We start from the raw sequence: 57,671 nt of genomic DNA on the forward strand, positions 1-57,671 counted from the left end.
GTCGTGCCGTTGTAGGCCGAATTCCGTTTGAGACCCGTGGCGGTCACTTGCTCCACCAAGATAGTCGCGCCGGCGAAGGTCGTTGTCAGGTTGTCGGTCACCTGCACGCTGTGGACGGGGACATCGCCGCTGTTCTCGACCCGGATCCGGTAGGTGAGGGTGTAGGTGCCGTTGCCGTTGTTCGTCGAGGATCCGACGACGGTCTTGGCGACGCCGAGCTCCGGAGACTCGCTGAAGGTGACGTTGGTCGGCGCGCTGTCGTCGCCAGGATCGCCGTTGCCGTTCGCATCCGGCGTCGCCCCCGCGGTCGAAGCATCGTTGAGGGGTGTTCCGCCAGTGCTCGTGGCGCTCCCCGTGGCGCTGTTGCCATAGGGGCCGAGATCGGACCCCGGTGTCACCCGCACTCGGAGATCCACGGATCCGCTCACGCCGGTCGCCAGGAGATCCGTGCCGGCGAGGAGATTCCTGTGCGTCGTGCCGTTGTAGTTCGAGCTGGCCGTGAGGCCCGATCCCGTCACCTCCTCCACGACGACGGCGGCGCCACCAAAGGTCATCGTCAGGTTGTCGGTCACCTGCACGCCGTGGATGGTGACGTCGCCGCTGTTCTCGACCCGGACGCGATAGGTGAGCGTGTAGGTGCCGTCGCCGTTGTTCGTCGGCCCCGCGACCACGGCTTTCGCCACGCCGATCTCGGGGGACTCGCTGAAGGTGACCTCTGTCGGTGTGGCGTCGTCGCTGGGATCGCCATTGCCATCGGGATCGGGGTCGGAGCCGGCGGTCGAGACGTCGGACACGGGACTCCCACCAGCGCCCAGCGCGCTCCCCGTGGCACTGTTGTCGTAGGGACCGAGGGCCTCGCCCGTCGTCACCGTCACGGTCAGGTCAACGACGCCGCTGCCTCCGACCGCCAGGCTGTCGCTCCCTGCCAGCAGGTTCGTATCCCCAGAGCCATCGAAGGCAGGGTTCGTGGCGAAGTCGGAGCTGCTCACGGACGACACGCTGAAGCTCGTGGCGGCAGCGAAGGTCGCCGCCAAATCGTCAGTCACCTGCAGGTTGGACAGCGTCTCGTCCCCGCGGTTCTCCAACCGGATCCGGTAGGTCACGGTGTGGGTGCCATCGCCGTGGTTCACCGGCCCGGCGGATACCGACTTCGCCAGGCCGAGCTGCGGGAGGTCGGCAATGCCAGGGGGAGGCGTGCTCGCCCAACGGGCGGGTGCCATGGCCGCGATCGCAGCCACGAGGAGACCGCCCACCAGGGTTCTCGACGGAATATGGGAGGTTCGGTTGGGGAAACGGCGAGACCAGAGCACCATCGACCCCGTAGCAGAGTATGCGCGGCGAATGCGGCCGTCCCGCTACAGCAAGCCAGGTGCCACGCAATGGGGGAGAATGGGGGACCATCGTCCGTGATCGGTCCCGCGAGACGAGGGTCTGTGTGGTCTCTGCCCCAAACAGCACGAGATTGTCGTGACCGTGCGGGTGACATCACGAGATGGATTGGATCACTCGACGGCGATGATCGCGGGTGGTGCTGCGCATCGCACCAGTACTTCGGCGCAGGGGTCGATGGGCGAAAAGGCACAGCCGCGGCCCCGTGACCCAGTCCCCGACCTCGTGCCCGCGGTGCTTGGCACCCGTCTGCTAGAGTTGCCCCAGAGCCCCCTTGTCTCTGCTACCTCCTTCCGAAAGGACGACGATGAAGCACTGGCTATCGACCTTTGGGTTCGTCTCCGGGGCCATCCTGCTGGCGGGTCTGCTGGCGGCCGGCACCGCCGGGGCAGCGGTGGTCCTCAGCTTCACGGGGACCGTGACCGACGTGCAGGCCATCTTCACCAGCCCTCCTGCCGGGATCAGCGTCGGCAATCCGGTCAGCGGGACCGTCGTCTACACCACCGGCGGCGCCACCCCGGTGGAAGTCGGTCCCTCCGAGCGCGCCTACTTGTTCCCACCCGCATCGGGGCACGAAATCACCATCACGATCGGGACGCAGGTGTGGAAGTCCGACCTGCAAGGGGTCAGCCTTTGCAACGAGGAGTGCGGCGGCGACTACCTCGATTACACCGGCTTCTCCAACACCACGGTGAACTTCCCCGACAACCTCGGGTCGGGCATCCTGGCGCTCGAGTTCATCGATTCCGACCCGCCCTACGGCGTCCTCGACGGCCACGATTTGCCCAACGGGCCGGAAGACATCCATTTCGCCGAGGCGGGGACGAAGATGGGGACCGTGTCGTCCAGCAGCGGGTCCAGCTTCTGGGTCATCTCCTTCGACACGCAGTCCGAGACGGTGCCCGTCCGCGACGTCACTTGGAGCGAGGTAAAGGCGCTCTTTTCCCGGCCATGAGCCCTCCTCCGGCGCGCCAGATACACCCTGGAGACCGGTGGGCTGGATGCCCGGCTGGGTACCTGCTAGCATCCACGGCATGACACGGACCCAGCGATCGAGGTCGCTGCTTCTCGTGTCGGTCGCGAGCTGTGTCCTGGCGAGCATGACTTGGACGCCGGCGGTGCACGGCGCCGCTCCGGAGGCGCAGAAGGTACTGCCGTTCATCCAGGACGATTACCCGGCCGCCCTGGCGAAGGCGCGGGAGCTCGAGCTCCCGCTTTTCATCGAAGCCTGGGCGCCCTGGTGACACACCTGCCGCTCGATGCGCGCCTTCGTCTTCACCGACAAGGCGCTCGCCGGGCAGGCCGGGCGGTTCGTCTGGCTCGAGATCGACACGGAGAAGCGGGAAAACGCGCCCTTCCGGCAGCAGTACGTCGTGCCGGTGCTGCCATCGTTCTTCATCGTCGACCCGACGAGTGAGAAGGTGCTGCTGCGCTGGGTGGGCGGCGCCACGGTGACGCAGCTGCAGAAGATGCTCGACGAAGGTCGAGCCGCCATGAATGGGCAGGTCGCGGCCAAGTCGGGCGCGTCCGCCTCGCACACGGGCAGCAAGCAAGCGAAAGCACCGAGCGAGAACACCGCGCCGGCGACCCCGGGGGGTGCCGACGCCCTCCTGGCGCGGGCCGATGGCTTGTTTGGCGAGGGCAAGAACGCCGAGGCCGCCACGGCGTTCCGCGATGCCCTGGCGCAAGCCCCGGCGGACTGGCCGCCGCGAGGACGTGCGACCGAGTCCCTCCTGTTCGCCCTGCTGGATACGGATGCGAACGAGGCGTGCGCCACCCTCGCCCGCGATACTTTCCCAGCGCTACGCAACACGCCTTCCGCGGCCAACGTCGCGGCGCTGGGCCTCGAGGCAGCGCTGGGTCTGCCGGAGGAGAATCAGGCGCGCGCCGGGCTCGTCGCGGCGCTCGAAACAGACGCGCTCGCCGTCGTCGGCGACGAGAAGCTCGACGTCGCGGCCGACGACCGCTCCGGCGTCTACCTGATCCTCGTCGACGCACGCAAAGAAGCGAAGGACGAAGCAGGAGTCAAAGCCATGGCCCAACGCTGGGCCACCTTCCTCGAAAAGGCGGCGAATGCGGCCGCGTCACCCGCGGGTCGCACCGTCTTCGATCCTCACCGGCTCACGGCGTACATCACGCTCGGCGAACCGGCCCGAGCCCTCCCGATGTTGGAAGCCTCCGAACGCGACTTCCCGGACGACTACAACCCACCCGCGCGACTCGCCGTCGCTTACAAGGAGCTCAAGCGCTGGGACGAGGCGATCGCCGCCTCGCAGCGCGCCCTCGAGCGCGCGTACGGCCCGCGCAAGCTCCGCATCTATCAGAACCTGGCGGACATCCAGGGGGGCCGTGGCGATTCCAGTGCGGCGCGCGCCACCCTGGAGGAAGCGCTGCAGCTCGCCGAGTCCCTGCCACCGGGACAGCGCAACGAAAACACCATCGCCGGCCTGAAGAAGAAGATCGACGCCTTACCCGTGCAGTGACGGGCCCCCGTGATCCTTGCGGTCACTGTCCTCGTACGCCGCGGCATGACCCACGCGCGCTCCCCTGGTGAAAAGACCCTCTTGACGCTGCCGGGGAAGCCGGCGCAGAATCACGTCCCCCCAAGGCAACACGGTGCCGTAGGTTTGCCCGCTCGCGGGCTTCGACGCGCCGTTTCTCATCAAGGAGGCGACTCTCATGTTCCGACAGCTTCCGAGTGTTGTTACACTGGTCGCCCTCGCCCTCACCAGTCTGCCCGCTTGGGGTTCGGACGGCGACATCGCCATCGTCGCCGGGCTCCTCGACAAGCACGGCCGCAAGTTCCAAGGGGCCGAATGCGATTATTGGCTCATCAAGTGGAACGATGCGTCCGAAACCGGGGTGCCGCCCTTCGGCACCTGCACGCCGCCGACGCTGAAGGTCTACGCCGTCCTCGAAGGTGCCAGTGCCCAGGGCATCACCGGTGTGGAGTTCGCCGTCCGCATCGGCCCGGATGGATTCCCCGACCTCGGGTACATCATGTTCGAGATTCCCGCTCCCGGGGCGACGGTGACTCTTGGCAGTGCTTTCACTCCTCCCGATCCGGAGCGGCGCGGCATGAATATCACCTGGGATACTTGCCAGACCGGAGATCAGGGTCGCAGGTTGCTCGAAACAATCGTGGTGATCCCGACCGTGCCTTGCGGCCCGTCCCAGAGGCCGCCGGAGTTCCAGATGACCGTGAGCCAGCACTCCCATCCCTCGAACATCTATTTCCGTTGCCCCCTGTTCACCCTCTGCGACGGACCCGTGTACACCAAGGTCTGCCTCGGAGACGACATCGTGCTTTGCCAAACGCAGACCCCACCCTTCCCGAACGACTCGCAGTGTTCCACCAGCGGTCGTTTCGTCATCAACGGATCGGGAAGCTTGGGGAGTTGTGGCGTGCCGAAGGGGTTCGCTCCGGCACCTCTGGAGCAAGGCACGTGGAGCGAACTGAAGTCGCTCTATCGTTGAATCCCTGATTGGGCTGTCTCTCCAGGGCCTCCCGCGGCGGTCGCGAGAGGCCCTGGTGTTCTCGGCCCGTTGACGAACGCCTTCGACATCGACCGCGCTCGTGCGCCTTCGCGGACGAGATCCACGCCACTGGACCTGTCCGTACCCGGGTGGTACGGTATTGTCGTTCGCGAAAAGCGCCAGCACGAGATTCGAGGTATTCCTCCACCCACTTTGGGGACAAGTCACAGGAGTGGGAGTTGTGTTCGCCGTCGCGGGAAAGGCGGGCGCGATCCGAAAGAATTGGAGCGAGAGATGAAGCGCGAGGATTCCGGCCCAGAGATCTTTCAGCCCGAGAAAGAGCTGAACGCGGCAGCGATTCCGCCGGGCGTCGACCGTCGCACTTTCCTGATGCGGAGCGCCATCATCACCTCGACGGCGGTCATCATGGGTCTTCCGGTTGTGGCGGAAGCACAAGCCAAGGGCGCCACCGCCGCACCTCCCAAGGTCCCCGACTTGTCACCCGAGCTCAACGTGGTGAAGAAGTCGAAGGGTCCGATCATGACCACGCTGGAGGAGTTCTACAAGGTGGGCCCCGGGCCCTCCAGCTCGCACACCATCGGCCCGATGCGCATCACCTACGATTTCTACAAACGCTGCACCAAGCTGCCGGCGGACCAACTGGCGAAGGTCACCGGGATCAAGGTCCACCTCTTCGGCAGCCTGAGCGCCACCGGGAAGGGGCATGGCACGGAGCGCGCCGCCCTCGCCGGCGTGCTCGGCAAAGAGCCCGCGACCGTCGCGCCGGAGTTCCTCGACGGCCTGGCCGCGGACCCCGGGAAGAGCTATCCCGTGACGCTCGGCGGCAAGACACTCAACCTGTCGCTCAAGGACATCGTCTACGACTCGGCCAAGGGTGACTTCCCGCACCCCAACACCATGACCTGCAAGCTGATGGGCGGCGACAAGGCGATCTACGAGCTCGAGTACTACTCGGTGGGTGGCGGCTTCATCGAGTGGAAGGGCTACGAGCCGCCGAAGAAGGGCCAACCCAAGTATCCCTACGCCACGATGAAGGAGCTGCAGGCGCACGCGACAGCGAGCAAGCTCTCCTTCGCGCAGGTCGTCCTCACCAACGAGGTGGCTGTCTCCGGCAAGAGCGAGGCAGAGATCAACGCCTTCCTCGACAAGATTTCCGGGGCCATGGTCAACATCGTCAAGTCCGGGCTGAACGCGCCGTCGAGCACGCTGCCCGGGCCCATCAAGCTCAAAACCAAGGCCGGCGAGGTCTACAAGCGCGCCATGGACGACACCTTCGAGAAACAGCGCGGCGTGGGAGTCGTGTCGGCGTACGCGCTCGCCGGATCGGAGGAGAACGCCCGCGGCCACTTGGTGGTCACCGCGCCGACGGGTGGATCGGCCGGAGTGATCCCCGCCTTGGTCTACGCCCTCGGCGAGGGCGGGCGCAACTTGCCGCAGGAGAAGATCCGCAGCGGCCTCCTCGCCGCGGCGGCGATCGGGTACCTCTGCAAGCACAACGCCACCCTCTCGGGAGCCGAAGGTGGGTGTCAGGCGGAGATCGGCGTCGCTTCCGCGATGGGAGCGGCCCTCATTGCCCAGGCCCACGATTTCGACCATCAGGTGATCGCGAACTCCGCCGAATCGGCGCTGCAGCACCACCTGGGCATGACCTGCGATCCCGTGGCGGGCTACGTGCAGGTGCCCTGCATCGAGCGCTGTGCCTTCGGCGCCGTCAAGGCGTGGACCGGCTTCATGATCGCGAGCAACGAGATTCCGGCCAACCGTCGTCTCGACTTCGACACGACCGTGACCGCCATGGCGCTCACCGCCAAGGAGATGAACTCGAAGTACAAGGAGACCTCCGAGGGCGGCCTGGCCGTCTCGGTGACGCTTTGCTAGCGCCGGCCCGGGACACGAGGCAGACGGAGTCCGCCCAGTGAACCGCACCACCAGGGTGGCGGCCGTCGCTTGGCTGATCACGGCGGTGTACTACTTCTACCAGTACACGCTGCGCTCGGCACCGGCCGTCATGATGCCGCAGCTCTCCGATGCCTTCGGCCTGAGCGCCATGGGCGTCGCCTCGATGGTCGGCCTCTTCTACTGGGGCTACTCCCCGTTCAGCCTGGTGGCAGGCGTCGCCATGGACCGTCTCGGACCGCGACGGGTCGTGCCACTGGGCGCGGCGGCGGTGGGCATCGGGGCCCTGCTGTTCGCTTCCGGGAACAACGCGGCGGCGAACGCCGGGCGGCTGTTGCAGGGCGCTGGCGGCGTGTTCGCGCTCGTCGGAGCCGTCTACATCGCCACGCAGAGCTTCCCCGCTTCCCGCGCGGCCACGTTGATCGGAGCCACGCAGATGTTCGGCATGGCCGGGGGATCCGCCGGCCAATTCGTGGTCGGGCCGGTGATCGGGGCAGGGATCCCGTGGAATCGCTTCTGGTTCGGAATGGGTCTCGGGGGCCTGGTGATCGGAGCTCTGCTGTTCGTGCTCCTCCCGGAGCAGGAGAAGAAGCCACCGAGCGGCGACTGGCTGAAGAGCGCCGCACGCGCCATGGGCACGGTGTTCCGCAATCCGCAGTCGATCCTGTGCGGGATGATCGCGGGCCTGCTGTTCATCCCCACCACGATCTTCGACATGATCTGGGGCGTGCGCTACCTGCAGGAAGCCCGCGGCTTCGAGTACGGGGCCGCAGTCATCCGCTCGGCGACGGTGCCGCTCGGGTGGATCATCGGCTGCCCGTTGCTGGGTTTCCTCTCGGACCGGCTCGGCCGGCGCAAGCCGGTGATCCTGACGGGCGCCGTCGTGCTTCTCGGCTGCCTCGCCTGGATCCTTCACGGCCCCGCCGGCGTCCTTCCTCCCTACCTGCTCGGCCTCGTGGCGGGGCTGGCATCGGGTGCGGCGATGCTGCCGTATACGGTGATCAAAGAGGCCAATCCGCCGGAGATGAGCGGCACCGCCACCGGGGTGATCAACTTCCTGAACTTCACCTTCAGCGCCGTGCTGGGTCCGGTCTTCGGCTGGGTGCTGACGACCGTCGCCAAGGGATCCAGTGTGAAGACGCTCGAGCACTATCAGACGGCGTTCGGGCCCCTCATGATCGGCGTCGGACTGGCCATCGTTCTCACCTTCATCCTGAAAGAAACGGGGCCCGCGGTGCGGCGGCCGGCCCCAGCTGTCGCCGGGAGGACTCCATGACTGCGAAGAGCGCAACCACTGCGAAAACCGCAACACCTCGGAAGACTGCAACACCTCGGAAGACTGCAACACCTGCGAAGACCGGGACGGGGAAATACGAGCGGTTGCTGGAACGATGCAAGAGCCTGGAACCGATCCCTACCGCGGTCGCGTATCCATGCGAGGAGACGGCTCTGGCCGGGGCGGTCGAGGCCGGCGAGAAGGGGTTGAGCCGGCCGATCCTCGTGGGGCCGCTGGCCCAGATCAAGCAGCTGGCGAAGAAGGCGGGGATCAACCTGGCCCACGTCGAGCTCGTCGAGGCGCCGAACCCCCATGCCGCTGCCACCAAAGCCGTGGAGCTGGTGCGCCAGGGCAAGGCCGAGCTCCTGATGAAGGGCAGCCTGCACACCGACGAACTCCTGGCTGCCGTGGTGGCGCGGGAGACGGGGCTCCGCACCGGACGGCGCCTCAGCCATGTGTTCATCATGGACGTGCCGACCTACCACAAGGTCCTGGTGGTGACGGACGCAGCCATCAACATCGCACCGAATCTGGAAGACAAGGTCGACATCTGCCAGAACGCCATCGATCTCGCCATCTCCCTCGGCGTCGAGAAACCGAAGGTTGCGATCCTCGCCGCCGTCGAGACGGTGAACTCCAAGATGCCCGCCACTCTCGACGCCGCCGCCCTGTGCAAGATGGCAGAGCGCGGGCAGATCACCGGAGCCCTCTTGGACGGCCCGCTCGCCTTCGACAACGCCATCAGCAAGCAAGCGGCAAAAACGAAGGGAATCCACTCCGAGGTGGCTGGCGATCCGGACATCCTGCTCGCCCCCGACCTGGAGGCGGGCAACATCCTGGCCAAGCAGCTCAGCTTCCTGGCCAACGCCGATAGCGCCGGCCTCGTGCTTGGAGCCCGCGTGCCCATCATTCTGACCAGCCGCTCCGACAGCGTCCGCTCGAGAATCGCGAGCGTCGCCGTCGCCACACTGGCGGCCCACGCTCGTAGAAGGGCACCGCGATGAGGCGCTGGAAGCTGCGAGCTGATGGCGTACGCCTGAGTGAGACGCATCGATGAGCGGAGCGATACGGTATGGATGAATACGCCCTCGTCTTCAATGCCGGCTCTTCGAGCCTCAAGTTCTGTGTCTATGGGAGGCCGGAAGGCGACGCCTGGCACCTGGACGCGCGCGGCCAGATCGAGGGGATCGGAACCGCGCCGCGGCTGACCGTGAAGGACGGAGCCGGCGCCAGTCTCACCGATCAGCCACTCGACAAGGCGGTGAGCGATGGGCGGGGCGCCCTCGACTCCCTCGCGGCCTGGCTCCGTTCTCGGTATGGAGAGGGGCGCGTGCTCGGTGTCGGCCACCGTGTGGTGCACGGCGGGATGCACTATGCAGCCCCCACCATCGTGACGCCCCCGGTCCTGGAGGAGCTGCGGCAGCTGATTCCGCTCGCTCCCCTGCATCAACCGCACAACCTCGGGGCCATCGAAGCGGTCACGGAGCGCCTTCCTGGCGTGCCGCAGGTCGCCTGCTTCGACACCGGGTTCCATCGGGGCCAGCCTGCCGTCGCCGAAGTGATCCCCCTGCCGCGAGACCTCCGCAGCTCCGGCGTGCAGCGCTACGGTTTCCACGGCCTCTCGTACGAGTACATCGCCTCGGTCCTGCCGCAGGTGGCGCCGGAGATCGCCGCCGGGCGGGTGATCGTCGCGCATCTCGGGAGCGGCGCCAGTCTGTGCGCCTTGCGGAACGGGAAGAGCGTCGACCACAGCCTGGGGTTCACCGCTCTCGACGGGCTCTGCATGGGCACGCGACCCGGTGCCCTCGATCCCGGTGTGGTCCTCTACCTCTTTCAGGGCCTCGGCCTCAGCGTCAAGGAAGTGGAGACCGTCCTCTACAAGAAATCCGGCCTGCTGGGCATTTCCGGCATCAGCAATGACATGCGCGAGCTGCTCGGGAGCAGCGAACCCGCCGCCAAGCTGGCGGTGGACTACTTCGTCTACCGCGCCGCCAGGGAGATCGGAGCGCTCGCCGCCGTGCTGGGCGGGATCGACGGCCTGGTCTTCACCGCCGGCATCGGGGAGAACTCGGCCGAGATCCGCCGCCGCATCGGCGAAGCCTGCGCCTGGCTCGGGATCCAGATCGACCCCGAGGCGAACGCGCGCAAGGGTCCGCGCCTCTCCCGACCGGGGGCCGCGGTCTCGGCCTGGGTGATCCCGACCAACGAAGAGCTGATGATCGCCCGGCACACCGGGCGGTTGCTCGGACTGATCGAGCCTGGGGCCTAACGAAACCAACAAGGAGCGATCGATGGCATCGATCAAAGCACGAGAGAAAGCGACCGGGGAGACCGGAGCTGCCTGGCGGGAATTCCAGGGCGGTCTCTGGCAAAAGGAAATCAACGTCCGGGACTTCATCCAACAGAACTATCGGCCGTACGCGGAAGACGAATCCTTCCTGGCCCCGGCCACGGAGCGCACGCAGAAGATCTGGAAACGCCTGCAAGAGCTGTTCGTCGAAGAACGGCGAAAAGGAGTCCTCGACGTCTCCCCGCTCCCCAGCTCCATCACCGCCCACGGGCCGGGATACATCGACCGGGAGCACGAGATGATCGTCGGCCTGCAAACCGAAGCTCCGCTCCGGCGCGCGATCATGCCGAACGGCGGCTTGCGCATGGTCCTCGGCGCGCTCAAGACCTACGGCTACGAACCCGATCCCCACATGGTCGAGGCCTTCACCAAGTACCGGAGGACGCACAACGACGCCGTCTTCGACGGCTACACCGCGGACATCCGGCGCTGCCGGAGCTCGCACATCCTGACCGGGCTGCCCGACGCCTACGGTCGCGGCCGCATCATCGGCGACTACCGGCGCGTGCCGCTCTACGGCGTTGCACGGCTCATCGAGCGCAAGAAAGAGGAGAAAGCCGCCCTCGATGTGGTGCAGTCGACGGACGACGTCATCCGCGATCGCGAGGAACTCGCGGAGCAGACCCGGGCTCTCGAGGAGCTCGTGAAGATGGCAGCGAGCTACGGCTTCGACATCTCCGGTCCGGCTCGGAACGCCAAGGAAGCGGTGCAGTGGCTCTACTTCGCCTACCTGGGAGCAGTGAAGGAGCAGAACGGCGCCGCCATGTCGCTGGGGCGGACCTCGACCTTCCTCGACATCTACTTCGAGCGAGATCTCGCTGCCGGCAGCCTCACCGAGGAGCAGGCGCAGGAGATCATCGACGACTTCGTCATCAAGCTGCGCATCGTCCGCTTCCTCCGCACGCCGGAATACGACGAGCTGTTCGCCGGCGATCCGACCTGGGTCACCGAGTCCATCGCCGGCATGGGGGACGATGGGCGGTCGTTGGTAACGAAGACGAGCTTCCGCCTGCTGCATACTCTCTACAACCTCGGTCCCGCGCCCGAGCCGAACCTGACCATCTGGTATTCGCCGCATCTGCCCGATGCCTTCCGGCGCTTCGCCGCCAAGGTCGCCATCGACACCAGCTCCCTTCAGTTCGAGAGCGACGAGATCATGCGCCGCACCTGGGGGGACGACGGCGCCATCGCTTGCTGCGTCTCGCCGATGCTGGTGGGCAAGCAGATGCAGTTCTTCGGCGCCCGGGCCAATTTGGCCAAATGCCTTCTTTACGCCATCAACGGCGGCCGCGACGAAGTGAGCGGCGAGCAGGTGGGCCCGGCGCTCGGTGCCGCCCAGGGTGACATCCTCGACTTCGACGACGTAATCTCGAAGTTCGAGAAGATGATGGACTGGCTGGCCCGGGTCTACGTCAACGCGATGAACGTCATCCATTACATGCACGACAAGTACGCCTACGAGAGGCTCGAGATGGCGCTGCACGACTACGCGCCTCTACGAACCATGGCCTTCGGGATGGCGGGCATGTCCGTGGTCGCCGACAGCCTCTCGGCGATCAAACATGCCAAGGTACGAGTCGTCCGCGACAAAACCGGACTCATCACAGATTACAAGACCGAAGGTGAGTTTCCTGTGTTCGGCAACAACGACAACCGTGTGGACCATCTCGCCACCTGGGTCGTCAGCACCTTCATGGGCAAGCTGCGGAAGTACCCCACCTATCGCGGCGCCGTCCACACCCAATCGATCCTGACCATCACCTCCAATGTCGTCTACGGCAAGGCGACCGGGAACACGCCGGACGGACGCCGTCACGGCGAACCGTTCGCCCCGGGCGCGAACCCGATGCACGGCCGTGACAGCCACGGCATCCACGCCGCCGCCGCGTCGGTGGCGAAGATCCCCTATCGCGACGCGGCCGACGGCATCTCCCTCACCGCCAGCCTGGTGCCCGAAGGCCTCGGGCGGGTGGCCGACGACCGCAAGACCAATCTCACCAGCATCCTGGACGCCTTCTTCGGCAGCACCGGCTACCACATGAACGTGAACGTGCTGAATCGCGACACGCTCCTGGACGCCATGGAGCACCCGGAAAAGTACCCGAGCCTGACGATCCGCGTGTCGGGCTATGCGGTCAATTTCGTGCGCCTGACGCGGGAGCAGCAGATGGACGTGATCAACCGCACCTTCCACGGCGCCTGATCAGAGGTTCCCATGACCCACGAACAGAACCAGCCTCCGGCAGACACCCCGCTCGAGGCGCGCAGCCCTTTCGAGATGCGCGTCAACCTCGCCAAGGATCTGCCGGAAACGACGGTGCGCGAGGCGGTCGCCAGCGGCGACATGGGGTTCCTGCACTCCTTCACCACCGGCTCGGCGGTCGACGGCCCCGGGGTTCGCCTCGTGGCGTGGACGGCGGGCTGCATGTGGCGTTGTGTCTACTGCCACAATCCGGACACTTGGACCATGAGAAACGGGATCCCGGTCACTCTCGAGCGGGCGACGGAAGCGCTGCGCAAGTACCGCCTCGGGCTGAAGGCGATGTCCGGCGGCTTCACCCTGAGCGGTGGCGAGGCCCTGATGCAGCACCGTTTCGCGGTGCGGCTCTTCGCCGCCGCGCGAGAGATGGGCATCCACACCGCCCTCGACACCAACGGCTACTTCGGCGAGCGCTTGACCGACGCCGAGCTCGAGGGGATCGACCTCTACCTTCTCGACCTCAAGCTCTGGGATCCCGAACGCCACCGCCAACTCACCGGCATGGAGAACGGCCCCACCCTGGAGTTCGCGCGCCGCCTCGCGGCGCTCAGGCGGCCGATCTGGGTGCGCTTCGTGCTGGTGCCGGGCTGGACGGATGATCCGGACGAGATCGCCAAGATCGCCCGCTTCGCGGGCGGCCTCGGGAACGTGGAGCGCGTGGACGTTCTCCCCTTCCACCAGATGGGCCGCTACAAGTGGGAGCGACTCGGGCTCGAGTACAAGCTCCCGGAGGTCAAGCCCCCGACGGCGGAAGCGGTGGAGAAGGCGTGCGCGGCTTTCCGCGCCGAAGGGCTGAAGGCCTACTGAGCGGCCCTTGCCTCCGCGCGCTGTTCGCGATCCGAAACACCGCGACGCTTCTCGGCCTCCTGCTGTGCCAGGGCGATGTGGCTCTTCAGGATGAACAACCGCTGCGCATAGCCGAGGGGGACACGGAGGCGACTCGCGCGCCGGGCGAGCTTGTCGAGCCCCAAGATCAAATCGTGGGCAGGCTCACCGGGATGCACCTTTTCCAGCTCCGTCTCCAGAACCTTCAGCTCGCCGTACAAACCGAAGATCCGGCGCTGGATCATCCAGGCGTAGAACGCGGGGACAAAGTGGACGAGCGGGAACACCACGGTGAACAGAGGAATGAGCAGGATCATCAGGCGTTCTGCCGGGCCCGCCATCCAGAAAGGGAGATAGCGGTATACGAACGGCCGGCCCGATTTGTAGAACGCCCGGGCCTGTTGGCTCAGCGGCAGGTCGATCGCTTCGGCAGCGGGGAATCGGCCGGCACGATGGAAGACCTGCGGGCCCCCATGGATTTCTGCGGCGGCCTCGAGGAGGAGGTACTGCAGTCCCGGGTGGATGTCCTCCCGCACGACCAGGCTCGCCTCGACCGCGAGCAGCGGCACGTCGGCGGGCGGGATGTTCCTCGCCAGGTCGGCGACGCCGGTGGGAAGCACGACCTTGTTGAGGTAGGGAAACAGGGCGACATAGGCGTCCGCGCGCGGGTAGCCCTCGAGCACGATGCCCTCGGCGACCAGCAGCTTCTGGACCACCGACGACTGCCAGGCGGTGAGCATGATGGCGCCGTCGATTGTGCCCCGCAGGAGCGCCTCCGCACTCTGCTCCGGTGTGAGACCGAGCAGCTGGACCGTCGTCTCGTCGATGCCGTTCAGCGCCAGGAGCCGGCGTGCCAGCACCCGCGTGCCGCTGCCCTCGGGCTCGATCGAGATCCGTTTTCCCACCCACCGCTGGGCCGGGGTGCCCGACTCCTGGCGCCGGAAGAACAGCCAGAGCGGCTCGATGGTGATCGCGCCGAGCGAAACGAGATCGGGCGACTCGTCCTGGTTCGTCAGTCCGTTTTCGATGAACGCGACGCTCACGCCGGCGCGGGGGTCGCGCAGTTTCGTGAGGTTCTCCGCCGAGCCCGCCGTCTCCACGAGGCGAAGGTCGACTCCCGAGCGCTGTAGGATCTGGCGGTAGCGGGCGCCGAAATCATCGAACCCGCTGCCCTTGGGTCCGGTCGCCATCACGACGGTACGCGGAGGAAAAGGGTTCCCGATCGTCAAGGCCACCCACGCCAACGCGCCGAGGACGGCGACCGCGAGAAGCACGGGCACCCACCGGAGCCCCGTGCGAGTGCGGGACGGCGACGGCACAGTCATGGCTTCTCCTCGCGATCACACCGAGCGTCTCAGCCGCCCTGGGGCACGACGGCGCGGTCGGCTTGGGCGCGCTCGTCGATCTCCCGCGCGGCGGCTGCCTTGCCGAGCTCGAGGGCCTGCTCTGCCGTGGTGGTCGCGAAGAGGTGCATGAGCCGCGCCATGATGCCCGTCCATCCGGTCTGATGGCTGGCACCGAGGCCGGCGCCGTTGTCGCCGTGGAAGTACTCGTAGAACAGGATGAGGTCACGCCAGTGCGGATCCTCTTGGAACTTCCGTGTCCCCCCATAGACCGCGCGCCGCCCGCTGCCATCCCGCAGGAAGATGTGGCTCAACCGCCGGCCGATCTCCTCCGCCACTTGGTACAAGTTCATGCGCCTGCCGGAGCCGGTGGGGCACTCGATGACGAAATCGTTGCCGTAGTAGAGGTAATAGTGGAGCAAGGCGCGGATGATGAGCCCGTTCACCGGCAGCCAGATCGGTCCCCGCCAATTCGAGTTGCCGCCGAACATGCCGCTGTCGGACTCCGCCGGCAGGTAGGAGACGCGATGCTCCTGGCCTCCCACGTGGAGGACATAGGGATGCGCCTCGTGGTACTTGGAAACGGAGCGGATGCCGTAGGGGCTCAGGAACTCGCTCTCGTCGAGCATCCGCGTCAGCACCCGGCGGAGCTTGTTTTCGTTCAACGGGGCGCTCATGGCGCGGCCGGCGACGTTGCGCCGGGCCGGGTCGTGGATGAAGGCGGTCACTTCCGGGTGCCCTTCGAGGAAACGGCGCAACCGCGCCTCCATCTCGGGGTCCTTGCCGCGCAGCTCCCCCTCGTAGACGGTGACCGCACACAGCGGGAGCAACCCGACCATGGAGCGGACTTTCAGGCGCTGCGCCCGGCCGTCGGGCAGCCGGAGCACGTCGTAGAAGAAGCCATCCTCCTCGTCCCACATGCCGGTGTCATCGCCGGCATGGAGCATCGACGAGGTGATCCACAGGGCATGCTCGATGAACTTCTCGCAGAGCACGAGATAAGCCGGTCGCGTCTGCGCCAGCTCGACGGCGATCTCCAGCATGTTCTGGCAGAAGAGCGCCATCCAGGCTGTCCCGTCGGCCTGGTCCAGGTAGCCGCCGGTCGGGAGCGGCGCGCTGCGATCGAAGACCCCGATGTTGTCCAGTCCCAGGAAGCCGCCCTCGAAGACGTTGCTCCCGGAGCGGTCCTTCTGGTTCACCCACCAGGTGAAGTTGAGCAGCAGCTTCTGGAAGGAGCGTTCCAACCACTCGAGGTCTCCCTGGCCCTTCTGGTTCTTCTCCAGCCGATAGGTGAAGATCGTGGCCCAGGCGTGTACCGGCGGGTTCACATCCCCGAAGTTCCATTCGTAGGCCGGCAGCTGGCCGTTGGGATGCAGGTAGTGCGTTTGCAGCATCAAGTCCAGCTGCTGCTTGCCGAATTCCACGTCCACCAGTGTCAGTGCCAGGCAGTGGAAGGCAAGGTCCCAGGCCGCATACCAAGGGTACTCCCACTTGTCGGGCATCGAGAGAATGTTGGCGTTGTGCATGTGATGCCAATGCGCGTTGCGCGGGGCGAGATGCCGTGAGTTGAACTGCTTGGCGCCACGTTCATCGAGCCACTTGCCGACATCGTAATAGTAGAACTGCTTGGACCAGAGCATGCCGGCGAGCGCCTGGCGCATCACCTGGGCCCCGTCGGTGCCCAACGAAGCGGGAATGACCGCAGCGTAGAACTCGTCGGCTTCCTTCCGCCGCACCGTCATCACCGCATCGAAGGCGCTCCCGAACAGCTCGCCTGGCTCGGTCTTGGCCACGGCGGATTCGCCCGGTGCCACGTCGGTCAAGCGCAAACGGATGGTAACGGAGCCGCCGGCGGGCACGGTCAGCTCATAATGTGCCGCCACCTTGGTGCCGCTCTGCTCCGGATTCACCGCCTCACGCTGTCCGTAGACGATGAAGTTGTGGAACGCATCCTTGACATACGGCGTCTGGTTGGGGACGTGCACGAGCCGCGCGGTGTTGGTCTCGTTCTCGGTGAAGAGGAGCTCCTTCGCGCCCTCGGCGTAGAGGAAGCGCCGGCCGAGGTCGGGATGGGTGGCAGCGACGACACCGGGCGCGAGTTGGCGAAGCAACGGCTTGACGCCATTGCCGCCCCAGGACCACACGTTGCGGAACCAGAGGGTCGGCAACACCTGGAGCGCCGCCCGCTCCGAACCGCGGTTGTGGGCGGTGATCTGAATGAGGATTTCCTCGGGTGTGGCCTTGGCGTATTCGACGACGACGTCGAAGTAGCGATCCTGATCGAAGACGCCCGTATCGAGCAGTTCGTATTCCATCTCGTTGCGGGCGCGAGCGCGGTTGGTTCGCACGAGATCGTCGTACGGATAGGCGGCCTGAGGGTATTTGTACAGCGTCTTCATGTAGGAGTGGGTCGGCGTGGAGTCGAGATAGAAATAGTATTCCTTGACGTCCTCGCCGTGGTTCCCTTCGCTGTTGGTCAAGCCGAAGAGACGCTCTTTCAAGATGGGATCCTTGCCGTTCCAGAGCGCCAGGGCGAAGCAGAGCAGCTGCCGGTCATCGCTGATCCCCGCGATGCCATCCTCACCCCAGCGATAGGCGCGCGAGCGCGCGTCATCGTGACTGAAGTAGTTCCAGGCGTCACCGGATTCGCTGTAGTCCTCGCGGACCGTACCCCACTGGCGCTCGCTGAGATAAGGTCCCCACTTCTTCCATGCCAGCTTCTTGTCCCGAGCCGCTTCGAGACGAGTTTGCTCCGCGTTCATCGCGCACTCTCCTGACCACGGTCGATACCCCGGCCCTCGATACCGCCCCACCCGTGCTCCATGCGTAGGCTCGGAAGCATAGCCCCCCGGGAGGCGCGTGCATAGCCCACGAGGACTTGGGTGCCCGTCGTCCGGACGGTCGATGGTTCGGGGGGCGGAAACGCGCGGGTGGCGCTAGTCGCGCGCTCCGTCGGCACGCAGGCTGAACTCGATCGGGATGACGACCCAGGCCTGGACGGGAAGTCCCTGTTGCAAGGCGGGGCGGAAGACCGCCGTCTTGGCCGCTTCCAGCGCCGCTTCGTCGAGGCCGAGGACGCTGCGCAAGAGTGTCACCTGGAGCACCGTACCGTCGGCGCCGACGAGCACGCGCACCAGGACCAAACCCTCGATGCCCGCATCGCGCGCGATCTCGGGATAGACAGGCTCGCGCATCCACACCAGCTCGGGCTCGTGCTCGAAGGCGACGAAGGTCTCGTCTCGAGCCTGGAGAGGTGCGGGTTCGTCGCCGATGTCGAGAGCGTCGCCTTCTTGGCCAAGGTCACTCGCGCTGTCTCCGGCTCCACTTCCAGCGTCACTGGGCGGACCGATCGATTCTTCCTCCGGCACCGAAACATCGACGAGGTGCAGCGCTCCCCAGCGCGGCCGCGAGACGGGAACGGGTGCTGGCGGCCGCCGCCGCACCATGGGCGGTGGTGGGACCGGATACTCCGAGAGTTGCACCACACCGGTCGTTCGCTGCCTCGATGGGCCCGACGTGCGTTCCTTCACTGGCCTCAGGTGGTACGCGAGGAGGGTCGAGACCACGAGCAGGGCGAGCAAGGCGAGGGTCGCGCCGCAGGCGCGCGGCATGACTTCGTTGGTCTCGAAGCGATCGAGAAAGCCCCAACGCGGGTAACGTCCTGAGCGCGTGGGGCCGAGAATCGCCAGCCGGGCCATGCGGCCTCCCGTCGTGTACGCGGGTGGGTGCCGCAATATGGTGAGGGCTCCGGCAGTTGTCAAACGTGGCGCCGACTTGTCGTTCGCCAGCTGCTTCGGCTGGACACTTCGCGACGGGCGGCCATAATGAGCCGCCGGAAGCCGCGTGTCTTGGCGTGCCTGCCCGACGGAGGTCCCGACCATGCCTCTCGCCCCGAGACAACCGGAGCGCGTGCTCTTCTGGTCGGTCTCCGTCGCCGCTCTGGTCTCGCTCGTGGCCTTGCTGCGGACACCGGCGGACACTTTTCTCTGGAAGTCGCTCTTCGACGCCGGCCACGCCGTGATGTCCGGCTATCTGGCGTTGGTGTTCCTGCGCCTCATCGTGGCCTGGAACGGTCATCCCCGCAGCACAAGCCCCGACTACGTGTTGGCCTTCTCTCTCACGACGGCGAGCGGCCTCGGCATCGAGATCGTCCAGATCTTCCTGCCCCGTGACGCCGATGTCGCCGACCTGTTGCGCAACGTGCTCGGAGCCTCGGCCCTCCTCCTCGCCGCCTGGGCCTGCGAACGCGACCCCGGCGGGCCCTTCCGTCGTGGATGGCTCGTGCGTCTCGTCGCGCTCCCGTGCAGCGTTCTCCTCTTCGCGATCGCTTTCGTGCCGGTGGCCCGCGTCCTCGCCAGCTACGCCCAGCGCGATGCCGCCCTCCCGCGGCTCTGTGATTTCGAAGCCTCCTGGGAGCGTTTGTTCATCGACATGTGGGAGGCCGACCTCGAACGCATCCCGGAGCCCGAGGGCTGGGGAGACGGAAGCCCCGCCCATCGGCGCAGCGCGGGCAAGGCCGGTCGCGTCACCTTCCACCCCGCGTCCTACCCGCGCTTCGTCCTCCGAGAGCCCTCTCCAGATTGGACTGGCTACCGGGATCTCGTCTTCCAGGTGTATTCGGACCTCGCGGCTCCGGTGAAGATCGTGCTCCGGATCGACGATGTGCATCACGACATGGTGCGCTACACCGATCGTTTCAACCGGGAGCTGACCGTGAACCCCGGGGCCAACACCTTCCGCATTTCTCTCGCCGAGGTGCGCTCCGCCCTCCAGGGCCGCACCATGGACATGCGCCGGATCGCCCGAATTGTCGTCTTCGCGGTGGAGCCCACGGCTCCCTTCAGCCTCACCCTGGACGCATTCCATTTGGAGTGACGAGCCACCCTGCTTGGAGTGACGAGCACCCCCCCCGCGCCGACCTGCCCGTTGCCGCGCGTACTCTGCTTCCTGTCCTACCCTCGGTGCGCTACATTCTTTCTCGAACCACACCCGCTGCAAGGCCACGCCCTCGAGGGGGACGCGGCCTGCCCGAGGGTCCGCCGCACCCTGGAGGCCGACGATGCTGTCGCGACGACTTGCTCCCCCATGCATCCTTGCCGAGATCCGCCCGGTGACATTCCTCTTCCTCGCCCTCGTCTCGGCGGCGATCCCTGCCAGCGCTCAAAAGGCGCACGCCCCTGCGGCGGCTGCCGTGACCCCCGCGGGCACGCTGACCCCCGAGATGGTGGTGTCGATGCGCAGCATCCGTGATCTGGCCGTGTCGCCCGACGGTCAGTGGATCGCCTACACGCTCCAGGTCCCTCGCGGCTTGGACGAGGACCGCGGCTCGGCCTATCTGGAGATCTGGCTCATGGATCGTGATGGCAAACACCCGCGGCAGTTCACGCCGAGCAAGCAGCGCTCCTGGTCGCCGGCGTTTTCTCCCGATGGCAAGCGGCTCGCCTTCCTGGCCAACCGTCCTGGGCGCGACAGCGATGGCGACAAGGACGACGCCGACAAGGCCGGCATCTTCCTCATCGACCTGCAGGGCGGCGAGGCGCGGCAACTGACGGCGGGCGAGTACTCCGTTCGCAGCTGCCGTTGGTCACCCACCGGCGAGGCTCTGGCCTTCACCGCCAAGGCTCCCATGCCGGCGGAGCGGAAGGAAGCGCGCAAGAAGGGGCGGGACTGGATCGAAGGCGATGTCGACCTCACCCCGACGCCTCTGTGGTCCGTGCGCGTCGCCGATGGCAAGGTCGTGCGTCTCACGACGACCGACGCCAACGTGTTGGACTTCGATTGGTCGCCGAACGGCACCAGCCTGGTCGTGCGCCTCACGGACTCGGCCCGCGTCGACGAGTCGTACCTGACGTCGCGCCTGACACTCGTCCCCGCCACGGGAGGCGAGCCGGCGCCGCTCGTTCGCACCCAGGGCAAGCTCGATCAACCGCACTTCTCCCCCGACGGCAAGCACGTCGCCTGGCTCGGCGCCACCAGCGTCAACGACCCCTTCCCCGGTACGGTCTACGTGGTGCCCGCGACGGGCGGCACGGCGCGTGCCCTGACGACAGCCGAGCCCGGCTGCGCCACGGCGCTGGAGTGGACAGATGCTTCCACCCTGCTCTATGCAGCCTCGCGGGGCACTGCGACGGCGCTGGTCACGGTGCCGGCGGCGGGGGGCAAACTGCGCGACGTCCTCACCAACGGGCCCATCTTCTCTGGCTTCGCCCTTTCCAGCAATCGCAAGACCCTCGCTCTGGTCGGCAACACGCCTCGACATCCAGGAGAGATTTTCGCTGCCGCCTATTCGAGCGGCGGCACCCGTGTTCGCCGTCTGACCACGACCAATCTCGAGGTCGAGCGCACACAGCTCGGCGCTCAGAAGGTGATGCGCTGGAAGGCCACTGACGGCCTCGACATCGAGGGCGTGCTGGTACACCCCGTGGGCTACACGCCGGGGGCGCGCTATCCCCTCGTCGTCATGGCCCATGGCGGGCCGGAGAGTTGCTTTCGCAATGGCTGGAACACTTCGTACTCGCAGTGGGCGCAGCTGCTCGCCCAGCGCGGTTACGTGGTGCTGATGCCGAATTATCGCGGCAGCACCGGGCGAGGCGAGGCCTTCGAACGCGGCGATCACGGCGATCTGGCCGGCAAGGAGTTCGAGGATGTCCTCGCCGGCATCGACGCACTCGCCGCCGCCGGCACGGTGGACCCCGCCCGGGTGGGGATCGGTGGGGGTTCCTATGGCGGCTACTTCTCCGCCTGGGCAGCGACGGCGTGGTCCGAGCGCTTCGCCGCTTCCGTCGACTTCGCCGGCATCACCGACTGGCACTCCATGCAGGGCGTTTCCGACATCCCGCTGGAGAACGCCACCGTGCATTGGAACCTGCCTTACTACGAGAACGCCGATCTCTACTGGGAACGTTCGCCCCTCGCGCACGTGCAGAAGTGCCGGACCCCCATCCTCATCGCCCACGGCGACAGCGATCGGCGCGTCCCCGTCGGCCAGGCCGTCGAGCTGTACACGGCGCTGCGGCTCCTCGGCCGCGAGGTGGAGCTGGTGCGCTATCCCCGCGCCGGACATGGCCTCGAGGAATCGCCGCACCAGCACGACTTCTTGACCCGCGTGCTCGATTGGTACGAGCAGCACCTGAAGGAGGCGCCGGAGGCGGCGTTCCGCTAGGCGCAAACGCCGTGGCGGCGAGCCGATCTCCAGTGTTCCCACGGGCACCGCAGCGCGGCGCAGGTCAGAACGACTCGTTGATCGCCAAGCCGAAGCGAACGCCCTCCTGGCCGAGGGCAGTGTCGAAGCGGGCGACGATGGCGTGGTTCTTTCTGTAGTGGACGTTGAGCCCGATGCCGAGCGTCGGGCGCAGGGTGTCGTAGCGGAACTTGGAGATCTGCGGCGCCACCGCTGCGGTGCCACCGAAGCCAGTCAGGCTGAGACGCCAGAGAACGGGCGCCCGGTACTCCGCCTGCACCGCGAAAAGAACCTCGTCCAGGTAGCGGTCGCGGCGGTAGCCGCGCGAGTGCGCTCGTCCACCAAGGGAGGCGAGACGCCAGAAGGGCGGGCTGTCCGTGGTGCCGTAGAGGAAGACCTGCGTGGCCAGCACGTGCTGCGGCTTGATGGTGAAGTAATTGCGCAGGTCGACATTGAAATTGGTGAAGTCGAAGTCGCTCCCGAGGGCATCGTCGAAGAGCATGCCGAAGGCCTGATAATAGTAGCCATGCGAGGGTGCGTAGCGTTGATCACGGCGGTCCCACTCCAGGACGAAACCAGCGCCGATGACCTTCTCACCGCTGCTGCTGCTGTACACGGGCGCCTGCAGCAAGCCGCCCGGAACACGCTCCAGGAACTCGAAGAACTCCATCTCCACCCGGACTCCAGCGCGGAAGTACGGCAAGACGTTGTGGAAGCCTTCGACGTAAGCCTGGAATCGATGCGGCCGGTAGACTTCTTCGTTGCTTTGGGGCGTATCCGGCCCGATCCCATAGAAACGCTCCGCCGTGTCGCGATGCGACACTCGCGCGCGGAGCACGTGCGTACCGTCTTTCCAGTAGACGGTCGAGGCCAGGTCGAGCTGGGTCTGTCCTTTGAAGGTGACCTGCGCCCGCGCGCGCAACTCCGAGGGGTGCGACTCGGGGCTGTTGCCGGACAGGCGGAAGGGGAAAAGGAACTCGCCGCCGACGCCAAAACCCCGCTCGTCGGCGTAGGACACGAGCGGCAGGACGTAGAGCCGTCCCAGCGCCATCTTGGGGGGAAAAAGCTGCGACTGGTTCGTGGACTGCTTCGGTTCGGCTGCCTCGGTGTCCGGAGCTGCCGCGGGGGCGATCACCGCGGTGGAATCAGCCGGACTCGACAGGACGGGGAGCGAGGTGCCGCACAGTAGCAAGGCGACGCAAACCAGCGCGACGAGCACTGGACCAGAACCGTTGCAGCTTGGACGCGGCTGTTTTTCTGGCTCCACTCGATGCCGTCCTCGAGCCCCAAGAACCAAGGTGCCTCGGCCAAGCGCGCCGGCAGAATCCCTCCAGCGTGGGACGACTTCGGCATGATATCGTGCCAGGGTCTCGCGACACGAGGTGATCTCGAGTGTTCAACCCTTTCGAAGCAGCCGTATTCTACTTCATTTTCCTGTTCTCGACGACGCTGCACGAAGCCGCGCACGCCTGGGCCGCCATGCGCGGCGGTGACCTCACCGCCTATCGGGGCGGTCAGGTTTCGATCAACCCGCTGCCCCACATCCGACGCGAGCCGTTCGGTATGGTGGTCCTACCGGTGCTCTCGGTGATCTTCTCGGGCTGGCCCCTCGGCTTCGCCAGCACGCCCTACGATCCGGCCTGGGCCCGTCTCCATCCCAAGCGCGCCGCCCTCATGTCCCTCGCTGGGCCGGCGGCGAACCTTTCCCTGGTTCTTGTCACGGCACTCCTCATCCGTCTGTTTCTGGGCTACGGTTTTTTCAGCGCCGGCCGTTCGAGCATGGCCCACCTCGTGATCGCCGAAGGCTCCGGGTGGGAAAGCCTGGCTTTCGTCCTCAGCGTGTTCTTCTCCATGAATCTCATCCTCTTCGCGCTCAATATCCTTCCTGTGCCGCCCTTGGACGGTAGCGGCGTTCTCCCGATGTTCCTGGGTCGTGACTACTCGATGCGGTTACAGGAAGTCTTCGCTCAGCCCATTGTCGCGATGATGGGCATGATCATCGTGTGGCGCGGCTTCTCCAGCATCTTCCGCCCCATCTTCCACTTCGCCGTCGATCTCTTGTTCCGCGGCCTACTTTGAGTTGGCGTTCTCATCGTGACCCCGAATCACTCCCGAGAGGGTTCCGATAGACATACAAGCTGTTCTCGGAATCGCTGACGATGTAGATCAGGTTCGCTGCCTCATCGAGCGCGATCCCCTCGGCCTTCGGGAACGATAACGGGTACGTGCCGATGACACCCTTGTCCTTGCTCCACAGGTACAGGCTGCGCGACTGATCGCTGACGATCCAGAAACAGCCCTTGCGACGATCGTATGTCAGTCCCGAGTAGTCCTGCGCGAAGTCCAGCCGGCGCTGGGTGGCAATGGCGTGGTCGGAACCCAGCTCGATGAACAGGCCGGGGCGCTTTTCGTTGAGCAGGACGATACGACCTCGTGCATCAAGACAAATCCCTTCGAGCCCGCTGTTCTTGTCGCCAGTCAGGTCGAGGAGATGTCGCGACAGGACGTCTCCGTTCAAGTCGAGATGAATGACCTCTCGACGATTCTCTTCGGCGACCCATAGGGTCCGATCCGTGGCATCGTACGCGATCCCCTCCAGGTCTTGTCCCACGTAGTTGAGGGTCTTGACCACATTCCCGCCCCGGTCGAGCTGGTAAACGCGGGCCGGGTTGTTGGTGACCGTCCAGAGCTTTCGGCCCGATTCGTCGATCGCCAGGTCGGACGGCTCCGAAATGCTCAACGGATGCGTCCCCAGGAGCTCGAGCGCGGCGGTGGTCGGAGACGGGGTCGGTGCGGAGTCGCTGCGTCCAAGTGCCAGGAGGATCACGAGCACTCCGGACGCCGCCGCGGTCCTGATCCAGCCCATGACAGAGTCCTTTCCTAGAACGGCTGCCCTTCGTCGTTCACCTCAAGCGGCACTCGGTGGGAGCCGGCGAATTGGGGGAAATCCCCCTCGGGCGTGTTCACCCAGATCGGGGGCAGTCACGGAGTAGCGAGGGGACGCCGAATGCAGGAACTCCTCGAGTTTCGCTCTCTGATGGGCAGGATTGCTGCCGCGAGCACGAGTCAGGCCACAGTCCGCAGTCGGGATTCGGGGCGAGCGCACGATCTCGACCTCTCGCCTCCAGGGCGGCTCGGTGGTGTGGGGCGAGGGCCGAGAAGAATCGAGTCTAGCGGCGCGCGTGGCCGGGCGGCAAGCGATCCCCGCTGCTCTAGTCCACCGAGCCAGACTCCGCTGATCGACGCGTCACCGTGTCTAGTGCACCGACTCGACCTCGGCTCGATGCGGCAGCGATGGCGCGGCTCCCGGCTTCTGCACGCAGAGCGAGGCTGCGACGTTGGCGTAATGCAAAGCGGGCACGATCTCGTCCCCCGCCGCCAACCGGGCCGCGACCGCGCCGACGAAACAATCTCCTGCACCGGTTGGATCCACGGCCCGCACCTGCCGCGCCGGGATGGGGTGATGCCTGTCACCGTGCACGGCGACAGCGCCGCGTTCGCCCAAGGTCACGACGACCCACTGGTCGGTGTGCACGCGCAGCGTCGTCGCGGCGTCTACGACCGCGTCGATGTCGGCGTGATCGAGTGTCGCAATGCCCGCGAAAAATGCCGCCTCCGTTTCGTTCAACACCAGGATGTCGGCGAGTCGGAACAACACGGGTGGACAGGCCTGTGCTGGAGACGGATTCAGCAGCGTCGTTGCCCCGTGCTGCCTGCCGTGCGCCAAGAACGCCTGCACTGTCGGAAGCGGAGTCTCGAGCTGGCACACGATGATGTCGCCTGCTGCCACCGAAACGGCCTGGACGCGCTCGGGCCCGAGGAGCGCGTTCGCGCCCGGCACCACGACGATCGTGTTCTGGGACTCAGCGTCGACGACAATGCATCCGATTCCGGTCGCGAGATCTACACGCTCCAAGGAACTCGCATCGATCGCTTCCGAGCGCAGGAAGGTGTCCAGGGATTCACCGAAGGCGTCCTTCCCCAGCATCGCCACGAGCGTCGTAGGCGCGCCGAGCCGTGCCGCAGCCACTGCTTGATTCGCGCCTTTCCCGCCCGGGAAGACCTGAAAGCTGTCGCCGAGCACGGTCTCGCCGGGGCGCGGATGGCGCGGCGCATGCACGACCAGGTCCATGTTCACGCTGCCTGCGACAATCACCCGTCGCACCGAACCCTCGACGCCCACGCGCGCACCTCCTGGAAGCTGGAATGCTACCATGCGACGAAATCGCTGGGAGCAGGCTCATGCGGACGTTTCTCATCGACACCGACACCGCATCGGACGACGCGGTGGCCCTCTTGATGGCGCTGCGCTGGCCCGATGTCGAGGTGGCCGGGATCACGGTTGTCGCTGGCAACATGCCTCTGGAACGCGGAGCCCGCAACGCGTTGTACACCGTCGAGGTTTGCGGCGCCGCGGTGCCAGTGTACCTGGGCGCGGCAAAGCCGCTCGAGCGCGAGAACTATCACGCCGAGTGGTTCCACGGGGACGACGGCATGGGCAACATGCACTATCCGCTGCCCGCCGGACGGCCGTCGACGCAATCGGCTGTGGACGCGATCCTCGAGATCGTCCGCCGGCACCGAGGCCTCACACTCGTGACCCTGGGCCCGTTGACCAACATCGCTCTCGCGGTCAGGCGTGATCCGAGCTTCGTACACGGCGTCGGGCGCGCCGTCGTGATGGGCGGTGCCGCCTGTACCGCCGGCAACGTGACGCCCGCCGCCGAGTACAACATCTGGATCGATCCGGAAGCGGCGCGCATCGTATTTCGATCGGGCCTGCCGATCGAAATGGTGGGCTGGGAACTGTCGCGCGGGAGCGCCAACTTGCTCGGGCCCGACATCGAAGAGATTCGCGGCTTCGACAACGAACTCGCCCGGTTCACGCTCGACAGCAATCGCGTCGTGATGCAGTCGACCCGCACGCAGAGCCGCGACCCCGGTCTGGGTCTCCCGGATCCCGTCGCGATGGCGGTGGCACTCGACCCCGAGGTGTGCACATCCAAGAGCCGGCACTACGTCGATGTGGAAACGGGAAGCGAACTCACGCGCGGTATGACCGTCGTCGATCGTTTCGGGCGCGCCAAGGACGATATCAACCAACCGGCGTGGGGCGCGCTGACCAGCCGCCCGGAAAACGTCACGGTCTGCTGGGCGATCGATGCCGTGCGGTGGAAGCGGATGCTGTTCAGCGTGCTGCGAGGGTGAACCCGACGTCATCGGCTTCCCCCCCACAGCCCCCACGCGTCCCCCCGGAATGGATCGGCCTGGACCGAAGCCGTACGTGCGCGCGAAGTGGTCATTGTACCCCCCGCCCGTGACGTGTAGGATCTCAATTCCGATCCGATCTGGGCTCCCGCGGCACGCTGGGTTGGCGTCCGCCGCCCGCACGCAGGGATGCCGACGCCTCGACCGGGGGAACAGACCATGTCGAAGTTCTTGATCGAAGTCCCACACGAGCCGGAGATGGTGGCCTGTGCCAGGGTAGTGCGTGTGTTTCTCACCACGGGATCGCACTTCCTGGCTGGTGCCGAGTGGGGATGCATGGACGGCGACCACCGCGCGTGGATGATCGTGGACGTGGAGGACAAGGACCAGGCTCGCGCCATCGTGCCACCGCCGTTCCGGTCACAGGCGAGGATTGTCGGTCTGAACCAATTCTCGATCGAGGCGATCGACGACATCTTGAAGCGCCATGGTGCCAGCAACGCCTGATCACGGAGCCGCTTTCTCCGCTCGCCCGGCGCCCGGGCGTACGGCAGGTCTCGGTGTATCAGATGCCGAGCTCGGCCCCCATGTGTCGGTGTAGCGTCGGCTCTCACGCGCAACGAGGAGATCCCCGGCATGGCCGCTTTTCGTCCCCACGTCTTCGCTTTGTGCCTCGCAACCGCCGGCATCGCGTACGCGGATTCCCAGCAGCCCTCCGCTCCCGCGCTCGCGAGCGACACGCCCGACACGTTCGTGACCACCAAGGATGCGTTCGACTTCGTGAGACGCGAGGAAATGATCCCCATGCGGGACGGGGTGAAGCTGAAGACCGTCATCCTGATCCCGAAGGGCGCAAAGAACGCGCCGATTCTGCTCACACGCACGCCGTACAACGCCAGCCGGCGTCTCTCGCGCTCCGAGAGCCCCCGCATGGCGTCTGTTGTGCCGCAGATGGACGACACCGCCGTGGACGCCGGTTACATCATCGCGTACCAAGACGTACGCGGTAAGCACGGCTCCGAAGGCGATTACGTGATGACACGGCCACTGAAAGGGCCGCTGAACCCGACCGACGTCGATCACGCGACCGACGCCTACGACACCATCGACTGGCTCGTGAGGAACATCCCCGAAACCAACGGGCGTGTCGGTACGGTCGGGGGCTCGTACGAGGGCTACACGACCGTGATGTCGGTCGTGAATCCGCATCCCGCATTGAAAGTCGCCGTGCCGTTCGCGCCCATGGTCGACGGCTGGGTAGGCGATGACTGGTTCCACAACGGTGCGTTTCGGCAGGACGGAACGCTCGCGTTTATCTACGGCCAGGAAGGGACGCGCAAGAGCGGCGAGACCTGGTGGTCGAGCACGCGCGACACCTATGACGAATACCTCCGCGCCGGCTCGGCCGGCGCGATGGCCCGATCACGCGGCCTCGATCAGCTCGGCTTCTGGCGCGCACTCGCGACACATCCCGCGTACGACGCGTACTGGCAGAACCAGGCCGTCGACAAGATCCTCGCCAAGGAACCGATTACAGTGCCGATGATGATCGTCGCCGGCTTGTTCGATCAGGAGGACATCTACGGCGGCCCGGCGCTCTTCAAAGCGCTCGCCCGGAACGATCCGACAGGCCAGATGATCCACCTCGTGCTCGGCCCGTGGAATCACGGGCAAGGCCGGCGCGAAGGCCGCGGCATTGGGCAGATCCTGTTCGAGGGCGACACCGCGACGTGGTTCCGCCGCACGGTGATGCAGCCGTTCCTCGATCACTACCTGAAGGACAGCCCGAAGCCGGACACTCCGCGTGTGCTCGTGTACGAGACCGGCGTGGATCAATGGCATCGCTACGATGCGTGGCCGCGCGTCTGCACGGAGAACTGTCAGGAGCGTTCGCGCAATCTTTACCTGCTCGCGGACGGTAAAGTCGCTTTCGACAAGCCCGCGGCCACGACCCCAACGAAGTACGACGAGTACATTTCCGATCCCGCCAAGCCTGTGCCCTACCGCACGCTTCCGACATTGGCTTCCTCGGCGCCGGATGCCAAGTGGGGTGAGTGGCTCGTCGACGATCAGCGCAATGCCGCCGCGCGGCCGGACGTGCTCGTCTACGAATCCGAGCCGCTCACGGAGCCCGTGCGTCTCGCAGGCCAGCCAATCGCGAATCTCTTCGCGTCGACGACCGGTACCGACGCGGACTGGGTGGTGAAGATCATCGACGTGTGGCCGTCCGAGGATGTCGATCACCCGACGCTCGGCGGCTATCAGTGGATGATCTCGGCGGATATCCTCCGTGGCCGTTACCGGCAGGACCCTGCGAACCCCAAGCCGCTCGAAGCGAACAAGGTGCTCGAGTACCGCTTGGCGCTGCCACACGTGAGCCACACGTTCCAAAAGGGCCATCGGATCATGGTGCAGGTTCAATCGACATGGTTCCCGCTCTACGACCGCAACCCGCAGAAGTACGTGCCGAACATCATGTTCGCCAAGCCGGAGGATTACGTGAAGGCGACGCACCGCATCTGGCACACGCCCGAGAACGCGAGCTTTATAGAGTTTCCGGTGACGACGGCGCGCTGACGAGCGATGTGTTACGCCTCACCCATTCTTTACCCTCTTACCTTGGGACGGATGTCACCGTCGGTACGGCCTTGTAAACGTACTCGTGCTGTGCGTCGCGCAGTGTCAGCGTCTCCCCGCCGACGACGAACTCCAATCCGCTGAAGCCGGGGACGATGGTGAGGAACGAGATCGTGCCATCGGGGTTCTGGCGCGACGCCACCTCACTCGACCACTCGCCGAAGTCGAAACCCGTCGCCGCTCCCGTCTTGTTCACGATGATCTCGCCGACCGCCGGGTTCTCATATCTTGCGGCGAGCTTGCCCGCCTCGGTGGCGTCGGCAGGAACCGTCAGGAGTTTGCGCTCGGCGGCCATCTCGTCGAAGAACGTTTTCGCGCTTGCCGCGATTTGTCCATCGGCCTCTGCGTTGCCGTCGAACAGCACTTCGAGCAGCTTGCGGCGGAACACCGAACGCACGAGCCAGCCAGGATCCCCATTCGTCAGGATCACCGCGCCAACGCCGTGCTCCGGTAACCACATCATGTCGCTGTGAAACCCGATCATGTCGCCGCCGTGATGGACGACGGGCGTACCATACTGCGAGTTCACGAACAGACCCATGCCGTAGGTGATGTCCGTGCCGACCACCACCTGTGGCGCGCGCCGCGCCAACAGTGCTTCCTTCGAGATATAGCGCTTGCCATCCGGCAGTTTGCCCTCACCGAGCTCCATGGCGACGTACTTCATCATGTCGTTCACTGAGCTCCATGCGCCACCCGCTGGGCGCACCGGCACGATGGACAAATTCGTGCGAGCCTCCGCCAGGGCCGGCTTGCCGTCGATGTCAGGAGCATGGGCCGTGGCGACGTTGCCCTTCTGCGCCTCAGCATAGTCGTGCGTAGTCGCCTTCATACCGAGCGGATCGAACACCAATTGATTCATCGCCTTGTCGTACGCCGCACCAAGTTCGAGGTTCGGGAATACGACATGTCCGCCGAGGAACCCGGCGGCCGCGGCCATGGGGTTCGAGTACTGGAACAGCTCGCCGAACTTGCTCGTCGGTTGCATCGTCGCGAGCACGGCCATCACCTTCTCGGGTGTGACGCCATCGAATTCGAGTAGCCACTCGAGATCCTGGCGTGGCATGCCAGTGCACGCACAGATGAGGTGCTTGATCTGGACCTGACTGGTGACGCCGGCGTCCCCGAGCTTGAACGACGGCAGCACCTTCGCCGCCGGTGTGTCCCAGGCGAGCTTTTTTTCGTCGACCAGCTTGGCGAGCATCAGGGTTGCCATCGCCTTGGTATTCGACGCGATCATGTACCTGGTGTCCGCATCGACCTTGGAGGGCTTGCCGAGCTCGCGCACGCCGAAGCCTTCGGCGAGCACCACGCGGCCATTTTGGTAAATACCCACCGACACGCCGGGCACACCGGTGAGCTTCATCGACGTCTCGACGAACCTCCTGAGCTCCGCCAGGCGCGCATCGTCGAGTACGTTCGCCTTCTTACCGGCGAACGACTCTCGGCTTCGTCCCTTCGGCAACAGCTTGCCAAGGATCAAACCCACTTGGGCCGCGCGCTTCTCGCCGATGGCCTGCGACATGTCGTAGATCGCCACCGTCCACGTGTCGTTGGCCCGCCGCACGTCCACACCGACATCGCGTTTCTCGTTGGGCGAAGTCTGGTACGAGTATGCCTTGCGATCGGTCCAGCCATCTTTGTCGGCTATCGGCGTGGTGACCTTGAGCGGCCACTGCGCGCCGGGCTTGTATGCGCCCCACGCAGCCGCGACTGCGGCGTCAGCGGTCGTGGCGTCCGCCGCGGCCACATCGACGAGAGCGATGAAAGATCCGCCCTCGGGTGCCTCAAGGATCGTCGCTGGTCCACGCACGACCACCGACCATCCGGCCGGCGCGACGAACGTGTTACCAGCTACAGTCGTCTTCGGCGTGTCCGCTGTGAGCCGCTCGTCGGCGAGGGCCCATCCACCCCACGCGCCGCCGAGGCCGACGAAAGCGACGAGGAGAATGACGGAGACCTTGGGTGCGCGCATGGCCGTTCCTCCAGCCCGAGGGGATTATGGACCTCCGCACGGAGCAACTCTTTGTGGACTTGGAACTTACTCAATTCGAAACCTGTCGTCAACTCGCCGAAGTCCCATCGCTCGGGCGCGCGCGAGCTCGTCTTGTGTGAAGCCCGCGGCATGCAGCTCGCTCTCGATCTCGAAAAAAGGACGGTTGTCCCAAGTCGGTAGACGGATTCCGATCGCACGACCAGGAACGAAGCATCGTCGATCGTGAGGCGGCGACGTAGGCGCGCTCGAGCCCTGTCGACCTCAGCCCGAAAGGCAACGCTCTCGGCCGCTACTATTGGAAACTTTTCGATCAGCTCACTCCCCGGGTTTGAATCGGCTCCTGACGCCGCGCAGAGCAACTTCCGATAGCACGAGACTCACGATGTCCCGCATCCATGACCCTGGATTCGCTCGATCAGTTCCCATTCCGCCAAGCCCCGGCGTGCTCGCCCCGGTCGGGAATGTTTGGAAGCGGCGGCGGCCGGCTCGGCGGCTGCGTGGAGCAATTCGAGCGCTCGTTCCTCGTCTAGTGAGGATTCGGACGAGCGCCTCAGACTCCGGCGCTCATGGCGGAGGGAAGCAACTGGCGGCCCGCGGGGCCCGTCCCCTCCTGCATTCCAGACGCATCATCATGTGCGCGGCACCTTGTATCCACACCAGGCTGGACCATGAATTGCTTAAGCGGACGGCAAGCCGGGACGGAGTCCACGGTGACACAGGCGCAGATCAGCCTGACTCGCCCGGAGTGCCAGACGTCGGAGACGTAAAGCGCGGGCCGCCGGTTCTGCACCTCCTCTCGAATCTATGTAGGAGTACGGAGCCTCGCGATCGCAACAATGCGTGGCCCTTTCCAGCCACCAAGAAGTCACTTGCTGGCGTGTCCGGTTTCTGCTTTAACACTCCGTTTCAGGGGTGTCTCATGGAACTGCCGCGAAACATATCGCCCCTGGCGTCTGCACTGTGCCCAGTCCTCGGGCCGGCCCCATCCCGCCTTGCCCGATGGCGGGACCCACCGCTTGGCTGACACGGTTCCCTAATTGAAGGAGGAGCGCGTTGCGTGCTTCGCTCTTCGCGGTAAAGCTTTCCCTCCTACCCTCTGCGCTGGCGCTGTCTGCCGCCTCGGCCGGCGCCACGACCTTGATCCGGCAAGGGCTGGACCACCTCACGACCGGTAACGAAACAATCGTCCAAGCAACCGTCCTCGACATCCACAGTTACTGGAACGCCGACCACCAGTTCATCCTCACCGACGTGCGCCTGCGGCCCTCGCGAATCCTCAAAGGCGAAGCGTCCGGCGACATGATCTGTACCCTCATGGGCGGATCCGTCGGGGATGTGACGACCCTCATCGTCGGCGGGGCGGACCTCGCCCCAGGCTCCGAGTACGTGCTGTTCCTGGCCCACGACGATCTTCCAGGCGCCGCGAACCGGCTGACGATCCGCGACCACTCGCAGGGCGTCTTCGAGATCGTGGGTAGCCGCGCGTTCAGCCAGGCCATCGGCGACCCCCTGCTCCCCGACGAGCACGGGAAAGTCGACGTTCCCGGCGGCGACGATGGTCTCGATCTGGATGAACTGATCGACCAGGTCCGCTCGCACTCCAACCGCTGATGTCTAGGAGGGTCACCATGCACAGAATGACCAACCAGCAGGTAACGGCCGCGGTCGCGTGCGCGTGCGCCGGACTTCTGCTCACATCCAGATCCGAGGCCTTCCGCATGATCCGGAATGCCGGTGTCGGACGCACCTCCTCGGGGTCCACCGTGCCCTGTAATGACCCCGGCGGTTTCGTACACTGGACGACGTCGTCGGTCGGATGGTCGCTCAACCCCGCCAATCAGGGCAGCAAAGCGGGCGTGGTGGGAGCGCTCCAGAATGCGATGACCTCTTGGAATCAGGTCACACCGGCGAGTTACACGGTGGTCTATATCGGAACGACCAGCCGCGGGTTCACCACCGATGGCGTCAACACCGTGATGTGGTCGGTCGGGAACGGTTGCACCGGGGGTTGCCTGGCGATCACTGCCCTTGTCCTGCTATCCGGCCAGGTGATCACCGAAACGGACATCTCGTTCAACGACGCCGCGACCTGGAACACCAACGGGAGCGACTACGATGTCCAAGCGATTGCGGCCCACGAGTTCGGTCACACCCTGGGCATCCACCACACCGAAGTGAAGAAAGCAAGTAACCGGCCCACGATGTATGCCAATTACATCGGCCTCTCCGGCCGGACCCTGGAGAGCGACGACCGCGACGCCCTGAATTGCTCCTTCAACCGCTATCGGCCCGCCGTTCTTGTGGTGGCTGGAGTGGAAACCGGGAACAAGACCATGGCCACGCTCAGCGCGCGCCCGAACCCGCATGGCGCCAACCTGCGTTTCCCGCTCATGCACGAGGACCACGTGAGGCTCGATCTCTTCAACGTCGCTGGGCGCCATGTCGCGACCCTGGTGGACACCGAGATGGGGCCCGGCGAGCACGAGGTGGCATGGGACGGCGCCACGAGTCAGGGCCAGGTCGCGAACGGCGTGTACTTTGCGCGCCTCGCGACGCGCGAAGGCCGGACCAGCGCCACCGTGATCCTTGCGCGGTAGACGGGCTGCACAGCAAACGTGGGCGAGGCCCCGATGAGCTGGCCTACGCCGTGTAAGAAAATGAAGGGGACGCGCCGCCAGCGTAGGCTGCCTTCAGCCCAGGCCGGAGCGCGTCCCCGGTAGCGACGATTCAGCCGAGCCGTACCCAAGACATGCGTGGGACCCTAGGTGACGACCGGCCCCTGTCTCGTCGCCATTTGTGAAACGGAGCGGCAATCTCCTTCCCCGCGGTTGCTCGAAAGCGACCTAGCCGAGCTCTCAAGGAACCGACGTTTGGAGGGGCCGCCGAGGACCGGCATGCCGATGCTCTGTTGCAACGAGCAATCGGCACCTTCGGCGTATCGATTGTCGATTACTGCGCGCAGGCCTCAAGGGCCAGTGGCGAGCTCGAGGGCGCGATCCCAATCGGGCCGATGTCGACAACCTGCTGGGGGACGAGCTCGTTGACTACGGCCTTGCCTTGCTTGTTGGATTGGAAGGTGACGAACGCAACTCCGCCGGTGCAGTCGATGGACCCGGCCAAGGAGATGGTCCCGATGTACTCGGTGTTGGGCGCCAGGTTGTCCAGGTGGACCTGGATCCGCGTGCTGCTCTGCTGAGGCATGTCATTCAGTCGGGCCTCGCCCGAGACACCCTGGGCTGTAAGCGGTGTGAACGACCTCACCTCTGGCTTGGCCGCGAGAGCGACGGTGGCAGCAAGAACGACGACCAGAGCCAAAGGCAACGAGAACTTACGCATGACTCACAACTCCTCACCTCATCGGATCCGCGCATGCTTGAGTGCACCGATACTAGCAGCGCAGCGAAAGACGTGTAAATCGGGGAATCCACCACACGTACCTTGTGCGTCACCACACACATGAGAATCGCGTAAATCACATCGTTACGCGCCTCGCGGTTTTTCAGCACCTGATATCTGTGGTGGGGGATGCCCTGATCTCACATCTCAACGTGAGTAGGAATGGTGAGTTCGCCTTCGGTCCGTGCAACATTCCTCATGCTTTCCCCACATGTCCCTGGCAACGTGGTGGAAACGCATCGCAAACGGGAAGACCTGGACAGCTTGCGTGAGGGCCTCGTTCGGCTCCTGCTGGCGAATCCGTTGTGAAGACGTCAGATCGAAAGTCGGTGTCCTCGAGACCGCGACAGCGATTTTCGCAGCCGTCCCGTTCAACCGCTCCGGTACTCTCTCCGCGCGGAGCGAAACTGACGCTACCGAGGTGACTTACGCTTTTCGTGCGCGTTGGGCGGGCTCTGGAGTGCTTTCCTCGGGAACTTGGAAGGGTGCCAAGCGGTTCTTCTGGTAGGCGGTCCTTCCGCGTCGACGGCACCTTGACAGGGGGCGGGCCAGGGAGAGAAACGTTCTTCTCGTGGCGCAAGCTTCACGGCTGCGCTACTGGCCTCGCTTCGGTGGGACGATGCCGTTCACGCCCTCCGCGATGGTCAGGCCGGAGAGCCAGTCCACCACCGAGACCGTGGTCCGCTTGCCGTCCGGCGCGAGGCCGAAGGACTCGATGGACTCGGTCGAGCCGGCGAAAAGCGTGTCGATCTTGCCGACGCCGGTCTTCCAGGCCGAGAGAGGCCGCCGCAGCAGCATCGGCTGTCCGTCCTCTCGCGCGTAGATGTAGACGACGGCGCTGCCGTCCGGGGTGATCCGTGACCGGCCATTCTGGATCGTTCCGGGCGTGACGTGGAGAGGAACCGGAGCGCTCAGGAGTCTCCTTTCTGAGAGATCGAACACGCCGAGCTTCGAGGACAAGGTTCCGACATCCGTGATGAGGGACAGGTAGCGGCCGTCGGGCGAGAGGTCGGGGATCAGCGTCCCGCCACGCAGCAGGCGCTCTCCATCGCCACCGGTGACGGGAACGCGCCACAGCCCGGACTTGGTCGGATGGGCGGAGCTGTAGAAGACCCAGCGATTATCGGGAGTGACGGACGGGTTCTCCGCATCGAGGCTGTCGCGCGACAGCTGACGCGGAGCGCTTCCATCGCGGCGCGCGGCCCAGATCTCGAAGGCGCCGCTGCGGCCGGAACACCAGAAGATCGACTGTCCGTCCGGGCCATATTCGGGATCCCAGTCGTCCTCTTGATCGTCCGTCACGCGGTGCATCTCGCCGGTTTCCACCGAGACTTCCCAGAGGTCCAGGGTCCCGCCGCGGTTGGACGAGAACATGACCGACTTTCCGTCGGGCGCGTAGACGGGCTGGCGATCGATGGCCATTCCACTCGTGAGGGCGCGACCGGCGAACAGGTTGCGCGCCTCGAGCGAAACCTCCATCAGGTTCTGCCGCGCCAGCAAGCTCGACAGCACCAGACGCCCGTCGGGAAGCAAGTCGATCAAGGAGGGGAAGTTCTCGAGCCAGCCGAGCGCCTGGTACCGTCCGGAGCGCGTATCGAGACGGAACAGACGGGCGGACGACCCGCGCTGGATCGCCGTGACTCCCACGCCTTCTGCGACGATCAGCCCCTTCCCGGTGCCGTCCCACGCCGCGTTCGAGAGCACGGCTCCAGTGGGCGCGGGATAGACGCGCGCCGAGCCGCTCGATGCGTCCACGACGGCCACGGTGTAGGCAGCGTTCTGGCTTCCGCCGACGACCACCGTGATGCGCCGGCCGTCGGGTGACCATCGCGGCGAGACGAGGATGACGGATCCACGCGACCACAACTCCCGGCCGCCGGTTCCGTCCGAATTCGCCACCATCAGGCGCGTGCGCACGCCGGTGCTGTCGGCCAAGCCCGAGATGTACGCAATCCGCTCGCCGTGGGGAGATGGGTCGGCATCCGATGCGTCTTCCAGGAGGAGCCGCGGTGCGCCACCCAGGACCGGAATGCGCCACAGCGACTGCCCAGTGCCCTCTTGGCGAGTGAAGAGAATGCTGCCGCGGTCGGGCGTGAATCGCGGCAGATGATCGGCCTCACCCGTGAGCTTCACCTCGCTTCGCGAGACCATGTCCATGAGCCAGAGCCCCTGCCCATTCTGGCGAACCGCGCTGAAGGCGATGAGGCGGCCATCGGAAGAGACCGCGGGCTCGCTGTCGCGGCTGCCCTGGGACAGGGTCGAGATCCGGATCGAACTCTCGCCGGATGGCGTGTTCGTCATGCGTCCGGTGACGAATGCCACCGCCACGATCACCGCCGCGATCGCCACCTGGATCCAGGGCGCCGAGCGTCGCCCGCGCTCGGTCGCGGCGCTAAGGCCGGCCGGACCGAGGCGCGCGGTGTCGCTCGCGACGAGTTCCAGCGTGAACGCGAGGTCACGCGCCGACTGCAACCGGTCCTCAGGGTCCTTCCGCAGGCATTGCCGGACCACACGCTCCAGCGCGAGCGGCGTCAGCGGCTTCAACTCCGTCATCGCACGAGGCTCGCCGGTCATGATCGCCGCGATCAGGCTCGCGTGGCTCTCCCCCGCAAAAGCCCGCGCTCCGGTGGCCATTTCGTAGAGCACGCAGCCCAGCGCCCACAGATCGCTCCGCGCGTCCGCTTCCTTTGCCTCCAACTGCTCTGGCGCCATGTACTGGAACGTCCCGACGATCTTTCCCTCGGCCGTCAGCGGCCGGATCATGGTCGCCGACTGGCTCACCGCTCCCGGCGCCGGAGCGAGTCCGGCGGGCCGGGCGAGGCCGAAGTCGAGGAGCTTGGCGCCGTTCCGGGCGAGCATGATGTTGCCGGGCTTCAGATCGCGGTGCACCACGCCGGCTCGATGCGCCCAGTCCAGCGCCCCGGCGATCTGCCGGCCGAGTGTGAGCACCTCGGCCAGAGCGAACGGGCCCTTCTCCAGCCGATGGGCGAGCGTCTCTCCCTCCACCAGCTCCATCACCAGGTAGTCGACGCCGTCCTCCTGGCCGAGATCGTAGAGCGTACAGATGTGAGGGTGGTTGAGCTGCGAGATCGTGCGCGCCTCGCGCTCGAAGCGAGCTCGCTCCTCGGCGGAGCCGGTCAGATGCTGGGGCAACACCTTGATCGCCACGTCACGGCCGAGACGTGGGTCGTGGGCGCGGTACACCTCGCCCATTCCCCCGGCCCCGACCGGTGCGACGATCTGGTACCGGCCGAGCCGTTTGCCGGGAGTCAGTGGCATCGGATCAATCATACTCCCAGACGCGGGACGCGCTCGTCCCAACCGCGGTGAAACACTCGCGTCTCACCCTCCCAGGCATCGAGCCGTGCGATGACGACGAACTCGGTTTTCGTACAAGTGATCTGGATCTCGGTCTCGACGGCAACGCGCCACGCCTCACGTCGCAGCTCGGTTCGCTGGGCCATCGCGGCTCGAGCCCGCAAGGGATCGTCGGGGTGGATTCGAATCTCTACGTCGGTACCGTCGCCGCCCTCGATGTTCCCGGCGACTTCGAGGCGCGAGAGAGCCACGCCGCCGTGCTCATCGAAGCCGGACCGCGTGCGGGTGATGTGGTCATGAGATAGAGGATCGATTTCGACTCGTCGGTCATGAGAGCCCTTGGTGAGCGGCGACCACTCCGAGGAGCGGGCCTGCTCCGGAGGTTCGAATGCTCGGAGATCGGCATCTTTGGGATCCGGCGGACGCACAGGCAGAGAGAACGTGCTGCTCTCGGTGAGAAGGGTGAGCCGGACGGGTTCGGGAGATGGCCAAAGGAGAGGCCAACACGCGTTCGAGAGGGCGAGGCGCACCCGCTGGCCCGGCGGAAAGACATGGGCTACGTCCTTGAGGCGAATGGTGGCGTCCATCGGACGGCCGGGCTCCAGGGGTTGCCAGTTCTCGTGGGCCGCATCGTGCGTCAGATTGAGGACGCCATAGCTCACGCGCGTGGAGCTCCCGTCCGGCGAGACGTCGCAGAGTCGCGCGACCAGGAAGGCCGCGGGCCGATCCGATGCCACAACGACCCTCACCTCCGGAGCTCCAAGGATCTCGAGCCGTTCCGTCAGCACCTCCGAATCGAAACAGAGCGAGTCCGCGTCGTCCTCCCGCTGGTCGCGCAGATTGGCGATGAGCCAGCTCCCCGAAGCACGGCCCGTCGTCTGGGGCGAAGCGATCGTGAGACGCGCCGAGACGACCGAGTCACCGAGCCTGTCCGGGGCCAGTCGGAACACTCGATGGCGGATGCGCGGAGAGGGCCAATGTGCTTCGGCGACCCACCGGCCAGGACGGTCTTCGCCGCGGAAGCCAGCCGGAACACTCTCAGACATCCAGACGCGGTAGCGGGGCTCGCTGTCGCTCGGCGGTATGTGCGCCATGCTCTCGCGCTGGCCAGGACGCTTGTCGTCGTTTCCTTCTCCAAGGCAGTTGTGCCACCAGCGCAGAGCTTCCTGCAAGAAGCCGATGCTCGGACCCGGGCTGGCGTCGTGGGGATACGCATGTCCCCACGGACCGACGAGACCGCGACTGGGGACGCGGAGGCCTGATAGGAGCCGGGGGATCGCGCTCGTATAACCATCCGCCCATCCGCCGACGGCGAAGACCGGACAGGCGATTGCACCGTAGTCGTAGCGGACGGAGCCTTGCTTCCAGTACGCGTCCGCCAGCGGGTGCTGGAGCCAGCGCAGGGGATGAGGTTCGGCGGCCTCGAGCCGCTCGAGCCACATGGCGCGCCAGTTGGATCCGACCAGCTCGGGGTCGGGTGGCTGCACCACGAGCTGGAAGAAGGTCGCACCCCACCACAGGCTGTCGTTCAAGAGACACCCGCCCATGTAATGGACGTCGTCCGTGTAGCGATCATCCGTGGAGCAGACCGTTACGATGCCTCGGAGCTCCGGGGGCCGGCGCGCCGCGATCTGCAGCCCGTTGAAACCGCCCCACGACTTGCCGATGAGACCCACAGCACCCGTGCACCAGGGCTGTGCCGCGATCCAGCGGATGGCCTCGACGCCGTCCTCCTGCTCGAGTGGCAGATACTCATCGCGAAGCACTCCCTCGGATTCCCCCGAGCCGCGCAGGTCGATGCGCACGGCCGCCAGGCCGTGGCCGGCGAACCAGCGATGCATCGCTTCGTCGCGATCCCGAGTGCCGAGGCGCTTGCCGTACGGGATGTACTCGATCACGGCGGGGACGGGGGAACGCTCCGCTCCATCAGGCAGCCAGAGCCGAGCGGCGAGTCGGCAGCCGTCGCGCAGCGGAATCCAAAAGTGCTCGATCTCGCGCACTTCGTAGGGAAAGACGTCGACGACGCTCACATGTCCTCCAGGGCTGCGTGATTCGATCGGCGCCATGAATGCGCCAGGGAAGAGTATGCTCATCTCGAGACTCGTGGCAATCCGGCATGGAGGGGAGCTCGACGCCCGACCACCGGCCGACGCGGGGTGCTAGAGCCATGACATATCTCGTCAGGCAGCCGTGTGACGAAGGGGTGATGGCATCCGGACCGGTAGCGATTCCCTGTGCCGAGTCTTCGGGGCCTTGGGTGCTGGCGGCGACCATTCTCGGATCGAGCCTGGTGTTCATCGATGGAACGGTCGTCAACGTGGCGTTGCCGGCGCTGCAAACCGCCATGAACGCTACGGTCGTGGACGTGCAGTGGGTCGTCGAGGCCTACGCTCTGTTCCTCGCGGCGCTGCTGCTCGTAGGGGGATCGCTCGGCGACCAATTCGGCCGGAGACTCGTGTTCTGCATCGGCGTCGGGATCTTCGCTCTGGCCTCCGTCTGGTGCGGGCTCGCTCCCGACGTCGAGCAGTTGATCGCCGCGCGGGCAATCCAAGGCGTGGGAGGTGCGCTGCTCGTGCCCGGCAGCCTGGCGCTCATCAGCGCCTCCTTCAGCGAGGAGAAGCGCGGGCAGGCGATCGGCACCTGGTCGGGCTTCAGCGCCATCACCGCCGCGATCGGGCCTGTCCTCGGCGGCTGGCTGATCGATCGCATCTCTTGGCGAGCTGTCTTCTTCATCAATATCCCGTTGGCCGCCGTCGTGCTGGTGCTAGCGTTCTGGCACGTGCCAGAGAGTCGGGCGCGCGACCGGGAACACGGCTTGGATTGGACGGGGGCGGCGCTCGCAACCGCCAGCCTGGGCGCGATCGTCTACGGCCTGATCGAATCCTCGCGATGGGGCTTCGGGCACCCACGAGTGCTCGTCGCGCTCCTTGGCGGCTGCGTCGCCTCGCTCTTTTTCCTCCTCGTCGAGAGACAGCAGCGAAATCCAATGTTGCCGCTCAGCCTGTTCCGATCCAGAGACTTCAGCGGCGCGAATGTGCTCACTTTGTTCTTGTACGCCGCGCTCGTCGGCGCGCTCTTCTTCTTCCCTCTGGATCTGGTGCAGGTGCAGGGTTACTCTGCCACCGCAGCCGGCGCCGCTTTTCTTCCCTTCATCCTCATCATGTTCCTTCTCTCGCGCTGGTCGGGCGGATTGATCCAGCGTTACGGAGCCAGGTTGCCGCTCGTGGTGGGGCCGACGATCGCCGCGCTCGGGTTCGCTCTTTTCATGCGACCTGGAATAGGCGGCAGCTATTGGCTGACTTTCTTTCCAGCGGTCGTGGTGCTCGGTCTAGGGATGGCCGTCAGCGTTGCCCCCCTGACGACGACGGTGATGAACGCGGTCCAAAGCGACCGCGCCGGCATCGCCTCGGGGGTCAACAACGCCGTTTCTCGCGCCGCGGGACTGATCGCGGTCGCCGCGTTCAGCCTGGTCATGCTGCACACCTTCGACCGCGGTCTCGACCACCGCCTGTCCGCGCTCGACCTCAGCCGCGAAACGCGGCAGCTCCTCGACGGAGAGCGCATCAAGCTGGCCGGCGCGCAAGTGCCGGAAGGTCTCGCTTCGGAGATGCGGCTCGTGGTCCGACAGGCGATCGAAGAATCGTTCGTGTCCGGATTCCGCCGGGTCATGCTTGTCGCCGCCATGCTGGCGCTCCTGAGCGCGCTCGTCGCCGGCCTCTTGATTCGTAAAGAAAGGCCTGCGGCCAAGTTTTGAGCCGCAGGAGAAGAACTGGGAGATGACGCTGGCCGCGCTGAAGAAGTACTTGGAGCAGTAGCCTGTGGCGACCGATCTCGCAAGGATCGTGCGTGAGCTGGCGTCCTTCTACGACGTCACCGACAAGAAGCTCGTCGTCGTCGGAGCGGGTGGAGAACAGTTGCTCGAGTTCGCTCGCCCGGCGCGTCAGGTCCTCGCCGTCGACAAAGACGGCGCGGCGCTCGAGCAGCTCGCGGCGCGTCTTCAGGACTGCGGGTTCGCGGACAAATTCACCCTGGTGACAAGCGACGTGGCCGACGTGAGCGAGCCCGGCGACGTCGTGTACCTCGAGTTCTGTCTCCATGAGATGCCGGATCCTGATCGCGCCCTCGACCATGTCAGGTCTCTGGCGCCTGACGTGGTCGTGATCGACCATGCCGTGGGCTCACCCTGGTCGTGGTGTGCAGCCGAGGATCGTATGGTGGAAACCGCTTGGCGAGCCGTCGAGCGCAGGACGATCCGCCGGCAGCACACCGTCGAAGGCGAGCAGCGCTTTCCCGACGATGCCGCTCTCGCGGCGCGGCTGGTCTCTCAGGGGCCGCTGAGCGTGGAACGCATCGGCGCGTATCGCGGTCGAGCGCCCATCGTGATTCCCATGCCCTATCGCCTCGCACTTCTCTGACATCGCGCCATGCCGCCTGCCGGCACCGTCCACCGTCACGCCCGCTTCCGGCGGCCGAAGAGGAAGCGGTGCGAGACCAGGAACACCATGAGACAGAGGCCGCCGATGCAAAGGAGGGCGAAGAGCGGCACGGCGATGGCGAGGACCGCGGTCAGGACCGAGCCGGAGAACTCCGCCAGCGCGACGAGCGGGTTCGCCAGGCCGCCGGTCGCGAGCGTCGATTTGAGCCGCGCCAGCACGGTCGCGCCCTGCACCATCCCGGCGGCGCCGCCTCCGGCGATGATCGCGAGACTCCATTTCAGGTATGGAGGCATTTCGGTCATGACCGCGGCGCTGGCGAGCACCCCCGCCAACACTGCCGCCGGCGTCGCCACCAGGTCGAGGACGTGGTCCAGCCAGGGAACGGAATAGGCAATGATCTCGACGAGGGTCGCTGTAGCGAGGATGATCAACGCCGGGTTGGTGCTCAACCAATCGAAGCCGCTCGTCAACGGCAGGTGGCCAGTGCGGCTCGCGACGCAGGCGATGAGGAGGGGCACGAAGACTCGGAATCCCGCGGCTGCCGCCAGCCCGAGACCGATGGCGATGCTGAGCGCTGTCTCCATGTCTCCGCCCCTGGGGTCCGGATACTCGCCGTGCTGCGCGACCTACTCGCAGCGGGGCGCCAGCACACTCTCCGTGACCGCCAGGCCTGCTCCAGTTTCAGCGCCCGAGTTCCTCAGAGCGCTGTCGGGCTGCGTGCACGGCTTCGATGAAAGTCCGTACCCAGTGCTTCTTCTCGAGCGCGGTGACGGCGGCGTGCGTCGTGCCATTCGGCGAGGTGACCCGGGCGCGGAGCTCGGCAGGATCGGCCGGGTCGTGCGTGAGCAACCGAGACGCCCCGGCGAAAGTCTGATACGTGAGCGCGTACGCCTGTTCCTTGCTCAAGCCCTCCTCGATGGCCGCCTGGATCAATGCTTCGGCGAGGAGGAAAACGTAGGCGGGCCCCGTGCCGCTCACCGCCGTGACCGCGTCCATCTGTCCTTCCTCGACGATCACGGTCTTTCCCACGCACCCCAGGATGTTGAGCGCCGTCACCAGGTGCGTGTCCGTGGCGTAACGGCCCTTGGCCACCGCGGTCACGCCCATGCCGATGGCGGCCGGCGTATTCGGCATGGCCCGGATCACCGGGCAGCCGCCGAGGGCCGTCTCGAGGCGATCCATGTGGATGCCCGCTGCGATGGTGATGGCCAGCTTGTGCGACGCATGAGCCGGGGCCACCTGCGCCAGGGCCTTGTTCATGTCCTGCGGTTTGACAGCGAAGAGCACCGTGGCCGCACTGGCCGCAGCCAAAGCGGAATCGTCGGTGGTCTGCAACCCCAGGCGCTCCTCCAGGGAGCGCCGGCGCGATTCGCGCCGCCCCGAAACGATGATGGCGTCGCGGTCCCAGCCCGAGGCGATGAGCCCCTCGGCGAGAGCCGCGCCCATGAAGCCGCCCCCGATGATGGCGAGCCTCTTCGCCGCCTGCACCGGAGCTCCCGCAGGTGTCGAAGCCGTTCCGCTCATGATTGCTTCATTCCACCCAGTCGGCGAGGAAGATGTTCGTGTCCGTGCGCCCCTTGGAGTTGCGATTGCTGGCGAAGACGAGCCGCTTGCCGTCGGGGCTGAACATCGGGAACCCGTCGAAGGTCGGGTCGAAGGTCACCTGCTCGAGGCCGGTGCCGTCCACGCGGATCAGCCACAAGTCGAAGTTGCGGCTCTGCGGCGCTCCCACGTTGGAGGCGAAGATGACCTTCGTACCGTCGGGGGTGAAGAAGGGGCAGAAGTTGGCGGCGCCGTTGCTCGTGAGCTGCTTCGGCTCACTGCCGTCGGCGTTGGCGATAAAGATTTCGAGGGCTCCAGGGCGGATCACATGGTTCTGCCGCAGATCCTCGTACGCCATCTTCTCTTCCGGGGTCCGTGGTCGCGAAGCCCGCCAGACGATCTTCTTGCCGTCGGCAGAAAAGAAGCCACCACCGTCGTATCCCGGCTCCTTGGTGAGACGCCGCACGTCGGAGCCGTCGGCGTTCATGCTGTAGAGATCGAGGTCGCCGTCGCGGCCGGAGGTGAAGAGAATGCGGCCGTCCGGGCCGATGGTCCCCTCGGCGTCATAGCCCTCCGTGGCCGTGAGGCGCACGAGATGGCTCCCGTCCGGATCGGCGCTGAAGAGATCGTAGCTCGGGTACAGCTTCCACACGTACCCCTTGGAGTAATCCGGCGGCGGCGGGCAGTCGGGCGAGGCCAGGTGCGTCGAGGCGTAAAGGATGCGCTTGCCGTCGGGGAAGAAGAAGGCGCACGTCGTCCGCCCCTTGCCGGTGGAAACGAGGCGCACGTTCGAGCCGTCTGCATCCATGGTGAAGATCTGATCGCAGTGCAGGCTGTCCCGCGTCGATTGCAGGATCAGCTTCTTGCCGTCCCTCGACCAGTAGGCTTCGGCGTTCTCGCCTCCGAAGGTGAGCTGACGGATGTTGCGGAGGTGCTTCTCCCCCTCGCGCCAGAGATCCTGCGCGCCCGCCGCGGCGGTCAAGGCGGCGGCGAGCGCACCAACGAACGCGAGGCTCCTGCACACGCCGCGCCTATCCACCGTCGACTCCTTTGCACTCGGTGCCGGAGCGTGGCGGCTCCCACCCCGAGGCTCTCGTGTCCGTGCTGCAGGCTCGAACCACCGCGGCGGCTCCTGCAGCGCCATGCAGCCGGGAAGCGAGTAAACGGCAGGGCATTTCGGGAGTCAAGAGAACCCCGATGTGCCAGAATGCCGGGGGGAGGCTCGCGTGCACGACCCCATCGGGGTGCTGCTCACCAACCTCGGCACGCCGGACGCACCCACGGCGCCGGCGGTGCGGCGTTATCTGCGGGAGTTCCTCTCCGACCGTCGCGTCGTGGACCTGCCGCGCCCGCTCTGGCTGCCGATCCTGTATGGCTTCGTTCTCACCCTCCGCCCGCGTCGCTCTGCCCGCGCCTACGCGAGCATCTGGACGAACGAGGGTTCGCCGCTGCTCAGTATCATGCAGGACCTGGCCGCTGCTTTCGAGAGCGCCCTGCACCTGCAGACGACGGTCCCCGTGCATGTCGCTGTGGGCATGACCTACGGCAACCCGAGCATGGCCCAAGGTCTCGAGCGGCTGCGCGACGCCGGTTGCCTGCGTGTGTTGGTGCTGCCGCTCTACCCGCAGTACTCCTCACCCACGACGGGCTCCGCCTTCGACGCTGTGGCCCGCGCGCTCACGTCCTGGCGCCGAGTGCCGGAGCTGCGTACGATCTCCGACTACCACGACCACCGCCTCTATCTCCAAGCGCTCGGGCGCAGCGTGCGTGAGTTCTGGGGACAACACGGCGAGCCGGACCGCTTGCTTGTTTCGTTCCACGGCATGCCGCAGCGGTTCGACGCCGCCGGCGATCCCTATCGCGGCCAGTGCGAAGCGACCGCGAGTTCTTTGACCGGGCTTCTGGGTCTCGACGCCCAACGCACTTTGCTCGCCTTCCAGTCGCGCTTCGGGCGGGAGGAGTGGCTGCAACCGTACACGGACGTCACCCTGCAGGAGTGGGCACGCCAGGGCATCTCGACGGTGGACGTCGTCTGCCCGGGCTTCGCGGTGGATTGCCTGGAAACACTGGAGGAGATCGCCATCCGTTACCGGCAGGCGTTCCTCGCCGCCGGCGGTCAGCGCCTGCGCTACATCCCCGCTTTGAACGACCGCCCCGATCATGTCACGGCCCTGGTGGATCTCGCCATAGCCAAGCTGCAGGGGTGGTTGTAGCTGCTTGCACGGGAATGAAGGCGGCTCTACTCCGCAAGGATCTCACCGATGAAATCTAAGTAGTCTTCCAGATCGACATCGGGGGAAACCTGAGCCGCCAACGCGCTGCCAGGCCGACGAAAAAGAAATGCCTTGGCGCCGAAGGTACTTGCCATCCGCCGGCGAGCGACTACAATGGTTAGCGCTCCCCTGTTGCCGAACTGCCGCCCTCTCGAGTATCGACCGCGCAGGGTCGCCTTGCGCTCTTCACCGCGTCGTGGCCGCGCACGAGCGTGTGCACCGTGGCGGAGCGCCAGGAAAGACAGAGCTGATGCAAAGGGAAGTCGAGCATGGATCGTGACATGCAATACACAGTGGACTTCGATGAGAGTGCGTGGCTCGTGCGCTGCAAGGTGGCTGGAACCATCCACGTCGAACGTGTCGCCGCCATGGTCGCCGACGGACTCGTGGTCGCCCGCACGCACGCCTGTCGTTGCGCACTCATCGATTGCAGAGAGGCTACGGCCAGAGATTCCACCACCGAGACCTTCGAGATCATGAGCGGCCTCGACCGCTTCGGCCTCGAGCGCTCCGATCCCATCGCCGTCGTCTATCCCAAGGGCGCTTGGAGCCCTCAGTTCGCCGAGACCGTGGCCCGGAATCGAGGTTGGCGGAGCATTCGATTCTTCACCGACCTGAGCGCCGCCGAGGATTGGCTGCAAGAAACACGGGCTACACGAGTTTCCTGAGCGTTGTTATACTGGGGCAGCCCGCACTGCCACGAAAGGCAGGGTTCTGCCCTTGCTCCGCCTCTTTCTGCCCGTCTGCAGAGCACCTCGTCGCCCCCGTGATCGCCCTTCCTCGGAGAGGGTTGGTGGGCTCCTAGCCTTTCTCTGCGTCGCCTGCGTTTCCTGGGTTGGTTTTCAGGGTGCGGCGGCGAAGGTCGCCGCCGAGGCGTCTCTCGGTGTGCGTCTCGCCCGCGCCTGGGCCTCGATCGAACCGGGTGAGACCATCACTGCCTGGGTCTTCCTGCGCGACAAGGGAAACCCACCGCAAGAGCGACCCTTCTTCGAACTCATTTCGGAGCGTTCGCTCCGGCGCCGCCTCCGGGTGCGGTCGCCCGAGGAGGTCATCGACTCCGGCGACATGCCGCTCGATCCTTCCTACGTCGCTGCGGTGGCTGCCCGGGTGCATCAGGTCCGCCAGCGCTCCAAGTGGCTCAATGCCGTGAGTGTCGAGGCGACACGGGAGCAGTTGGCCGCGCTGCGCGGCTTGCTGTGCGTTCGCTCGCTCGAGATCGTGGCGCCTCGGATACGCCCCTCAGTGGCTCCCAGCTACCCATCGCTCGCCAGCGTCCCACCTCTCGGTCGAAGCACGACCGCGTCGCCCCTTTCCTCGAGCACCGTCCCATCGCCTCCTCTGCAGAGCACCATCCCGTCACCTCCTTCCCTCGGCACCGTCCCCTCCCGCTTCGACTACGGCTGGTCGCTCAACCAGCTGCAGCAAATCCGCGTCGTCGATCTCCACAACATGGGCTTGACCGGCAAGGATGTCTTCATCGGTCACTTCGACAACGGCTACCGCCTGCTGTCGCACGAATCGCTGACCGGCTTGCGTGTGCATGCCGCCTGGGACTTCGTCGCCAACGAGCCGAACCCGGACCCCATTCCCTGCGGGCCCGGCGAAACTTGCGACTCCCATGGACTGGAGACACTCTCCATCCTGGCGGGGTTCAAGGAAGGCAAGCTCATCGGGCCGGCCTTCGAGGCGACGTATTTGCTGGCCCGTACCGAGAGCGATGCGGTCGAATCGACGGCGGAAGAGGATCTCTGGGTCGCGGCCATGGAGTGGGCCGACAGCATCGGCGTCGACGTCGTGAGCTCGTCCGTGGGCTACCGCGGTTTCGATGATCCCCTGACGAGCTACACCTGGGAGGACATGGACGGGAACACGGCGGTGATCACCCGCGCCGCCGACATGGCCGTGGCGCGCGGCATCGTCGTCGTGGCGGCCATTGGCAATGATGGCCTCCTGCAAGACTTCAACACGATCTATGCCCCGGCCGACGGCGACTCCGTGCTCGCCGTCGGCGCGATCGACCAGAACGGTGCCTATTCCATCCTCAGCTCCTACGGCCCGACGGCGGACGGCCGCACCAAGCCCGACGTGCTCGCCGAAGGCATCGGCACGATCATGGCGCTGTCGTCGAACTCCATCGCCTACGGCGGCGGTTTCGGCACCTCGGCGGCGTGTCCTCTCGTCGCTGGGGCGGCGGCATTGCTGCGCTCCGCATTCCCGGCGGCGACGCCGGTGCAGATCGCCACAGCCCTGCGTTCGACGGCGAGCCGCTCTGCGGCGCCGGACCGCTTCGAGGGCTGGGGAATCATCGACGCGCTGGCGGCGTATCGCTACCTCCGCGACCTGGGGCCGGCCCCATCGCCCTTCGGTGGCCGCACCGCGCGCATCGTGCCGAATCCCTACCCCGTCGGCCCGACGACACCCATCCAGATCGAGCTGCCGGAACCGGCGTACGTCACCCTGCAGCTCTTCGACGTCCGCGGCCGCCGGGTGCGGGCGCTGCTCGCCGAACCCTTGCCCGCCGCCGAGCACACGATCCCCTGGAACGGCCTGGACGACGGTGGTCACGGCGTCGCCTCGGGTGCCTACTTCCTCCAGCTGCAAGCGAGCTCCCTCGCCGCACCGGAGCGCGTGGAGCGCGAGACGCGCAAGGTCATCCTGCTGCGGTAGCGGCGCCGACAGCTCTACGGCGCGCCGGCGCACGGGGCCCAGAGTGAGGTCGAAAAGGTCGCGTTCGGGCCCCATCCGACCCGTTTCAACCGCAACTCACGGCGGTGCTCGGCGTAGTCGCAGGAGGTCCGATCGGTGATGCTCTGGGACAGGATCCAGGTGTCGCCATCGACGACCAGGGCCTCGATCGCGTTCACCCCAGGGTCGGGGATGAAGCCGCGGTAGCTCCAGTGGCTGCTCCCCGCTGCGTCGGCGCGCAACGTCGATGAGGTGGCGTACTGAACGATCGTCCGTGGGTGCGGCACGCTGCAATCGTCCTCCGGGTCAGCCCAGTCGGAGAACAAGAGATAGAACGTCCCGGCGTGTGAGAGGACGTACGGGTTCTCTGCTTGACCGCCGGTGGGCTGGCCGCCGCTCCCGGCTGTCAGCAGGCGGGTGGCGTCGATGTAGCCCGCCCCCAGCCAATGGACCAGGTCCGCGGAGTACGCGACCGTGACGACTCCGAAGCCGTTGGTGCTCTTCGCGGTGGCGAACAGGACCCAGCGCCCATGGGCGGCATCCCAGAGGACGAACGGATCCCGGCACTGCTGGTTGTGCGCTCCTGGCGGCCCGCCCCAGGTCGTCCACGCCTCCGCACAGTCGTAGATGCAGCCGTCGCCGGAGGTCTGGTGGCAACGGTTCAGTGGAAAGCGCGTCCAGGTGGTGAGATCCGTGGAAGTGGCGAGGCCGAGGCGCTGCTTGGCGTCCGGGCCGGTTCCGCTCGTTCCGGTGTAGAACATGAAGTACGTCTTTCCGTTCTGAACGATGTGCGGTGCCCAGAGCGCCTGAGAATCCCAACCGCCTGGGTTTTTCTGTAGCGCGACGCCGACGTAGGTGAGGTTCTGCAGGTCTGTCGTGGTGTAGTGCATGATGTCGCTGCCGACCCCTCGATCCTCGTTCTGGAAGAACAGATGGTAAGCGCCGCTGGCGTCTTCGATCCAGGCATGGTCGACGATGTCGTCGTCTTCGTCATCGATCGTGGGGTAGTTCTCGTCACGGGGATAGCCATCGCCATCATCGTCATCGATCTTGGAGCTCAGGAAAACGGTGTTTGTGGTCGGATTGCAAAGCGTTGTACCGTCGCGCCCCATGGGGTCGCCGCCGCAGCCGAAGATCAGGAGCGGGATGCAGACGGCACCAGCCGCGAGCGCACGCCCTCGAAGCCGGGACCACATGCGGCGCCTCCAGAGCGCTTCAGGGCGGGGGCATCCCGGGTGGCAACTTCATCGTAGCACTTCGGCGCGAGGAGCCCATGCGGGAAGAATCACAACTCATCCGCGCCATCGGCCGCTGGACTCTCGTGGCTCTCGTGCTGAATTCGATCATTGGCAGCGGTATCTTCGGTCTGCCGGCGGTGGTCGCAGGCAAGCTGGGCACCGCCAGCATATGGGCCTATCTCGTGGCGGCGGCGGGCATCGCCGTGATCGTCGCTTGCTTCGCCGAGGTGGGTTCGCAGTTCCGCCAGGCAGGCGGCCCGTATCTTTACGCGCGCGCGGCATTCGGCCGCTTCGTCGGCATTCAGGTCGGCTGGCTGGCTTGGCTCGTGCGCCTGACCTCGGCCGCGGCCAACGCGAACCTGTTCGTCCTGTACCTCGCCGAGTTCTGGCCGCGGGCCGAGCAGCCGCTCGAGCGCGCCGGGGTACTGTCTTTGCTCCTCGGCGGTCTGACCCTGGCGAACGTCCGCGGCGTGCGGACTGGGACGCGACTGAGCAGCGTCTTCGCCATCGCCAAGCTCCTGCCGCTGGTCCTCTTCATCGTCGCCGGGCTCGTCTTCCAGCACACGAGGGCGGCGCCGAACACCGTACCTGCGGGCACGGGGGGCTGGCTCGAGGCGCTGTTGCTCCTCGTCTTCGCCTACGGCGGCTTCGAGGCTGCGCTGCTGCCGATGGGCGAAGCCAGGAACCCACGTCGGGATGCTCCCATCGCGCTGTTCGTAGGTCTCGCTGCCGTGACTGTGGTCTACACGCTCGTGCAGGTGGTCGTGGTCGGTACGCTCGATTTTTCGGCAGGAACGGAGCGGCCGCTCGCGACTGCTGCCCGCGGGTTCCTGGGCCCCGAAGGGGCGGCCTTGATCGCCGCGGGCGCGCTCCTTTCCGTCTATGGCTACCTGAGCGGACAGTTCGTGAGCGCGCCACGGCTGACTTTCGCCCTCGCTGAGCAGGGCGACTTCCCGGTCGGGCTCGCGTCCATTCACTCGCGGTTTCGCACCCCCCATGTCTCGATCGTCGCCTACGCGGTCCTCGTTTTCGGTCTGGCCGTCGCAGCGAGCTTCCGCTGGAACGCAGCGCTCTCCGCCCTGGCACGCCTGTTGACCTACGGTCTGGTCTGCGGCTCTCTGCTCGTTCTGCGCCGGAGACAGCCGCACGCGCACGCCTTCCGGTTGGCGGGCGGCACGTTCTTCGCGGTTCTGGGCATCGCATTCTGCTGCGTGCTCGTGAGCCGCATGGGGAAAGTGGAGATGGTCGTCCTCCTGGCGACGGCAACGCTGGCCTCGGCCACCTGGTTCTGGGCGCGGCGCCGGACGGCGTGAGGTGCGGCAGCAGGGGAATCCGGCGCGGCCTCGCCGGCCGCCGGCGACCGTCGTGCATCGAACCGGTTTCTCCCCGACAGCAGACCAGTATTATCGCTCGCGGTACAGGATGGCGAATCCCGCACCACGTGCCCGGTGATTATTCTAGGTGAGTGCGTACATGGTGCCCCTTGCGGAGCCGCGTAGGCGACCAAACCCAACGTGTCGAAGCTCCCGTATGCCGGGTTCGATGGGTAGGACGGACATCGAGTTGTACCGATAGACAATGGCTCAAGGCGGGGTGGAACACGGGGACCAGGGCGTGGTCGCGAAGGTCCCGCCGGGGCCCCAGACGAGCCGCTTCAAGCGCAACTCGCGGCGATGCTCGGCATAGTCGCAGGAAGTGCGATCAGCGATGCTCTGGGACAAGATCCAGGTGTCGACGCCGAGGTGGAGCGCCTCGATCGCGTTCACACCAGGATCGAGTGTGAAACCGCGGTAGCTCCAGTTGTGGCTCCCCTCCGCGTCGGCATGCAGGGTCGATGAGGTGGCGTACTGGACGATCGTCCGCGGATTCTGCACCGTGCAGTCGTCCTCTGGGTCAGCCCAGTCGCAGAAGAGGAGAGTGTACGAGCCGTCCCGCGCCAGGACGTAGGGGTTCTCCGCTTGACCACCGAACGGCTGGCTGCCGGATCCCCCCGCCAGCCGGCGCGTGGCGTCGACATAGCCCGCACCTGTCCAGTGCACCAGATCTCCGGAGTAGGCCACAGTGACGACACCGTAGCGGTTGGTGCTCTTCGCGGTGGCGAACAGGACCCAGCGCCGCTCCGCCTCGTCCCAGAGGACGAACGGATCACGGCACTGTTGGTTGTACGTTCCTGGTTGCCCACCCCAGGTCGTCCACGCTTCTGCGCACTCGTAGATGCACCCGTCACCGGTCGTCTCGGGGCAACGGTTCACCGGAGTGCGCCTCCAGGTGATGAGGTCCGAGGAGGTGGCGAGGCCGATGCGCTGCTTGCTGGTTCCGCCGGTCCCGCTCGTTCCAGTGTAGAACATGAAATACGTGTGGCCGTTCTGGACGATGTGAGGCGCCCAGAGTGCCTGAGAATCCCAGCCGCCAGGGTTTTTCTGCAGGGCGACGCCGACATAGGTGAGCGCCTGCAGGTCCGTCGTCACGTAGTGCACGATGTCGCTCCCGGCCCAACCCTCGTTCTGGAAGAACAGGTGGTGCGCGCCATGGGCGTCCTCGATCCAGGCATGGTCGGCGATGTCGTCGTCTTCGTCATTGACGGCGGGGTAGTTCTCGTCGCGGGGATAGCCGTCGCCATCGTCGTCGTCGTTGGCGCTCAAGAAAACGGGGCTGGCCGTCGGTCTGCATGGCGAGGTGCCGTCGGCGCTCATGGGGTCGTCGCGGCAACCGAGGAGGAGGAGCGGGAAGCAGACAGCACCGACCGCGAGCGCACGCCCTCGAAGCCGGGTCCACATGTCGTGCCTCCAACGCGATGTCGGGGGCAGCTTCATGGTAGCACGGCGGCGGCGCTCGGGAGATGGCCCGACTCTCGACCCGCCGGCTCTTGCCGGCGAATGTGGATTCTCCCCCAGAGAGAGGTTAGATTCCGTGGGATGGACACAGTACCGGGTCCCCGCAGCCGCGAGCTGATGCAGCGCGCCGTTTCCCGGCTGCCGGGAGGGGTGAACTCGCCGGTGCGCGCCTTTCGGGCCGTGGGCGGCGACCCGATCTTCGTGGTACGCGGCGAAGGTCCCCGGGTGTGGGACGCCGACGGGCAGAGCTACATCGACTACATCGGCTCCTGGGGGCCTCTCCTCTTCGGCCATGCGCACCCGCGCATCGTGGACGCGGTGCGTGAGGCGAGCGCCCGCGGCACCAGCTTCGGCGTGCCCACGGAAGCCGAGGTCACCCTCGCCGAGCGTCTCTGCGCCATGGTGCCCGGCCTCGACATGGTCCGCCTGGTGAACTCGGGGACCGAGGCCACCATGTCGGCCATCCGGCTCGCCCGCGCCTACACCGGCCGCTCCAAGATCGTGAAGTTCGCCGGCTGCTACCACGGTCATGCCGATTCCTTCCTCATCAAGGCCGGCTCGGGCGTGGCGACGCTGGGTCTGCCCGACAGCCCCGGGGTCACCACGGGGGTGGCGAGCGACACCCTGGTGGCGGAATACAACGACGTCGATCTCGTGGCCGAGTATTTCGACGCCAACCATGGCGCCATCGCTTGCATCATCGTGGAACCCGTGGTCGGCAACATGGGTGTCGTCGTGCCGCGCCAGCACTACCTGGAAAAACTACGCGCCCTGTGCGACGAGAATGACGCGCTCTTCATCTTCGACGAGGTGATGACCGGCTTCCGCCTGGCGCCGGGCGGCGCCCAGGAGCGCCTGGGAATCGGCGCCGATCTCGTCACCTTCGGCAAGGTGATCGGCGGTGGTCTACCCATCGGTGCCTATGGCGGCCGTCGCGATCTCATGGAGATGATCGCCCCGAGCGGCCCGGTCTACCAGGCGGGGACGTTGTCGGGGAATCCCGTGGCGGTGGCGGCGGGTCTCGCCATGCTCGATCTCATCGCCGCGACACCGAGCCTCTACCAGCAGCTCGAAGCGAGCACGAAGCGGCTCGCCGACGGGATCGAAGACCATCTGCGCCGGCTGAAGGTGCAAGCCTGCGTGCAGCGCTTCGGCTCCATGTGGACACTGTTTTTCCACCCTGGCCCGGTGCGCAGCTGGCAGGATGCCGTGGGCTGCGACACCCAGCGCTTCGCTCGCTTCTACCAGGCCCTCTTGCAGCGTGGTGTTCTCCTGCCCCCGTCGCAGTTCGAGGCCTGCTTCGTGAGCGCGGCGCACGACGACGCCAGCATCGATGCGACCCTCCAGGCGATCGGTGCGGCGCTCGAGGAGATCCGGGCGTGAGCGACGCCCCCTTCCTGCAGGCCTGCCGGCGACAGCCGGTGCCGCACCGCCCGGTGTGGTTCATGCGCCAGGCCGGGCGCTACATGCCGGAGTACCGTGCTCTCCGCGAGCGCGCCAGCTTCCTCGACATGTGCCGCAATCCCGATCTGGCGGTCGAGGTGACCCTGCAACCCGTCCGCGCCCTCGGCGTCGACGCGGCCATCCTCTTCAGCGACATCCTCATCACCATGGAAGGCATGGGCATCCGCGCCGAGTTCGCTCCCGGCCCGGTGATCCCCGACCCCGTGCGCACCCGCGCCCAGGTGCAGGCCTTGCGCGTGCCGGACCCCGAGGAAGCGGTGCCCTTCGTCCTGGAAGCGCTGCGGCGCCTGCGGCGAGAGCTGCCCCGCCACATTGCCCTCGTCGGTTTCTGCGGCGCTCCCTGGACTCTGGCCAATTACGTGGTCGAAGGGGGCGGCGCCAAGGAATTCACCCGCTTGAAACGCTTCCTCTACGAAGACCCGGAGGCAGGCGAAATGTTGCTGCACAAACTGGCGGCGACGAGCACCGCCTATCTGGTGGCGCAGATCGAAGCCGGGGCGCAAGCGGTGCAGATCTTCGACACCTGGGCCGGGCTGCTCGATCCGGACGACTTCGCGCGCTGGGCCTTGCCCCACGTGCGGCAGATGATCGTGGAGGTGAAGCGCGCCACCGCGGGAGCAGCGCCCATCGTCTACTTCGCCCGCGATGCTTGGTCCGCGGCAGCGCACTTGAAGGCGTGCGGCGCCGACGTGCTCTCCATCGACTGGCGCACGCCCCTCGACCTGGCGCGCCGGACGCTGGGTGCGGACATCGCCGTGCAGGGGAATCTGGATCCGGCGGCGCTTTTCGCCCCCTGGCCGCTGCTGCAAGCGCGGGCCGACGCCGTCCTCGCCCGCGCCGGCGACACCCCCGGCCACATCTTCAATCTCGGCCATGGCATTTTGCCGGAGACCCCGGTGGACAGCGTCCGGCGCCTGGTCGAGCACGTGCACGAGCGCTCGACACCGGGTGGACGAGGGACAGCACCACCGCGCCCCCACCGCTCCGGCAGCCCCGAGGAGGCGGCATGAGCAAAGGGCGGATGGAAGCCTTCAGCGATGGTGTGATCGCCATCATCATCACCATCATGGTGCTGGAATTGAAGGTGCCGCGTACAGCCGAACTGACCGCGCTGCGGCCGGTCTTGCCGGTCTTCCTCATCTATGCGGTCAGCTACTTGTATCTCGGCATCTACTGGAGCAACCATCACCATCTGCTCCAGGCCACCGCACACGTCAACGGCCGGGTCCTTTGGGCCAACCTGCACCTGCTGTTCTGGTTGTCGCTCTTCCCCTTCGTCACCGGCTGGGTGGGACACACCGAGTTCGCTCCCTGGCCCATGGCGATCTACGGCACGGTGCTGCTCTGCGCAGCCGTGGCCTACTACATCCTCTCCCGCGCCTTGCTCAGCCTCCACGGCAGGGAGTCCGTGCTCGCCGCAGCACTCGGCAGAGACCTCAAGGGCAAGTTGTCGGTGTTGATCTACGTGGTGGCCATCCCGCTCGCCTTCGTGGGCTGGTGGCTCGCCGGTGGCCTCTACTTTGGCGCCTCCCTCCTCTGGATCGTCCCCGATCGTCGCATCGAGAAGACCCTGTCGCGTTGAAGCCACAGTGGGGGGAGTGGTTTCGGGTCTCGAGGCAGCTAGTCACCGGGCGACTCGACAGGGCCTGGGCTCGTAGCCCAGACCAGGGTCCAGGACTGGATTCGGTAGGGGCCCCAGTCCGGGGCCTACCTTTCCAAACGGAACGGCCCGCCCTATAATGTGTTCCCCTATTCCAGACACCGGCCCGCACCCGAGAAGCGGACGGGTCTCGTCCGATCTCATGCTGGGAGGGTCGTTCTTGAGCGTCCCAGGGAGGATCTCGAGAGGCGCTGCGGCGGCCATCCTCGTGATCCTGCTCGCCGTCGGCGCGGTGCGGTCCCTGTCAGGGGCGGACGCGCCCGCTGCGACCTTCGGCGCCAGCGGCCTGCGTCATGGGGTCATCTGGTACTCGCGCGCCGCCAACGATGACGTCCGTCGCGCTTCGGCAACGCGCTATTCGGTGGGGATCACCGGCAAGGACGAGGGCAGCGACGCCGACAAGCCCGTCATCAAGTCGCTCAACTCGGAGTTCCGCTGGTTCGTCTACAACTCCGTGACCGACAACTACGTCGTGCCCCATCCCAGCCCGCCGCTGGAGCACCAGTACGCTCAATCCCTGGCGGTGGCGCGCGGCTGGGATCCCGAAGAGATTTACCTGCACTATTACGACGACACCATCGTGGCGCTGAGCGGCGACACCACGCTGTTCGTCCCCGGCTGGCCGGGCGGCAGCGCCCCCAACCCGGCGGATGCCCGGGTTCCGATCTATTACGTCGACCGGAGCCGGCGTCTGGTGCATTTCTCCACCCGGCGGGCGGCACAGCTCCACAAGGAAACGATCATCCACCTGGCCCTGGATACACCATTCAGGAATTCGACTCTCTACCCCGACGGGATCTTCCTCGACAACTCCGCTGCCGTGCTCTTCAACTTCGGAACCATCCGCTCGGGCGGGCATGTCCGCGAGACTCCCGGACATCTCCGCATCGACACCACGGAGTTTCGCACCTGGCATTGGAACAACAATCTCGGCCCCTTCCTGACCGCGCTGAAGGACAGCTTGGAA

General features: G+C 66.1%; 44 protein-coding genes (1 of these 44 running past the window's edge). 28 read left to right on the top strand and 16 right to left on the bottom strand.

The window, feature by feature from the left end; genetic code table 11:
• Positions 1-1,220 (bottom strand): hypothetical protein (locus tag VFE28_00280; protein HZM14410.1); only part of this gene is annotated, 1,220 nt, incomplete at its 3' end.
• A gap of 476 nt (positions 1,221-1,696) precedes the next feature.
• On the opposite strand from VFE28_00280, the gene VFE28_00285 reads away from it, so the two are divergent.
• From VFE28_00285 to pflA, 10 genes are all read left to right on the top strand, one after another.
• Positions 1,697-2,344 carry a hypothetical protein gene (locus tag VFE28_00285; GenBank protein HZM14411.1) on the top strand — a complete coding sequence of 216 codons (648 nt, stop codon included), beginning with the start codon at positions 1,697-1,699 and terminating at the stop codon, positions 2,342-2,344.
• A 115-nt stretch (positions 2,345-2,459) separates the two neighbouring features.
• Positions 2,460-2,633, top strand: coding sequence for a hypothetical protein (locus tag VFE28_00290; protein HZM14412.1), 174 nt, complete (start codon positions 2,460-2,462; stop codon positions 2,631-2,633).
• A 15-nt stretch (positions 2,634-2,648) separates the two neighbouring features.
• On the top strand, positions 2,649-3,872 hold the full coding sequence (locus tag VFE28_00295; GenBank protein HZM14413.1) for a tetratricopeptide repeat protein: 1,224 nt from the start codon (positions 2,649-2,651) through the stop codon (positions 3,870-3,872).
• A gap of 196 nt (positions 3,873-4,068) precedes the next feature.
• Entirely contained in the window at positions 4,069-4,866 is a 798-nt protein-coding gene (locus VFE28_00300; protein HZM14414.1) for a hypothetical protein, read from the top strand.
• 294 nt (positions 4,867-5,160) lie between these two features.
• On the top strand, positions 5,161-6,765 hold the full coding sequence (locus VFE28_00305) for an L-serine ammonia-lyase (GenBank protein ID HZM14415.1): 1,605 nt from the start codon (positions 5,161-5,163) through the stop codon (positions 6,763-6,765).
• 37 nt (positions 6,766-6,802) lie between these two features.
• On the top strand, positions 6,803-8,059 hold the full coding sequence (locus VFE28_00310; GenBank protein ID HZM14416.1) for an MFS transporter: 1,257 nt from the start codon (positions 6,803-6,805) through the stop codon (positions 8,057-8,059).
• On the top strand, positions 8,056-9,063 hold the full coding sequence (locus VFE28_00315; GenBank protein HZM14417.1) for a bifunctional enoyl-CoA hydratase/phosphate acetyltransferase: 1,008 nt from the start codon (positions 8,056-8,058) through the stop codon (positions 9,061-9,063). The genes VFE28_00310 and VFE28_00315 overlap by 4 nt, the downstream gene beginning before the upstream one ends.
• A gap of 68 nt (positions 9,064-9,131) precedes the next feature.
• Positions 9,132-10,328 (top strand): acetate/propionate family kinase, encoded by a 1,197-nt coding sequence (locus VFE28_00320; GenBank protein ID HZM14418.1) that lies wholly within the window; start codon positions 9,132-9,134, stop codon positions 10,326-10,328.
• A gap of 22 nt (positions 10,329-10,350) precedes the next feature.
• Positions 10,351-12,612 carry a formate C-acetyltransferase gene (pflB, locus tag VFE28_00325; protein HZM14419.1) on the top strand — a complete coding sequence of 754 codons (2,262 nt, stop codon included), beginning with the start codon at positions 10,351-10,353 and terminating at the stop codon, positions 12,610-12,612.
• 12 nt (positions 12,613-12,624) lie between these two features.
• Positions 12,625-13,476: a pyruvate formate-lyase-activating protein gene (pflA, locus tag VFE28_00330; protein ID HZM14420.1), complete on the top strand. Its 852-nt coding sequence runs from the start codon at positions 12,625-12,627 to the stop codon at positions 13,474-13,476.
• Here the strand turns inward: pflA and VFE28_00335 are convergent.
• The 3 genes from VFE28_00335 to VFE28_00345 form a co-directional block, all read right to left on the bottom strand.
• On the bottom strand, positions 13,470-14,819 hold the full coding sequence (locus VFE28_00335) for a TAXI family TRAP transporter solute-binding subunit (protein HZM14421.1): 1,350 nt from the start codon (positions 14,817-14,819) through the stop codon (positions 13,470-13,472). The genes pflA and VFE28_00335 overlap by 7 nt on opposite strands.
• 29 nt (positions 14,820-14,848) lie before the next feature.
• Positions 14,849-17,599: a glucosidase gene (locus VFE28_00340; protein HZM14422.1), complete on the bottom strand. Its 2,751-nt coding sequence runs from the start codon at positions 17,597-17,599 to the stop codon at positions 14,849-14,851.
• A 174-nt stretch (positions 17,600-17,773) separates the two neighbouring features.
• Positions 17,774-18,535, bottom strand: coding sequence for an energy transducer TonB (locus VFE28_00345; GenBank protein ID HZM14423.1), 762 nt, complete (start codon positions 18,533-18,535; stop codon positions 17,774-17,776).
• A gap of 181 nt (positions 18,536-18,716) precedes the next feature.
• Here VFE28_00345 and VFE28_00350 point away from each other — a divergent pair, with 181 nt between their 5' ends.
• Positions 18,717-19,712 (top strand): hypothetical protein, encoded by a 996-nt coding sequence (locus tag VFE28_00350; GenBank protein ID HZM14424.1) that lies wholly within the window; start codon positions 18,717-18,719, stop codon positions 19,710-19,712.
• A gap of 184 nt (positions 19,713-19,896) precedes the next feature.
• The gene (locus VFE28_00355) at positions 19,897-21,999 is read left to right on the top strand and encodes a S9 family peptidase (protein ID HZM14425.1); all 2,103 of its coding nucleotides are present in this window, start codon (positions 19,897-19,899) and stop codon (positions 21,997-21,999) included.
• Positions 22,000-22,063: 64 nt separating this feature from the next.
• On the opposite strand, the gene VFE28_00360 is transcribed toward VFE28_00355, so the two are convergent.
• Positions 22,064-23,236, bottom strand: coding sequence for a BamA/TamA family outer membrane protein (locus VFE28_00360; GenBank protein ID HZM14426.1), 1,173 nt, complete (start codon positions 23,234-23,236; stop codon positions 22,064-22,066).
• A 173-nt stretch (positions 23,237-23,409) separates the two neighbouring features.
• Here VFE28_00360 and VFE28_00365 point away from each other — a divergent pair, with 173 nt between their 5' ends.
• Positions 23,410-24,096: a site-2 protease family protein gene (locus VFE28_00365; GenBank protein ID HZM14427.1), complete on the top strand. Its 687-nt coding sequence runs from the start codon at positions 23,410-23,412 to the stop codon at positions 24,094-24,096.
• A gap of 10 nt (positions 24,097-24,106) precedes the next feature.
• Here the strand turns inward: VFE28_00365 and VFE28_00370 are convergent, their stop codons facing one another.
• Together VFE28_00370 and VFE28_00375 are read right to left on the bottom strand one after the other, a co-directional pair.
• The gene (locus tag VFE28_00370; protein HZM14428.1) at positions 24,107-24,883 is read right to left on the bottom strand and encodes an SdiA-regulated domain-containing protein; all 777 of its coding nucleotides are present in this window, start codon (positions 24,881-24,883) and stop codon (positions 24,107-24,109) included.
• 390 nt (positions 24,884-25,273) lie between these two features.
• Positions 25,274-26,200 (bottom strand): ribokinase, encoded by a 927-nt coding sequence (locus VFE28_00375; protein ID HZM14429.1) that lies wholly within the window; start codon positions 26,198-26,200, stop codon positions 25,274-25,276.
• Between the two features lie 59 nt (positions 26,201-26,259).
• On the opposite strand from VFE28_00375, the gene VFE28_00380 reads away from it, so the two are divergent.
• From VFE28_00380 to VFE28_00390, 3 genes are all read left to right on the top strand, one after another.
• The gene (locus VFE28_00380) at positions 26,260-27,225 is read left to right on the top strand and encodes a nucleoside hydrolase (protein HZM14430.1); all 966 of its coding nucleotides are present in this window, start codon (positions 26,260-26,262) and stop codon (positions 27,223-27,225) included.
• A gap of 219 nt (positions 27,226-27,444) precedes the next feature.
• Positions 27,445-27,732: a hypothetical protein gene (locus tag VFE28_00385; protein HZM14431.1), complete on the top strand. Its 288-nt coding sequence runs from the start codon at positions 27,445-27,447 to the stop codon at positions 27,730-27,732.
• Between the two features lie 129 nt (positions 27,733-27,861).
• On the top strand, positions 27,862-29,802 hold the full coding sequence (locus tag VFE28_00390) for a CocE/NonD family hydrolase (GenBank protein HZM14432.1): 1,941 nt from the start codon (positions 27,862-27,864) through the stop codon (positions 29,800-29,802).
• 37 nt (positions 29,803-29,839) lie between these two features.
• Here VFE28_00390 and VFE28_00395 read toward each other — a convergent pair whose 3' ends face one another.
• Positions 29,840-31,837 carry a serine hydrolase domain-containing protein gene (locus tag VFE28_00395; protein ID HZM14433.1) on the bottom strand — a complete coding sequence of 666 codons (1,998 nt, stop codon included), beginning with the start codon at positions 31,835-31,837 and terminating at the stop codon, positions 29,840-29,842.
• Positions 31,838-32,911: 1,074 nt separating this feature from the next.
• Here VFE28_00395 and VFE28_00400 point away from each other — a divergent pair.
• On the top strand, positions 32,912-33,469 hold the full coding sequence (locus VFE28_00400) for a hypothetical protein (GenBank protein HZM14434.1): 558 nt from the start codon (positions 32,912-32,914) through the stop codon (positions 33,467-33,469).
• Between the two features lie 17 nt (positions 33,470-33,486).
• The gene (locus VFE28_00405) at positions 33,487-34,455 is read left to right on the top strand and encodes a matrixin family metalloprotease (GenBank protein HZM14435.1); all 969 of its coding nucleotides are present in this window, start codon (positions 33,487-33,489) and stop codon (positions 34,453-34,455) included.
• 352 nt (positions 34,456-34,807) lie between these two features.
• Here VFE28_00405 and VFE28_00410 read toward each other — a convergent pair whose 3' ends face one another.
• The 3 genes from VFE28_00410 to VFE28_00420 all read right to left on the bottom strand — a co-directional run bounded on the left by VFE28_00410 (position 34,808) and on the right by VFE28_00420 (position 40,602).
• Positions 34,808-35,194, bottom strand: coding sequence for a hypothetical protein (locus VFE28_00410; GenBank protein HZM14436.1), 387 nt, complete (start codon positions 35,192-35,194; stop codon positions 34,808-34,810).
• Between the two features lie 654 nt (positions 35,195-35,848).
• Positions 35,849-38,545, bottom strand: coding sequence for a protein kinase (locus tag VFE28_00415; GenBank protein HZM14437.1), 2,697 nt, complete (start codon positions 38,543-38,545; stop codon positions 35,849-35,851).
• Positions 38,542-40,602 carry a CocE/NonD family hydrolase gene (locus VFE28_00420; GenBank protein HZM14438.1) on the bottom strand — a complete coding sequence of 687 codons (2,061 nt, stop codon included), beginning with the start codon at positions 40,600-40,602 and terminating at the stop codon, positions 38,542-38,544. Before VFE28_00420 ends, VFE28_00415 begins: the two co-directional genes overlap by 4 nt.
• 227 nt (positions 40,603-40,829) lie before the next feature.
• On the opposite strand from VFE28_00420, the gene VFE28_00425 reads away from it, so the two are divergent.
• Both VFE28_00425 and VFE28_00430 read left to right on the top strand, forming a co-directional pair.
• Entirely contained in the window at positions 40,830-42,326 is a 1,497-nt protein-coding gene (locus VFE28_00425; protein ID HZM14439.1) for an MFS transporter, read from the top strand.
• A gap of 64 nt (positions 42,327-42,390) precedes the next feature.
• Positions 42,391-42,987: a class I SAM-dependent methyltransferase gene (locus VFE28_00430; GenBank protein ID HZM14440.1), complete on the top strand. Its 597-nt coding sequence runs from the start codon at positions 42,391-42,393 to the stop codon at positions 42,985-42,987.
• 35 nt (positions 42,988-43,022) lie between these two features.
• Here the strand turns inward: VFE28_00430 and VFE28_00435 are convergent, their stop codons facing one another.
• From VFE28_00435 to VFE28_00445, 3 genes are all read right to left on the bottom strand, one after another.
• Complete coding sequence (locus tag VFE28_00435) at positions 43,023-43,592, bottom strand: DUF4126 domain-containing protein (GenBank protein ID HZM14441.1); 570 nt, start codon at positions 43,590-43,592, stop codon at positions 43,023-43,025.
• Between the two features lie 97 nt (positions 43,593-43,689).
• Positions 43,690-44,532: a pyrroline-5-carboxylate reductase gene (gene proC, locus VFE28_00440; protein HZM14442.1), complete on the bottom strand. Its 843-nt coding sequence runs from the start codon at positions 44,530-44,532 to the stop codon at positions 43,690-43,692.
• Positions 44,533-44,539: 7 nt separating this feature from the next.
• A complete protein-coding gene (locus VFE28_00445; GenBank protein ID HZM14443.1) occupies positions 44,540-45,574 on the bottom strand; it encodes a hypothetical protein in 1,035 nt (344 codons plus the stop codon).
• A 202-nt stretch (positions 45,575-45,776) separates the two neighbouring features.
• Between VFE28_00445 and hemH the strand changes: the two genes are divergently transcribed.
• From hemH to VFE28_00460, 3 genes are all read left to right on the top strand, one after another.
• Positions 45,777-46,763, top strand: a complete 987-nt coding sequence (gene hemH / locus VFE28_00450) for a ferrochelatase (GenBank protein HZM14444.1) — start codon at positions 45,777-45,779, stop codon at positions 46,761-46,763.
• Positions 46,764-47,092: 329 nt separating this feature from the next.
• The gene (locus tag VFE28_00455; protein ID HZM14445.1) at positions 47,093-47,491 is read left to right on the top strand and encodes a hypothetical protein; all 399 of its coding nucleotides are present in this window, start codon (positions 47,093-47,095) and stop codon (positions 47,489-47,491) included.
• 217 nt (positions 47,492-47,708) lie between these two features.
• Positions 47,709-49,490 carry a S8 family serine peptidase gene (locus VFE28_00460; protein HZM14446.1) on the top strand — a complete coding sequence of 594 codons (1,782 nt, stop codon included), beginning with the start codon at positions 47,709-47,711 and terminating at the stop codon, positions 49,488-49,490.
• A 14-nt stretch (positions 49,491-49,504) separates the two neighbouring features.
• Here VFE28_00460 and VFE28_00465 read toward each other — a convergent pair whose 3' ends face one another.
• A complete protein-coding gene (locus tag VFE28_00465) occupies positions 49,505-50,704 on the bottom strand; it encodes a family 43 glycosylhydrolase (GenBank protein HZM14447.1) in 1,200 nt (399 codons plus the stop codon).
• A gap of 77 nt (positions 50,705-50,781) precedes the next feature.
• On the opposite strand from VFE28_00465, the gene VFE28_00470 reads away from it, so the two are divergent.
• Positions 50,782-52,059 carry an APC family permease gene (locus tag VFE28_00470; GenBank protein HZM14448.1) on the top strand — a complete coding sequence of 426 codons (1,278 nt, stop codon included), beginning with the start codon at positions 50,782-50,784 and terminating at the stop codon, positions 52,057-52,059.
• 270 nt (positions 52,060-52,329) lie between these two features.
• Here VFE28_00470 and VFE28_00475 read toward each other — a convergent pair whose 3' ends face one another.
• Entirely contained in the window at positions 52,330-53,523 is a 1,194-nt protein-coding gene (locus VFE28_00475) for a hypothetical protein (protein ID HZM14449.1), read from the bottom strand.
• Between the two features lie 138 nt (positions 53,524-53,661).
• On the opposite strand from VFE28_00475, the gene hemL reads away from it, so the two are divergent.
• The 4 genes from hemL to VFE28_00495 form a co-directional block, all read left to right on the top strand.
• Positions 53,662-54,963 carry a glutamate-1-semialdehyde 2,1-aminomutase gene (gene hemL, locus VFE28_00480; GenBank protein ID HZM14450.1) on the top strand — a complete coding sequence of 434 codons (1,302 nt, stop codon included), beginning with the start codon at positions 53,662-53,664 and terminating at the stop codon, positions 54,961-54,963.
• Positions 54,960-56,054 (top strand): uroporphyrinogen decarboxylase, encoded by a 1,095-nt coding sequence (hemE, locus tag VFE28_00485; protein HZM14451.1) that lies wholly within the window; start codon positions 54,960-54,962, stop codon positions 56,052-56,054. The genes hemL and hemE overlap by 4 nt, the downstream gene beginning before the upstream one ends.
• A complete protein-coding gene (locus VFE28_00490; GenBank protein HZM14452.1) occupies positions 56,051-56,626 on the top strand; it encodes a TMEM175 family protein in 576 nt (191 codons plus the stop codon). The genes hemE and VFE28_00490 overlap by 4 nt, the downstream gene beginning before the upstream one ends.
• Before the next feature lie 238 nt (positions 56,627-56,864).
• Positions 56,865-57,671 carry the start of an Ig-like domain-containing protein gene (locus tag VFE28_00495; GenBank protein ID HZM14453.1) on the top strand. The gene runs 2,169 nt beyond the window's last position, so the window shows 807 of its 2,976 coding nt (coding positions 1-807); its start codon is at positions 56,865-56,867; the stop codon falls past the right edge of the window.

It is taken from the genome of Candidatus Krumholzibacteriia bacterium (assembly GCA_035649275.1).
In the GTDB taxonomy this organism is placed as follows: Bacteria; Krumholzibacteriota; Krumholzibacteriia.

Excerpts from the sequence above, each read along its gene's own strand:
- VFE28_00285 (HZM14411.1), top strand. The coding sequence starts at position 1,697 with ATGAAGCACTGGCTATCGACCTTTGGGTTCGTCTCCGGGGCCATCCTG.
- VFE28_00295 (HZM14413.1), top strand. The coding sequence starts at position 2,649 with ATGCGCGCCTTCGTCTTCACCGACAAGGCGCTCGCCGGGCAGGCCGGG.
- VFE28_00300 (HZM14414.1), top strand. The coding sequence starts at position 4,069 with ATGTTCCGACAGCTTCCGAGTGTTGTTACACTGGTCGCCCTCGCCCTC.
- VFE28_00305 (HZM14415.1), top strand. The coding sequence starts at position 5,161 with ATGAAGCGCGAGGATTCCGGCCCAGAGATCTTTCAGCCCGAGAAAGAG.
- VFE28_00315 (HZM14417.1), top strand. The coding sequence starts at position 8,056 with ATGACTGCGAAGAGCGCAACCACTGCGAAAACCGCAACACCTCGGAAG.
- VFE28_00320 (HZM14418.1), top strand. The coding sequence starts at position 9,132 with ATGGATGAATACGCCCTCGTCTTCAATGCCGGCTCTTCGAGCCTCAAG.
- pflB (HZM14419.1), top strand. The coding sequence starts at position 10,351 with ATGGCATCGATCAAAGCACGAGAGAAAGCGACCGGGGAGACCGGAGCT.
- pflA (HZM14420.1), top strand. The coding sequence starts at position 12,625 with ATGACCCACGAACAGAACCAGCCTCCGGCAGACACCCCGCTCGAGGCG.
- VFE28_00335 (HZM14421.1), bottom strand. The coding sequence starts at position 14,819 with ATGACTGTGCCGTCGCCGTCCCGCACTCGCACGGGGCTCCGGTGGGTG.
- VFE28_00340 (HZM14422.1), bottom strand. The coding sequence starts at position 17,599 with ATGAACGCGGAGCAAACTCGTCTCGAAGCGGCTCGGGACAAGAAGCTG.
- VFE28_00345 (HZM14423.1), bottom strand. The coding sequence starts at position 18,535 with ATGGCCCGGCTGGCGATTCTCGGCCCCACGCGCTCAGGACGTTACCCG.
- VFE28_00350 (HZM14424.1), top strand. The coding sequence starts at position 18,717 with ATGCCTCTCGCCCCGAGACAACCGGAGCGCGTGCTCTTCTGGTCGGTC.
- VFE28_00355 (HZM14425.1), top strand. The coding sequence starts at position 19,897 with ATGCTGTCGCGACGACTTGCTCCCCCATGCATCCTTGCCGAGATCCGC.
- VFE28_00370 (HZM14428.1), bottom strand. The coding sequence starts at position 24,883 with ATGGGCTGGATCAGGACCGCGGCGGCGTCCGGAGTGCTCGTGATCCTC.
- VFE28_00380 (HZM14430.1), top strand. The coding sequence starts at position 26,260 with ATGCGGACGTTTCTCATCGACACCGACACCGCATCGGACGACGCGGTG.
- VFE28_00385 (HZM14431.1), top strand. The coding sequence starts at position 27,445 with ATGTCGAAGTTCTTGATCGAAGTCCCACACGAGCCGGAGATGGTGGCC.
- VFE28_00390 (HZM14432.1), top strand. The coding sequence starts at position 27,862 with ATGGCCGCTTTTCGTCCCCACGTCTTCGCTTTGTGCCTCGCAACCGCC.
- VFE28_00395 (HZM14433.1), bottom strand. The coding sequence starts at position 31,837 with ATGCGCGCACCCAAGGTCTCCGTCATTCTCCTCGTCGCTTTCGTCGGC.
- VFE28_00405 (HZM14435.1), top strand. The coding sequence starts at position 33,487 with ATGCACAGAATGACCAACCAGCAGGTAACGGCCGCGGTCGCGTGCGCG.
- VFE28_00410 (HZM14436.1), bottom strand. The coding sequence starts at position 35,194 with ATGCGTAAGTTCTCGTTGCCTTTGGCTCTGGTCGTCGTTCTTGCTGCC.
- VFE28_00415 (HZM14437.1), bottom strand. The coding sequence starts at position 38,545 with ATGATTGATCCGATGCCACTGACTCCCGGCAAACGGCTCGGCCGGTAC.
- VFE28_00435 (HZM14441.1), bottom strand. The coding sequence starts at position 43,592 with ATGGAGACAGCGCTCAGCATCGCCATCGGTCTCGGGCTGGCGGCAGCC.
- proC (HZM14442.1), bottom strand. The coding sequence starts at position 44,532 with ATGAGCGGAACGGCTTCGACACCTGCGGGAGCTCCGGTGCAGGCGGCG.
- VFE28_00455 (HZM14445.1), top strand. The coding sequence starts at position 47,093 with ATGGATCGTGACATGCAATACACAGTGGACTTCGATGAGAGTGCGTGG.
- VFE28_00465 (HZM14447.1), bottom strand. The coding sequence starts at position 50,704 with ATGTGGTCCCGGCTTCGAGGGCGTGCGCTCGCGGCTGGTGCCGTCTGC.
- VFE28_00470 (HZM14448.1), top strand. The coding sequence starts at position 50,782 with ATGCGGGAAGAATCACAACTCATCCGCGCCATCGGCCGCTGGACTCTC.
- VFE28_00475 (HZM14449.1), bottom strand. The coding sequence starts at position 53,523 with ATGTGGACCCGGCTTCGAGGGCGTGCGCTCGCGGTCGGTGCTGTCTGC.
- hemL (HZM14450.1), top strand. The coding sequence starts at position 53,662 with ATGGACACAGTACCGGGTCCCCGCAGCCGCGAGCTGATGCAGCGCGCC.
- VFE28_00490 (HZM14452.1), top strand. The coding sequence starts at position 56,051 with ATGAGCAAAGGGCGGATGGAAGCCTTCAGCGATGGTGTGATCGCCATC.